This window comes from Shewanella surugensis (assembly GCF_023284005.1).
GTDB classification, from domain to species: domain Bacteria; phylum Pseudomonadota; class Gammaproteobacteria; order Enterobacterales; family Shewanellaceae; genus Shewanella; species Shewanella surugensis.
In genome coordinates, this window is the sequence record NZ_JAKIKS010000008.1 from 1 (window position 1) to 57671 (window position 57671).

49 protein-coding genes and 2 pseudogenes (1 of these 51 running past the window's edge) are annotated in these 57671 nt (G+C 42.0%); 35 read left to right on the forward strand and 16 right to left on the reverse strand.

Annotated elements, in window-relative coordinates; genetic code table 11:
• From L2764_RS03370 to L2764_RS03385, 4 genes are all read left to right on the forward strand, one after another.
• The coding region (locus L2764_RS03370; RefSeq protein WP_248938833.1) for a transposase domain-containing protein at positions 1-217 on the forward strand (217 nt) is incomplete at its 5' end.
• A 331-nt stretch (positions 218-548) separates the two neighbouring features.
• Complete coding sequence (locus tag L2764_RS03375) at positions 549-1016, forward strand: CesT family type III secretion system chaperone (protein WP_248938834.1); 468 nt, start codon at positions 549-551, stop codon at positions 1014-1016.
• A gap of 18 nt (positions 1017-1034) precedes the next feature.
• A complete protein-coding gene (locus L2764_RS03380; protein ID WP_248938835.1) occupies positions 1035-1451 on the forward strand; it encodes a hypothetical protein in 417 nt (138 codons plus the stop codon).
• A 69-nt stretch (positions 1452-1520) separates the two neighbouring features.
• Complete coding sequence (locus tag L2764_RS03385; RefSeq protein ID WP_248938836.1) at positions 1521-2069, forward strand: methyltransferase; 549 nt, start codon at positions 1521-1523, stop codon at positions 2067-2069.
• A gap of 113 nt (positions 2070-2182) precedes the next feature.
• Here the strand turns inward: L2764_RS03385 and L2764_RS03390 are convergent, their stop codons facing one another.
• Positions 2183-2794, reverse strand: coding sequence for a TetR/AcrR family transcriptional regulator (locus L2764_RS03390; protein ID WP_248938837.1), 612 nt, complete (start codon positions 2792-2794; stop codon positions 2183-2185).
• A gap of 274 nt (positions 2795-3068) precedes the next feature.
• On the opposite strand from L2764_RS03390, the gene L2764_RS03395 reads away from it, so the two are divergent.
• From L2764_RS03395 to L2764_RS03405, 3 genes are all read left to right on the forward strand, one after another.
• Positions 3069-4316 (forward strand): efflux RND transporter periplasmic adaptor subunit, encoded by a 1248-nt coding sequence (locus tag L2764_RS03395; protein WP_248938838.1) that lies wholly within the window; start codon positions 3069-3071, stop codon positions 4314-4316.
• A 12-nt stretch (positions 4317-4328) separates the two neighbouring features.
• Positions 4329-7490, forward strand: a complete 3162-nt coding sequence (locus L2764_RS03400; RefSeq protein WP_248938839.1) for an efflux RND transporter permease subunit — start codon at positions 4329-4331, stop codon at positions 7488-7490.
• A gap of 296 nt (positions 7491-7786) precedes the next feature.
• Entirely contained in the window at positions 7787-8104 is a 318-nt protein-coding gene (locus tag L2764_RS03405) for a hypothetical protein (protein WP_248938840.1), read from the forward strand.
• Positions 8105-8247: 143 nt separating this feature from the next.
• Here the strand turns inward: L2764_RS03405 and L2764_RS03410 are convergent, their stop codons facing one another.
• Entirely contained in the window at positions 8248-9288 is a 1041-nt protein-coding gene (locus L2764_RS03410) for an HNH endonuclease signature motif containing protein (protein ID WP_248938841.1), read from the reverse strand.
• A 302-nt stretch (positions 9289-9590) separates the two neighbouring features.
• Positions 9591-10514 (reverse strand): hypothetical protein, encoded by a 924-nt coding sequence (locus tag L2764_RS03415; RefSeq protein ID WP_248938842.1) that lies wholly within the window; start codon positions 10512-10514, stop codon positions 9591-9593.
• Positions 10515-11182: 668 nt separating this feature from the next.
• Here L2764_RS03415 and L2764_RS03420 point away from each other — a divergent pair.
• From L2764_RS03420 to L2764_RS03445, 6 genes are all read left to right on the forward strand, one after another.
• Entirely contained in the window at positions 11183-11488 is a 306-nt protein-coding gene (locus L2764_RS03420) for a transcriptional regulator (RefSeq protein WP_248938843.1), read from the forward strand.
• Positions 11485-12750, forward strand: a complete 1266-nt coding sequence (locus L2764_RS03425; protein WP_248938844.1) for a type II toxin-antitoxin system HipA family toxin — start codon at positions 11485-11487, stop codon at positions 12748-12750. Before L2764_RS03420 ends, L2764_RS03425 begins: the two co-directional genes overlap by 4 nt.
• Before the next feature lie 202 nt (positions 12751-12952).
• On the forward strand, positions 12953-13252 hold the full coding sequence (locus L2764_RS03430) for a helix-turn-helix domain-containing protein (RefSeq protein WP_248938845.1): 300 nt from the start codon (positions 12953-12955) through the stop codon (positions 13250-13252).
• Positions 13249-14541 (forward strand): type II toxin-antitoxin system HipA family toxin, encoded by a 1293-nt coding sequence (locus L2764_RS03435; protein ID WP_248938846.1) that lies wholly within the window; start codon positions 13249-13251, stop codon positions 14539-14541. The genes L2764_RS03430 and L2764_RS03435 overlap by 4 nt, the downstream gene beginning before the upstream one ends.
• A gap of 184 nt (positions 14542-14725) precedes the next feature.
• The gene (locus tag L2764_RS03440) at positions 14726-14998 is read left to right on the forward strand and encodes a type II toxin-antitoxin system Phd/YefM family antitoxin (RefSeq protein WP_248938847.1); all 273 of its coding nucleotides are present in this window, start codon (positions 14726-14728) and stop codon (positions 14996-14998) included.
• On the forward strand, positions 14979-15248 hold the full coding sequence (locus L2764_RS03445) for a Txe/YoeB family addiction module toxin (protein ID WP_248938848.1): 270 nt from the start codon (positions 14979-14981) through the stop codon (positions 15246-15248). Before L2764_RS03440 ends, L2764_RS03445 begins: the two co-directional genes overlap by 20 nt.
• A gap of 91 nt (positions 15249-15339) precedes the next feature.
• On the opposite strand, the gene L2764_RS28150 is transcribed toward L2764_RS03445, so the two are convergent.
• Both L2764_RS28150 and L2764_RS03450 read right to left on the reverse strand, forming a co-directional pair.
• Positions 15340-15438 carry a type II toxin-antitoxin system RelB/DinJ family antitoxin gene (locus tag L2764_RS28150; RefSeq protein ID WP_376708373.1) on the reverse strand — a complete coding sequence of 33 codons (99 nt, stop codon included), beginning with the start codon at positions 15436-15438 and terminating at the stop codon, positions 15340-15342.
• 665 nt (positions 15439-16103) lie between these two features.
• Positions 16104-19301 (reverse strand): annotated as a pseudogene (locus L2764_RS03450) (DUF3427 domain-containing protein).
• A 217-nt stretch (positions 19302-19518) separates the two neighbouring features.
• Here L2764_RS03450 and L2764_RS03455 point away from each other — a divergent pair.
• The 5 genes from L2764_RS03455 (at position 19519) to L2764_RS03475 (ending at position 24137) form a co-directional block, all read left to right on the forward strand.
• Positions 19519-19707, forward strand: coding sequence for a DarT ssDNA thymidine ADP-ribosyltransferase family protein (locus L2764_RS03455; RefSeq protein WP_248938891.1), 189 nt, complete (start codon positions 19519-19521; stop codon positions 19705-19707).
• A complete protein-coding gene (locus L2764_RS03460) occupies positions 19704-21155 on the forward strand; it encodes an anti-phage END nuclease (RefSeq protein WP_248938849.1) in 1452 nt (483 codons plus the stop codon). Before L2764_RS03455 ends, L2764_RS03460 begins: the two co-directional genes overlap by 4 nt.
• Before the next feature lie 311 nt (positions 21156-21466).
• Entirely contained in the window at positions 21467-22087 is a 621-nt protein-coding gene (locus tag L2764_RS03465) for a hypothetical protein (protein ID WP_248938850.1), read from the forward strand.
• Between the two features lie 455 nt (positions 22088-22542).
• Positions 22543-22824 (forward strand): helix-turn-helix domain-containing protein, encoded by a 282-nt coding sequence (locus L2764_RS03470; protein ID WP_248938851.1) that lies wholly within the window; start codon positions 22543-22545, stop codon positions 22822-22824.
• The gene (locus L2764_RS03475) at positions 22824-24137 is read left to right on the forward strand and encodes a type II toxin-antitoxin system HipA family toxin (RefSeq protein WP_248938852.1); all 1314 of its coding nucleotides are present in this window, start codon (positions 22824-22826) and stop codon (positions 24135-24137) included. Before L2764_RS03470 ends, L2764_RS03475 begins: the two co-directional genes overlap by 1 nt.
• On the opposite strand, the gene L2764_RS03480 is transcribed toward L2764_RS03475, so the two are convergent.
• Together L2764_RS03480 and L2764_RS03485 are read right to left on the reverse strand one after the other, a co-directional pair.
• A complete protein-coding gene (locus L2764_RS03480) occupies positions 24134-24781 on the reverse strand; it encodes an ERCC4 domain-containing protein (RefSeq protein ID WP_248938853.1) in 648 nt (215 codons plus the stop codon). The genes L2764_RS03475 and L2764_RS03480 overlap by 4 nt on opposite strands.
• A 391-nt stretch (positions 24782-25172) precedes the next feature.
• Positions 25173-26036, reverse strand: coding sequence for a YicC/YloC family endoribonuclease (locus L2764_RS03485; protein ID WP_248938854.1), 864 nt, complete (start codon positions 26034-26036; stop codon positions 25173-25175).
• A 541-nt stretch (positions 26037-26577) separates the two neighbouring features.
• Between L2764_RS03485 and rph the strand changes: the two genes are divergently transcribed.
• A complete protein-coding gene (gene rph / locus L2764_RS03490) occupies positions 26578-27291 on the forward strand; it encodes a ribonuclease PH (protein ID WP_248938855.1) in 714 nt (237 codons plus the stop codon).
• Positions 27292-27391: 100 nt separating this feature from the next.
• Positions 27392-28039 carry an orotate phosphoribosyltransferase gene (gene pyrE / locus L2764_RS03495; protein WP_248938856.1) on the forward strand — a complete coding sequence of 216 codons (648 nt, stop codon included), beginning with the start codon at positions 27392-27394 and terminating at the stop codon, positions 28037-28039.
• Positions 28040-28140: 101 nt separating this feature from the next.
• Here pyrE and folE read toward each other — a convergent pair whose 3' ends face one another.
• The 6 genes from folE to coaBC form a co-directional block, all read right to left on the reverse strand.
• Positions 28141-28800, reverse strand: a complete 660-nt coding sequence (gene folE / locus L2764_RS03500; protein ID WP_248938857.1) for a GTP cyclohydrolase I FolE — start codon at positions 28798-28800, stop codon at positions 28141-28143.
• A gap of 278 nt (positions 28801-29078) precedes the next feature.
• A complete protein-coding gene (locus L2764_RS03505) occupies positions 29079-31010 on the reverse strand; it encodes an alpha/beta hydrolase family protein (protein WP_312018335.1) in 1932 nt (643 codons plus the stop codon).
• A gap of 161 nt (positions 31011-31171) precedes the next feature.
• Complete coding sequence (locus L2764_RS03510; RefSeq protein ID WP_248938858.1) at positions 31172-33166, reverse strand: alpha/beta hydrolase family protein; 1995 nt, start codon at positions 33164-33166, stop codon at positions 31172-31174.
• 196 nt (positions 33167-33362) lie between these two features.
• Positions 33363-35348, reverse strand: a complete 1986-nt coding sequence (locus L2764_RS03515; protein ID WP_248938859.1) for an alpha/beta hydrolase family protein — start codon at positions 35346-35348, stop codon at positions 33363-33365.
• A 105-nt stretch (positions 35349-35453) separates the two neighbouring features.
• Positions 35454-36047, reverse strand: a complete 594-nt coding sequence (gene slmA, locus L2764_RS03520) for a nucleoid occlusion factor SlmA (protein WP_248938860.1) — start codon at positions 36045-36047, stop codon at positions 35454-35456.
• Between the two features lie 159 nt (positions 36048-36206).
• Positions 36207-37406, reverse strand: coding sequence for a bifunctional phosphopantothenoylcysteine decarboxylase/phosphopantothenate--cysteine ligase CoaBC (gene coaBC / locus L2764_RS03525; protein ID WP_248938861.1), 1200 nt, complete (start codon positions 37404-37406; stop codon positions 36207-36209).
• Between the two features lie 146 nt (positions 37407-37552).
• On the opposite strand from coaBC, the gene radC reads away from it, so the two are divergent.
• From radC to argA, 4 genes are all read left to right on the forward strand, one after another.
• A complete protein-coding gene (radC, locus tag L2764_RS03530; RefSeq protein WP_248938862.1) occupies positions 37553-38230 on the forward strand; it encodes a RadC family protein in 678 nt (225 codons plus the stop codon).
• Between the two features lie 123 nt (positions 38231-38353).
• Entirely contained in the window at positions 38354-38590 is a 237-nt protein-coding gene (gene rpmB / locus L2764_RS03535) for a 50S ribosomal protein L28 (protein ID WP_248938863.1), read from the forward strand.
• Positions 38591-38596: 6 nt separating this feature from the next.
• Positions 38597-38770, forward strand: a complete 174-nt coding sequence (gene rpmG, locus L2764_RS03540) for a 50S ribosomal protein L33 (protein ID WP_011494790.1) — start codon at positions 38597-38599, stop codon at positions 38768-38770.
• A 424-nt stretch (positions 38771-39194) separates the two neighbouring features.
• The gene (gene argA, locus L2764_RS03545) at positions 39195-40514 is read left to right on the forward strand and encodes an amino-acid N-acetyltransferase (RefSeq protein WP_248938864.1); all 1320 of its coding nucleotides are present in this window, start codon (positions 39195-39197) and stop codon (positions 40512-40514) included.
• Positions 40515-40610: 96 nt separating this feature from the next.
• On the opposite strand, the gene rarD is transcribed toward argA, so the two are convergent.
• The gene (rarD, locus tag L2764_RS03550; protein ID WP_248938865.1) at positions 40611-41498 is read right to left on the reverse strand and encodes an EamA family transporter RarD; all 888 of its coding nucleotides are present in this window, start codon (positions 41496-41498) and stop codon (positions 40611-40613) included.
• Between the two features lie 167 nt (positions 41499-41665).
• Complete coding sequence (locus tag L2764_RS03555; RefSeq protein ID WP_248938866.1) at positions 41666-42130, reverse strand: thioesterase family protein; 465 nt, start codon at positions 42128-42130, stop codon at positions 41666-41668.
• A 203-nt stretch (positions 42131-42333) separates the two neighbouring features.
• Here L2764_RS03555 and recQ point away from each other — a divergent pair, with 203 nt between their 5' ends.
• Positions 42334-44163, forward strand: a complete 1830-nt coding sequence (gene recQ, locus L2764_RS03560) for a DNA helicase RecQ (protein WP_248938867.1) — start codon at positions 42334-42336, stop codon at positions 44161-44163.
• A gap of 1 nt (position 44164) precedes the next feature.
• Here the strand turns inward: recQ and L2764_RS03565 are convergent, their stop codons facing one another.
• A complete protein-coding gene (locus tag L2764_RS03565) occupies positions 44165-46015 on the reverse strand; it encodes a histidine kinase (RefSeq protein ID WP_248938868.1) in 1851 nt (616 codons plus the stop codon).
• Between the two features lie 541 nt (positions 46016-46556).
• On the opposite strand from L2764_RS03565, the gene leuA reads away from it, so the two are divergent.
• The 10 genes and pseudogenes from leuA to murE form a co-directional block, all read left to right on the forward strand.
• Positions 46557-48125 (forward strand): 2-isopropylmalate synthase, encoded by a 1569-nt coding sequence (leuA, locus tag L2764_RS03570; protein ID WP_248938869.1) that lies wholly within the window; start codon positions 46557-46559, stop codon positions 48123-48125.
• A 73-nt stretch (positions 48126-48198) separates the two neighbouring features.
• On the forward strand, positions 48199-49293 hold the full coding sequence (leuB, locus tag L2764_RS03575) for a 3-isopropylmalate dehydrogenase (RefSeq protein ID WP_248938870.1): 1095 nt from the start codon (positions 48199-48201) through the stop codon (positions 49291-49293).
• Entirely contained in the window at positions 49293-50693 is a 1401-nt protein-coding gene (gene leuC / locus L2764_RS03580; protein ID WP_248938871.1) for a 3-isopropylmalate dehydratase large subunit, read from the forward strand. The genes leuB and leuC overlap by 1 nt, the downstream gene beginning before the upstream one ends.
• Before the next feature lie 11 nt (positions 50694-50704).
• Complete coding sequence (gene leuD, locus L2764_RS03585) at positions 50705-51319, forward strand: 3-isopropylmalate dehydratase small subunit (RefSeq protein ID WP_248938872.1); 615 nt, start codon at positions 50705-50707, stop codon at positions 51317-51319.
• Between the two features lie 527 nt (positions 51320-51846).
• A pseudogene (locus L2764_RS03590) lies at positions 51847-53131 on the forward strand (outer membrane protein transport protein).
• A gap of 627 nt (positions 53132-53758) precedes the next feature.
• A complete protein-coding gene (mraZ, locus tag L2764_RS03595; RefSeq protein ID WP_248938873.1) occupies positions 53759-54217 on the forward strand; it encodes a division/cell wall cluster transcriptional repressor MraZ in 459 nt (152 codons plus the stop codon).
• A gap of 28 nt (positions 54218-54245) precedes the next feature.
• Entirely contained in the window at positions 54246-55187 is a 942-nt protein-coding gene (rsmH, locus tag L2764_RS03600; RefSeq protein ID WP_248938874.1) for a 16S rRNA (cytosine(1402)-N(4))-methyltransferase RsmH, read from the forward strand.
• A gap of 41 nt (positions 55188-55228) precedes the next feature.
• Positions 55229-55543, forward strand: coding sequence for a cell division protein FtsL (gene ftsL / locus L2764_RS03605; protein ID WP_248938875.1), 315 nt, complete (start codon positions 55229-55231; stop codon positions 55541-55543).
• A complete protein-coding gene (locus tag L2764_RS03610; RefSeq protein ID WP_248938876.1) occupies positions 55540-57276 on the forward strand; it encodes a peptidoglycan D,D-transpeptidase FtsI family protein in 1737 nt (578 codons plus the stop codon). The genes ftsL and L2764_RS03610 overlap by 4 nt, the downstream gene beginning before the upstream one ends.
• Positions 57277-57671: the start of a UDP-N-acetylmuramoyl-L-alanyl-D-glutamate--2,6-diaminopimelate ligase gene (gene murE / locus L2764_RS03615; protein ID WP_248938877.1), read on the forward strand. The gene runs 1087 nt beyond the window's last position; the window shows 395 of its 1482 coding nt (coding positions 1-395); the start codon lies at positions 57277-57279; its stop codon lies beyond the right edge, outside the window.

Genomic DNA, 57671 nt, shown 5'->3' on the forward strand with positions numbered 1-57671 from the left:
AGTCAAACCGTTTGTGATTGGTCGTAAAAACTGGTTATTTAACCACAACCACCGTGGTGCAGAGGCGAGTGCTATGTTGTACAGCATCATAGAAACGGCGAGAGCGAATGGCTTAACGCCGTTCGATTACATCGAACATTGCTTGGAACAGCTATCTCCCCCCAACTGTGATCTCAATAGTCTCTTACCTTGGCATGTTAATCTAAGCAAGGCGTAGTTCGCCGGACGCTCACATCTTAGTTGTTTCAGTTGGCAGTATTTATAGCAAGAAACCCCGCCCGAGCACTATCAAAAAAGGCCATTGTTATCAATTTGGGGGGGGGATAAGTTAATTTAGCGATTAGTATATGAATTTTTTACTGTTCCTCAATAAATTAAATTTATAGGCGTTACGGGCTACTTGGTTACACTAAAGTCGAGTGTGTTTTTTAGAAGTTTGTCATTAATCTGATAGCCAAATGCTGGCTGTTTTTGCAACAATCCCCACCGCAGAAACACAATGTTGAATCACTAGCAGATTTTAAATAAGGTTAATTGACAGGTGAAACATGATCGATTTGAGAGACAAGTGGCTAAAAGAGCTTAAGTTAAGTGGTACTGATCAGTTTTTCACGTTTGATGAAAAAGGGCTTTGTCAGTTGGCACTTAATGATGACATGCTAATCACACTTTTTAAACCTGAGATAGGTTATCAAGTCGTCATTTTTGGCCAATATGTGGTGAGTGACTTATCTCAATCTATGATGCAAAATATGTTGATAGCGAATAGAAATAATGCGATTAAGGCTGCGCCTATTGTCTCTCTTTCTGAAAATGCTAACGCTTTAGAAGTCCATCTTGTTTTAGGTCAGCAAGAGCTGAGACTTAAGCCAAGTATGAGTCTTGAAAAAGTCATTGATGTACTTAAATATTGGCGAGAGCAAATTATTAATGAGGTGGGCACGCCACAGCGTCTTCAGCCAAATAAAAAAAATCAGAAACAACAATCTACACCGAATCATATCCACTTCATTTAAGAGCGAGAGAATAGTATTATGTCTAGTATGAGTTTTACGCCTGATTTAGGTCTTAATCCATCCGTTTCAGTTGCAGATTTCTATACTGAATTACAGATGCAAGTTAATGAGACTGTTATTAAGGGAATTTTAGAAAGTTTTGGTAAAGATAGTGTTTATCTTGAACAATTAAAGAAAGCTGAAAGCACAGAGAACACCCAAAAAAGTCAGCAATATTCATCTGCAGTACGGGGTTTACAGTCAGAAACATATAACTTCTTTACCGCGACAGATGTTACAGCAGAAAGTCCATTTAAGCCTAATTCGACTCAGTCTCAAGGACGAAAAGAATCAATGCCACGTGATGAGTTGCGTGCGAGATTGCAAGAGAGTCAAGATGTTAGCCTAGATCAACGTAATGAAGTGTCTAGCGTTCAACGGAACAATGAGCTGTAACTGATTTTTAAGATGCGCCACTTTTTCTAATGTACCTGATATAATCCTCCTTTTTTGGAAGGATTGAGTGTGATTGAAGTGGCATGCTTGAGCTTAACCTTATTGATAGGCATTAGCATCATAGTGTCTACCTTACGTACCGGTATTTCGCCGATGCCGAGCTCGGCTAAAGTGCGCCGTGAAATGGTTGCACACATTAATGCCGATATCAATGTATCCCATATTGCCGATTTAGGTTCAGGCTGGGGGCATTTAGCGATAACCCTTGCTAAGGCTTACCCTGAGGTTAAGGTGACGGGATTCGAAGTGTCTTTTTTTCCTTGGCTGGTTTCTGTATTGTGGGTCAAGCTGACTCATTTAGAGAACGTAACGTTTAGGCGGACGAATTTTCTCGTCACTGATTTAGCACCCTATCAAATTTATTGTTGTTACTTGTTTCCTGCGGGCATGCAAAAACTCTCACACAAGCTCCAACAGCAAAAGTTAAACCAGCAAAATATTGCGTCAAGTCCACGCCAACTGGTTAGCAATACCTTTGCCTTGCCTGATCATCAGCCAACGAATATGACGGTGGTTGCCGATCTGTATCGCACTAAAATATATCGCTACGATGTGTAATATGAGTTGATTATTTTATTGCAAATTATTGCGAAAGTTGAGCGGGCTCAAGCCTGAAAATGACAGCTTGAGCTGATCATGAAAAGCGTTTGAGCCAACTTAAAAGTAGCAGCTTAAGATTTAGCAAAAGCGCTGAGTACCACTTGGGCCACTCGGTGTAGCTCTTTATTGCTGACGCCATTGGTCGCTTGTACCGCCATACCTTGTAATACGGTGACGAGATATTTTGCCAATACTTCAGGATCGGTATCCTCTTTTAAATCACCTTCTTCGCGAGCGCGTATAAAACGTTGGCAAAGTTTTTCCTCATTTTCACGGCGTCGATTAATCAAGGCTTCTTTGACACTCGTACCAGACTCGCTGCACGCTAAGGCGCTTTGCACGATAATACATCCCTGAGGATGTTCAGTGTTAGTCAGGTTTTCCGCTGCGCCTTCGAGCATAAATAAGGCGACGTTATAAGCCGTTTTTTGTTCCAGTGCCGGTAAAAAATAACCACAAGGACGCTGCTCATAAAGATCGATGGCTTTTAAAAAGAGTTGCTCTTTATTGCCAAAGGCTGAATACAAGCTGGGTTTATTAATCCCCATTGCTTGAGTTAAATCCGTTAAAGAGGTGCCTTCGTACCCTTTACGCCAAAAAACATCCAATGCTTTTTCTAACGCTTGCTCTAAATCAAAGGTGCGAGGACGACCTACTGATGAGCCATTACACATTGGTGACATGTTGTATTCCTCTTTTTTGGGTACATAAAGCGCATTGACTGTTGTTCATCTCCTTTAATATACGGTCATTGCATAGTAATTGGCCCGATTGTCCATTATCTTTTGGCTATTTTGCCTACTCTATCACATTAAAAAAATATTTTCATACCAAGCGGTACAAAAAAAGATTGACAGAGATGAAAAAATCTTTATATTTACCGATCGGTACATAAACATATTATTCACCCATGAATAATCTCAGTTCAGGGTGAGAAGATAAATTAGGGGCATTGTCATGAGTAAACAATACACTATGAGACTTTTAATTTTGAGCAGCCTTACCGCCTTAGTGTTAACAGCTTGTGGTGGTTCTGAAGAGTCAACAGCAGCAGCCACGGCTAGACCTGCACCCACCGTCGATGTGGCCAATGTCGTGTCGCAGCGTATTACCGAATGGGATCAATTTACGGGGCGATTGCAAGCGCCGCAAACGGTTCAGCTGATGCCGAGAGTGTCAGGCTATCTCCAACAGGTCAATTTCAAAGAAGGCGCTTTGGTTAATGAAGGCGATTTATTATTCCAAATCGATGCCGCCCCATTTCAAACCGAAGTATTGCGCTTAAAAGCACAATTGCAAAGCAGTCAAGCGGCGCAAACATTAGCCAATAGCGAATATACTAGAGCCGAAAAACTACATAAAAAACAAGCGATTTCAGAAGAAATGTTAGAGACGCGTTTTGCGAATAAGCATCAGGCAGCAGCGAGTGTGGCTTCACAACAAGCAGCATTAACCCGCGCCGAACTTGAGCTTGCCTATACCCAAATTAAAGCGCCTATTACGGGACGTGTGTCTTATGCGCAAGTGACAGCGGGTAACTATGTTACAGCAGGAAAAACTGAGCTGACTCGATTAGTGTCCACTGAGAAAATGTATGCTTATTTTGATGTCGATGAGCAAAGTTATTTGGGTTATACCCAGTTAATGAATAAGGCGCGTTTAAACGGCGAACAAAATCAGGGCAGCCAAGTGTATATGGCGCTAACGAATGATAAAGATTATCACTATTTGGGACATATCGATTTTGTTGATAATGCGATAAACCCACGTACTGGGACCATTCGACTTCGCGCGACTTTTAGTAATGACAGTCAACGTTTATTACCTGGATTGTTTGCCCGTATCAAGTTGATGAGTGGTGATGCTTATCAAGGTATTTTAATTGATGAAAAAGCCATTGGCACAGATTTGAATAATAAATTTGTACTCGTCGTCAATGATGAGCAGACATTAGAATATCGTTCCGTGTTATTAGGTGAAAAAATCAATGGCCTTCGTATTGTCACCAGTGGCTTAAAAGCGAGTGATGAAATCGTGGTGAATGGCTTGCAGCGTGTTCGTCCGAGTATGCAAGTGACGCCTAATAAAGTGGCAATGGCAACAGCGGCGCAGCTGACGCAATTACAGCGTGAGCAACAAACATTTGATGATAACGCCGAAGCGCCATTAACGGTCAATACGGCTTCACAGCAAAATCGCGGATAAAGGAGCGGTTAGATGTTTTCGCAATTTTTTATTAAAAGGCCGATATTTGCGGCCGTGATCTCGATGATTTTTGTGATCACAGGGATGATTGCTGTATGGCAATTGCCGATCACTGAATACCCAGAAGTGGTACCGCCAACGGTCGTCGTGACCGCTAATTACCCCGGCGCTAATCCTAAAGTGATTGCCGATACAGTGGCATCGCCTCTAGAGCAAGAAATTAATGGCGTAGAAGATATGTTGTATATGTCTTCTCAGGCGACCTCAGATGGTCGCATGACATTAACCATTACTTTTGCCATTGGTACCGACGTTGACAGAGCACAAACGCAAGTACAAAGCCGAGTGGATAGAGCGAAACCTCGCTTACCACAAGAAGTGCAACGTCTGGGGATCATTACTGAAAAGTCATCACCCGATCTGACCATGGTGGTGCATTTAACGTCACCGGATGATCGTTATGACATGCTGTATTTGTCAAACTACGCCGCGTTAAATGTGAAAGATGAGCTGGCCCGTATTGAAGGTGTGGGTGCGGTGCGTTTGTTTGGCGCCGGTGAATACAGTTTACGTATTTGGTTAGATCCCAATAAAGTATCGGCACTGGGCATGTCACCCCTGCAAATTATTGATGCTGTACGTGAGCAAAATCAGCAAGCCGCAGCAGGAAGCCTCGGCTCTCAGCCCAGTGGCGATGCAGATTTCCAATTACTGATTAATGTCAAAGGGCGTTTAACCACCGTTGAAGAATTTGAAGATATTATTATTCAAGTGGGCCAACAAGGTGAAGTCACCCGTTTAAAAGATGTTGCCAGAGTCGAACTGGGCGCCTCTAGTTATTCATTACGTTCATTATTGGATAATAAAGATGCCGTGGCTATCCCCATCTTTCAGGCCTCGGGCTCTAATGCGATTCAAATATCAGATGATGTTCGCACTAGAATGGCAGAATTATCTAAAAACTTCCCCGAAGGTTTAAGCTATTCGATTGTTTACGATCCGACGGTGTTTGTACGTGATTCGATTAAGGCTGTGGTGAAAACCTTATTAGAAGCGGTATTGCTGGTGGTATTGGTGGTGGTGCTGTTTTTACAAACATGGCGCGCATCGATTATTCCATTGGTTGCGGTACCTGTGTCGTTAATTGGTACCTTTACCTTCATGTATTTATTGGGCTTTTCGCTCAATGCACTCTCATTGTTTGGACTGGTGTTGGCCATAGGTATTGTGGTCGATGATGCCATTGTGGTGGTGGAAAACGTCGAGCGTAATATAGCTGAGGGTTTATCGCCTATCGCCGCGACACAAAAAGCCATGAAAGAAGTGACGGGCCCCATTGTGGCAACCACGTTAGTGTTGGCCGCAGTTTTCATCCCCACCGCCTTTATGTCTGGTTTAACCGGGCAGTTTTATAAACAATTTGCCTTAACCATTACCATTTCGACCTTTATTTCTGCCATTAACTCATTGACCCTCAGTCCTGCATTGGCAGCCTTGTTATTAAAAGGCCGTAATGACAAGAAGGATGTGCTCACTCGGGGCATGGATAAAGTGTTTGGCGCTTGGTTATTTAGGCCTTTTAATCGCTTGTTTAATCGCGCGTCTAATGGCTATGTTTGGTTAGTCAAAAAAGTCATCCGCTTAGGGGCTATTTTCGGTGTGCTGTATATTGGTTTAGTGGGATTAACCGGATTACAGTTTAATTCTACGCCCACAGGCTATGTACCAGGGCAAGATAAACAGTATTTGATTGCGTTTGCCCAGCTGCCTGACGCTGCTTCATTGGATAGAACCGAAGCCGTGATTAAAGAAATGTCACGCATTGCCATGGCCCATCCTGGTGTCGATCACTCGGTGGCCTTTCCTGGACTGAGCATTAATGGTTTCACCAATAGCCCCAATAGCGGCATTGTGTTTACGCCATTAACAGATTTTTCTGACCGCACCGATCCCAGCATGTCGGCGAATGCGATTGCGGCCGATTTAAATCGACAATTTGCCGGTATTCAAGATGCCTTCATTGCCATATTCCCGCCTCCACCTGTACAAGGTTTAGGCACCATAGGCGGCTTTAGATTACAAATTGAAGACAGAGCAAATCTGGGTTATGAAGAGTTGTATAAAGTCACCATGCAGGTCATGCAAAAAGCGTGGGCGACGCCAGAATTAACCGGTGTTTTTTCCAGTTACCAAGTGAATGTGCCGCAGTTAGACTTGGATCTCGATCGCACCAAAGCGAAACAACAAGGGGTATCGTTAGATGAAGTGTTCCAAACCTTGCAGGCTTACATGGGCTCAACCTATGTTAATGACTTCAATCAGTTTGGTCGCACTTATCAGGTCAATATTCAGGCTGATGAGGCCTTCCGTCAAAGCCCTGAGCAAATCAGTCAATTGAAAGTGCGCAACAATCAAGGCGACATGGTGCCACTGGGTTCATTTATCAATGTGACCAATATTGCTGGTCCCGATCGTGTCATGCACTATAACGGTTTTACCACCGCTGAGCTCAACGGCGGCCCAGCCCCTGGATACAGTTCGGGTGAGGCCCAGGCGGCCATTGAAAAAATCTTAGCGGAAACGTTACCTAACGGGATGAGTTATGAATGGACCGAGCTGACCTATCAGCAGATCTTAGCGGGCAATACTGGGATGCTGGTTTTTCCATTAGTGATCTTATTGATATTTATGGTGTTGGCGGCTCAATATGAAAGTCTGACTTTACCGTTAGCCATTATTTTAATCATTCCAATGACCTTACTATCGGCGATAAGTGGCGTATTGCTCTATGGCGGTGATAATAATATTTTCACCCAAATAGGCTTGATTGTGCTGGTGGGACTGGCGACTAAAAATGCCATCTTGATTGTTGAGTTTGCAAAAGAAAAGCAAGATGAAGGTTTGCCTGCCATGGAGGCGATTTTAGAAGCAGCGCGGTTACGATTACGGCCTATTTTAATGACCTCTATTGCTTTTATCATGGGGGTGGTACCGATGGTGTTCTCAACGGGTGCGGGTGCTGAAATGCGTCAAGCGATTGGGGTAGCCGTGTTTGCTGGCATGATCGGTGTGACCGTGTTTGGTCTGTTACTGACACCATTATTTTACTTCTTCTTAGCAAGACGAGGCGAACGAGCTGCTGAAAAAATCACTCAGTCAGCGGTGAGTTGTTAAGATAATAACTTTTTATTCGAGTTGATAATGGAATATAGTCAACTAAGTCATTAAAAAATGCGTCTTTTATAGGCGCATTTTTTATGGGTGCTTTGTGTGTGAATGATAACCATAAATACATCTTTTATTTAAGGCGGTCTCTTTTGTGGTTGAATGAGTTAACAGGGGATAACATAATAGTGTGATGACAGAATTTTATTCTGTTTTCCACTTTGTGGACACCGGTTTATTCTACTATTCTCTGCTAAGAGAAATGATAAGCATCAGCTGGTTTATAGATAGCAAAGGAGCACACTATGTATGTACCCGATATTGATAAAGTAAAAGATAAAATGACTGAATTAGAGGCTACAGGGGTGATTGCTCAATGGGAATTACCTTATGAAAATTTATTAACCAGGTTATCTGCTGCTATCTTTTTTGCTGAGGTCTCCGATGACAGTCAATTAGAAGCGCTATCCAGTGATTTTTCTGAGTATGAGCATTTTTTAGTCCAGACCAATGTGAAAAAAGAAGATGCTCATACTTTGTCACGAATGAGCTATCGAATGACCTTTAGCCAAGAAGAAATTGAACGTTATCAAGAAAACTGCTCTTCTCAAAATGATAAGTGAGTGATAGTGATACTAGGCAGCACTTGTGGTTATTTGGTATTGCGTGATGGCTTATTAAGGCTCAATGACAACATTTCATCAGTCTTGCCTGCTATAACGAAACCACAAATGGCTGCGACATCATCAGTAACGATCAATCGATCCTAATCATGATAAAAGGTATTGGTTTCAATAAACCGTTGATTATGATCGTGTATATAACGTTTAAACCGTTCGAGTGAATCAAAATCCAAGTGAGCAGTGTTGAGCACGGTTTCTTTTTCGATCCCTAAGCCTTTTAATTGCATCGCATCGACAGTGCTGGAGACTTCTAGCACATAGCGGCCATTTTTGGGCGTGAAGCTGGCCAAGTGATTACTGAATAATTGGCTGACATGTGCGCAGAGCATAAGGCCATTCGCCCCATCGAGTTTTTCATCGTCAGTGCAATGTTCCCATGATTTAATGTGCGTCGCTGTGAGCATACAGCTAATGTCGACTAAGGTGACCGCGCAGTGTTCAGATTGCCATAACTCAATGACGTTGCGTCTAAAAATACCCTGACCTATTCGATTATTAACGGCACCAATTTTTGCATTGTCCGTTAAAGGTGCCTCAAGAATATGGGTTAAATCGAAAGAAAGATCATCTTCGAGTAAATGTTCTTGCTTAAAGTCCGGATCCACTAAATCCATTAATACATAGCGATGATTAGCATAATGATGGCTAATATCTTTAGGTTCTTTTAACCAAACAAGATCTTTCGGTTTAAATTTTATATTAAAATTGGAGAGTGGCGGCAGGTCTTTTAAAGGCGTGGTTTCACGCCCTAAGGCGCTGACTTGGGCTTGCATTTCTTCAAGCCAACCTTCCTTTTGATAAACATCAAGTGCCGTTTGTGCTGCTTCTACACTTAAGCAAATGGCTTTTTTGATGTATCCGAAGCATATTTTTCTATTGTCTTTGAGAGTATAAAGCCAGATGTTCCATTTATTGCCTTGAAAGCGATTATTATGGGTATTGATGGCGGGTAAGAAAGCATATTTGAAACCGTCAACTTTTTTGGCGTGATCCCCTAGCCATTCTTCATGACTGTAGCCTTGGCTGTGTTCAAGGCTATCTTTATCAAGGCTTTTGCCTTCTGAGCCTGAAGGCGATGCCCAGTTATGGCTATTCCAGCAAATGCGTGTAATTTTATTATCCATATGAGCCTATCCTTCCGCTGTTTATTGATACCAATTTATCTTGGTATTAACCTCAATCGACTTGAATCTATCCTTTATACTGCTGCTTTTATAATCTGAACGCAAAGCCTAATTGATTATTGATTATCTCGCGAGTTAATTTTTATTTTTTTTTGGGGGGGGTCATTGCTTAGGGGCGGTTGATTTTTAGTGGTTAAAACACGTTTAGCGGGATCGGGATGAGATGAACGTCATCAGAGTGCATTCATTGCTATCGGATGACGTTTCATTGTTGACTTAGTGAGGTTGAGTGTGATTGACAATCAATCAGTCGATACTGTAGTGCACTGATAGGTATAAAGGCTGATGTCGTGGTAGTCACGTTTGCTGACCGATTGGCATTTTTCAGTAGCTGAAGAAAATTGCTCGATATATTGGTCAAAAATAATTTTATTCTCATCCGATGAAAAAATGAAACTCTGACCACTGAGCTGCTCTTTGTCGACGGGAATACTGTTATTATCGGCATCGGTTGCCGCGATGACATTGAAGGTTTCTTTGGCGGGATCAATCGCGACCTGTGCAATCCCCAACGATTGTTGATTGTCATCTTCAAATTGAATATTAATATGCAAGCCTAAGCCATCATAAATCCCATAAGGCAGTTTAAAGCTGATCAGTGCCTTAGAGAGTAAACTGAAGAAATAAGTGCCCCCATAACCGCCAAAATAGGCTTGATAAGCATTGTTTCTTAAGAAAGACGCCTGCATAAAGTCATACACATTGGCCGTTTGTGTGAAACTGCCGTAGTACAAGTATTGATAATCAAAATTGAAAGACGTTTTTGTTGAGTCCAAAAGTGACTTCGTCAGCGTTGCCGTTTTAGGGCTAAGCTTGACGCTTTCGGGGAGAAATTGCGCCAGTGCCTTTCGCGCTTCAATCATCGCCTCAATATTGTCGGACTCTTCAGCTGTCAGCTCAATAACAGTCAGCTGACTCACTGTTTTACCGAAGGCGTTTTCTTGTAGGCTAACGTGAAATTTTATGCCCATTTCATTGTGATGATCCACCACTGCAATAAATTCATCTTGGCTTTTATTGAAATAATTGCGGCTGACGCTTTCCATTTGTGCCAGCGAACACCCATTACAGGTCAGTAGTGTCGGGGTGGGATCCGCCAATGCGCTCGAGGCGCTAAATAAGCCTAAGCTGAACAGAGAAAGTATGAGTGCGGTTATTTTTTTCATGGCTGCCTTTACGGATTGAATAAGAGATCAGTGGATGCTTAAGGAATGTAAATAATAATCATTATCACTAACGTATATCAATTAGCATTAGGTCGACTGTACTAAAGTCGACTGCCGTTTTTTGATGGGCGACGAGCTGTGAACGTAAAGTCAGAAAGCGGAGGGCAATGGCTGAAGAGGGTATTAGCGTCATGAGTTTTTTAGCCACGAGAAAACTGATTCAATAGCCATTTAATCAACATTGCCAAAGCGCATTAAAAGCCAGAGCGTATAGAGAGCCAAAGCGTATAAACTGCCCGAGCGCATAGAGAGTCAGAGCGTATTTAAAGCCAAGATAATAAGGGCCTATTGAGTTAGTGGCTAGAGCCATCAGCTTGATTAAGCGCTATCAGCTTAATCGAGAGCCAATAAAGCTTCTAATGCATTTAAGCGTTTCTTTTTGAGCTTTCAAGGTTTCGAGCTTTCGATAAAAGAGGGGAGAGAGGGAATATGGGGGGACGCGGTCTTAAATGTAGGACTATATTCCCATTATTTTAAATAAAATGGGATTATAGTCCGTTTTATATTTGATTGTTTTTTGAATGATGAGATTGAATTTTTGTACTTAAAGGACTATATTCCTACTAATAGCTTTAAAATGGGATTATAGTCCGTTTATCGGTGGGTTTATGGCAAAGAGAGACTTACATAAGGTGTTGTTTCCTAAACAGCGCAAGGTACTGAGTACGTTTGGTGAAGATTTGCTGTTGGCAATGAAACGCCGTGGTTTTACTAAAAAAATGATCTGTGAACGTACAGGCTTTGATAATAAAACGGTCAATAAGGTATTTGTGGGTGATCCAGGTGTCGCTATTGGCACTTATCTGAAAATAATGGCGATACTGGGAATGGAAGATAACTTTTCCGAGTTAGCCGCTCTCGATGAAGTCGGTATCAAGCTGCAAAATATTAAACTCTTGGATGGTGCCAAATGAGCCGCAGTGTCGTTGAGGTTTATGCTTCTTGGGATCCCATTGAGAAACCATTATTGCTTGGGCAATTAACTTATAGTGATTCTAGCCGTGGTGGAGTATTCAGCTTTGCGTATGACAAAGCATTTCTAAAATCAGTATACCGCTTACAGATAGACCCTCTACTCACCCTTCATAGTGGTGAATTGTACAACGATGCTGCCGATAAAAACTTTCGCGCCTTTTTGGACTCGTCACCCGATCGCTGGGGGCGAATTCTCATGCAGCGCCGAGCCGCTATTGAGCACCGTAAAGGTTTACGAAGCAGTAGCCGTTTGAGTGAGTTGGATTATTTATTAGGCGTGCATGACTCATACCGAATGGGTGGGATCCGATTCAAGACAGCGAATTCGCCAGAGTTTCTTGATAACAACACAGAGTTTTCCGCCCCCCCCATGGCGTCATTAAGAGAGCTGGAACACGCCGCCATTCAAATTGAAAAAGACGAAAACATTGAGAGTGATGAGTATTATCGCTGGCTCAACATGCTCATTTCCCCAGGTTCTTCATTGGGTGGAGCAAGGCCTAAAGCGTGTGTCACCGATGAACATGACCAGCTTTGGATCGCTAAGTTTCCCAATCAAAACGATACCTTTGATGTTGGAGCATGGGAAATGCTGTGTTACGAGTTGGCATTGGCTGCAGGGGTTGAGATGTCTCCAAGTGAAATCCGCAAATTTTCATCGCAGCATCACACCTTCATAACGAAACGTTTTGATCGCATTGGCAGTAAACGACTCCATTTATCATCGGCGATGACGCAATTACAATATTTTAATAATAAAGAGAATGATGGTGAGCATTCTGAAGGCGCCAGTTATCTTGAAATCGCGGAGTTCCTGACTAACCGAGGAGCGCAAACCAAGGTGGATTTAGCTCAGCTATGGCGTCGGATCGTGTTTAATATTGCGGTATCCAATACCGACGATCACCTCCGTAATCATGGTTTCCTATTAACGAGTCAAGGATGGAAGTTATCGCCAGCCTATGATTTGAACCCCATTGTAGGTAAACAAGGATTACACCTAAACATTACCGATACCGCCAATGGCCTCGATTATAATTTGGCATTTGAGGTTATCGATTTCTTTCGTTTAACGCATGCTGAGGCGACTCAAATTTATGATGAAGTATTGAGCGCAGTGAAAAATTGGCAGAAAGCCGCGGACCGCTTAGGGATCAGCAGAGGCCAGCAGTTAATGAAACAAGCAGCCTTTAATGTGTAGTCACAGTAAGTAAACGCATAAACTGCCAGAGTGTATAGAGAGACAATAAAGGCCTGTTGTGTTAGTAGTTAGCAATTAGTGGCTAAGGGCTGACGTTGAGGATATAGAGCTAGAATATTGAGTAAATAGCCATTATGATGTCCTTTTTATGCTAATTTAGTTTATAATGGTTACTATAGTATCTGTTTTTAATGGTTGTCTTATGCATGGTGTTATCAACGAGTTTTCGCTTTTATCCGCGAGTGATATACAGCAATCTTTTGCTATATACCTTAAACAACAGCGTAAAATAAAAAAATTATCACGCAGCGCATTAGCTGAGCGCAGTATGGTACCTATGGCAACGATTAAAAAGTTTGAGACCACAGGGCAAATCTCATTACGACAATTACTTTTACTCTGGCAAAGCCTTGACGATTTAAATCGTTTACAAGCCTTGCTCAATCCCGTTGATATTAAATCAAATCTCCCTAAAACAATCGATGAGGTGTTAGGGTCATGAGTTTTTTAGCTACAAGAAAACTCGAAGTGTGGCGTACGCTTGTGAGTGGTCAGCAGGTGCTGGTAGGGCTGTTGGCGCAGAATAATCAAGGTGTTTTCTTTCAGTATAGTAATGAATATATTAAACGTTTCGCTAATTTATCTCCTTTTGGCTTGAAGTTGGACAGTGAATTACAGTTAGCACCCAAACAGCCACATTACGGTTTACATGGCGCTTTTATTGATTCTTTGCCTGATGGATGGGGATTACTGTTAATGGATCGAGTGTTTCGCCAGCAAGGTATTTTACCCAATAGTGTAACAACGATGGATAGGCTTGCTTTTGTCGGTGAGTCAGCATTGGGGGCGCTTTGTTATCGACCCATGTCTAGCCTTACGCCTGAATCTAATGAGCAATCGTTTGAACTTGCGAGTCTGGGATTGCAAGCACAAGCTGTTTTTGATGGACAAACTGATGAGGTCTTAGGGGCTTTGGTGGCGGCAGGGAGTTCGGGAGGGGCACGTCCAAAGGCACAAGTTTATTTATCTAAAGGTCAATTTGACCAGTGTCGAACGCAACCTAAGCCAAATGATGAAGCGTGGTTAGTCAAATTTACTTCTCGAAATTTAGCCCTTGGACATGAAGAAGGTTTATGTGAAGCGGTTTATTTGAAACTGGCTCAACAAGCGGGATTAGAGGTACCAGAGTGGCAATTATTACCCGCACCAGAAAAGTCAGGAGCACGTTTTTGGTTAGCGCTTAAACGTTTTGATTGGGTAAACCACGCAGATGGTCATCATGGTCGGTACCATATGCACAGCGCTTGTGGGTTATTAGATGCCGATTTTAGAAGCCCAAGCTTAGATTATCAGGATTTGATTAAGGCCAGCAGTATCTTGTGTAAAAGCCCCATGGTAGGCCAAGTTCAATTTCGGCGCGCTTTATTTAATTTATTTGCCTTGAATCAAGATGATCACAGTAAAAACTGGGCTTTTTTACAAGGTGATCAAGGGGATTGGTCACTGGCGCCTTTCTATGACGTGACTTTTAGTGCGACGCCCTATGGTGAACATGCCACCGCTTTTGGTGGTTACGGTAAAAAACCGCCGTTAAAAACCATTCAACAACTGGCAACAATAGCTAATTATGCTAATTGGTCTGAGGCTAAAATTCACCTGCAACAGATAGTGGATAGCCTCTCGAATTTTTCAACGGAAGCGCAAGCCGTTGGCGTGAGTCAATCGACCATTAAATTGATCCAGCAACAATTAAATAGTAGCTACCAAGATAATAAGGGCTTATTGAGTTAGCGGCTAGAGCCATCAGTAGGCAAGTAGGTAGTCGCTAAGGGCAGACGTTGAGGATGCTTGTATGTGAATTGCATGGGCAGTGCGAGTAAGGAGTGGGATGTGTGCGCTTTTTCAGATCAGAGTTGACTTATGGTATTAGCTATCTCACAATAGTACGGAAGTGCCGTACATAAAAGAGGTGGTTATGAATAGCGTAAGCGTCAATAAGTTTAGAGATAACTTAAAAGCATATGTTGAGCAAACAGTTAATGAACATGAGCCCTTAAAAGTGACCCGACGTACTGGTGATGACTTTATTGTGGTAAGTGCGGATGACTGGGCAAGAGATCAAGAAACATTACATGTACTCCAAAATAGTAGCCTAATGCAGCAAATTTCTGAATCAATGAAAACTCATACAGATGAAAAAGGTTATACCCCAACAGAAGAGCAAATGAATGAGAACACTCGTTTTTGAAGGTAAAACTTGGCTCGTTTATGAGCAAATGAGAGAAACAGATAAAAAACTTCATAAGGCGCTATGTAAAACTTTAAAAGAAATGTTAGGTGCAGATCCCGCAAAAGGCTTAGGCAAACCAGAAGCACTCAAACATAACCTTTCAGGATTATGGTCGAAACGCCTATCCCAAAAAGATAGGCTTATTTACACGTTTGATGATACATACGTTTATATATTTGCCATAGGTGGCCACTACGATCAGCATTAATCATTTTTACAGAAGTGAGGCAAAAAATTGCTGCCTAACCGTATCACCAAGCTTATTCCACTCTGTTAATGCTCTCCTATCAAACTCCAGCTCATAAGTCATCAAGTGAAACTCCGAGCTTTTCTAACGCCGCGTATGACTGTGCTTTTAAATCATTATCGATCCGAATATTAATCGTTCCCATACCCATGTAATTACATTTGTAGTTACTTTCTAAAAAATAAATATCTTCAGGGCATATTGGTGTGTTTTTTGGTGGGAGGTAGGGGGGAGGCAATAAAGCCCCAAAATGGGACTATATTCCTATTATTTGAATGAAAATGGGATTGTAGTCCGTTTAATATAAGTCCGTTTTTAGCGGGTTTTATTGTACAAAAGCTTCGTCGAGTTGTTTATGTACCCAAGCCACTCAAAGATGCATGTTTTCAGAGCCTAATAAAGTATGTAAGTTTAAGCGCATTCTTTTAAAAAAAGAGTGAGTTTTACAACAAAAGTTGGTGTTTCATGGGCTCCCAAGGGCTGGCCTAAAACACTTTTATACTGCGTTATAGAGTATCAACTTAGAACAACTAGGTTTTCAAATCAAAGTCTTGCCTAAAAGCGTTTTAATTTCAGCTGAATTCTGCATCTTCAAATAGCTTGGGTATGTCCAGAAGAAAGTCCGATTCCATTTTGATATTTGCTTAATTTTTGCAAAAGGCTGCTGAGTCTGTTGGATGTAGGTGGTACGCGAATCGCATCTTGCTCATTGAGGTTGAGAGTGCCCATTGAGCGCGCGGCCTGAAGTCACCTTCAGGGCGTTTTGGTGTAGGTGGTTTTTACTGAGAGGTAGAGGGGGAGGAAGGAGGAGTGGAGTTACCCCATGGCGAGTTTTGCTGTATCTGTCCATAGATAGGCTGGCATGGGGTGTTTGAGTTTCCATGTGATATTCATTGGTTGACTGCCTTCATATTTAACGAAATCAACAGGGCCAAAGTTGACAAAACCCATAGTTTTACTGTTTTCATCTTTGGCTTTTTCTCTCACAAATAATAAGATGGTCTTATTGCTTTCTTTTTGTTTTATATAACTTAATCCTTTTCCAGCATTAGGCTTGGCGCTATTCTGTGTTTGCCAGTGAAATAATGTAGGGCTGATGGCATAATCATGGTACATAGTGGTTGCTGAAAATTGCTTTTCGCACTTATCAAGGGTGACAAATAACAATTCGACATTTGCTTCTTTGATGTTAAGGACACCTTCACGACTAGATGACTTTTTGCTGAAAGTTGTGTCACCAAAAGCAATTAAAATATGTTCTTTAGGGTAGCGAACATGCATTTTAAGGGGGGAAGTATCAACTATTTCATTGCTGGTTTTAGGTATATTAAATTCGCTGATATCGAGTCGATTAATGAGTATTGAGAGAGCAGAGCTTAATTCATTTTGGAGTTTAGGGTGTTTTAGAGTGTTTAAACTTTCTGAAATATCATTAAATTCAAGCTGATTACCTGTTTTATCCCAAAAATCATAATGACACATGAGTGAAAATTGTTGCAGATGTTCGGATGCTTTAGTGCCAATAAATGATTTTAAAGCAAAATCATTCTTACATAATGTCTGAATAAAGCGTAAGTAGGAGATAGAGGTACAATTCAGTATTCGGTTGTTAATTGCACGATAATAGGCTGCGTAAATGTCTTTTTGTTTGTCATTTTCTACATCATTACCTGCGCTTTGTTTAACTAAGGCTGACCAGCCACCCATCTTGCCATTCTTAATTTTATAAATGTCCTCTAGTTGAATATTGGGGTGAATATGTAAAAAGTTTTCTAGGGTTAGAGGTAAATTAGTGACATACGGGAAGTTATTAATGAGGTTAATCAACTTATTTTTGTTGAGTATTGCGCGCCTAATATTTTTCAAAATCATAGTTTGAGTTTGTTTTTGTAACTCTATTCTGCAGCCTAAGGGTAAATGCGGAAAATCTTGTTTGATTTCTTTTTCTATTCCTTGATTTGTTTTACCTACCAAGGCTCTAAATTTATCTGTGAAATTGTATTCTGGACGTGAATTACCCACAAAATCTAGAATGGTGCAGCATTCTTTTCCGTCTATTAGTCTGAGTCCTCGCCCAAGTTGCTGTAAGAAAATAGTTAAACTTTCTGTTGGTCGTAAAAAAAGTAAGGTGTCAAGTTCGGGAATATCTACACCTTCATTGAAAATATCAACAACACATAAAATATTTATTTGTTTAGATTTTAGGCGTTGTTGTTGGATGCCTCGTTCACGGGCGTTATCACTTGTTAATACATCACTGGAAATATTGTAGCGATTGAATTTTCTTGACATAAATCTGGCGTGATCTTTATTAACACAAAAAGCGAGTGCTCTCATTTGAGGGATATCTGTAATGATATCTTGTAAGCTATTAATGATATTTTTAACTCTTTGATCATCGTGAGTGTAGATATTGGTTAACTCTTTAGAGTCGTATCGTCCTTTGTTCCAACTGATTTGGGTTAAATCAGTTCCGTCATCAATTCCAAAGTACTGAAATGGTACAAGGTGGCGTTGATTTATTGCTTCGGGTAATCTTATTTCTGCGGCAATGGTATCGTCAAAATCACTGAGGATATTGGCACCATCGTGTCGCTCTGGGGTGGCTGTGAGTCCGAGTAATATTTGCGGGGAAAAGTGCCTTAGTATGGAACGATAGCTATCTGCAGTAATATGGTGAACTTCATCAATAACAATATAGCTAAAGTAGTCTTTATTGAGTTTTAAATTATCGATTTGGTTATTTAAGCTTTGGATTGAGGCGAATAAGTGTTTGTGATTTAGTGGTTTGTTTTCGCCAACCCATAATTCACCAAAGGTACTATCTTTGAGTACTCCTCGATATGCGTTGCGAGCTTGTTTAAGGATTTCTTCTCTGTGGGCAATAAATAAAAATGTTGTTTCAGGGTTGGATAGATAAAAACGTTTAAAATCAAAAGCAGAAATAATCGTTTTACCCGTCCCTGTTGCGGCTACAACTAAATTTTTATATCGAGAGTGTAGATCACGTTCAGTTTGTAATTTATCTAAAATGGTTTGCTGATGAGAATGAGGGGTTATATCAAAATAAAAATGCTGCATCGGGCCATTGACCAGTCCTTTTGCCTCTTGTAATGCATTGCTGAGTTTTTCTTTACTTTCCGCTTTTCCATCAAAAAGTTCAAAATCCGGAGATTCCCAATAAGTTTCAAAAGTGCTGAGTGACTTTTCAATAATATGTGGAATTTATTGTGAAGTGATTTTTAAATTCCATTCTAATCCATTGGTTAGCGCCGAGTGGGAAAGATTTGATGAGCCAATATAACCGGTATGAAAGCCAGTGTTTCGCATAAACAAATAGGACTTAGCATGTAATCGTTCTTTGTTAGTGTTGTAACTAAGTTTGATTTCTGTGTTGGGAAGGTTCGCTAAAAACTCAACCGCTTTAGCATCCGTTGCCCCCATGTAAGATGTGGTAATGACTTTGAGTTGTTTACCACTGCGAGTAAAGGCCTCTAATTCATTTTTGAATATCCGAATGCCAGTCCATTTTATAAAAGAGACGAGCCAATAAATGGTGTCTGAGGATTGTATTTCACGCTTAATTTCAGTCTCGAGTGATATACCGACATTACTACCACAAAATAACTCACTTTGAGTTAATCCGGTGAGAGGCATGATTGATTCAACGTATTGCGGTAAGTTTGCAGCAATGGGGTCATTTTTATCAAATAGCGCAGTCAGTATTTTTCCTTGGCTATCAATTAAATTCTCATTGATTAAGTCTGGATCTTGAATATGATCACTTAACCATTGAATGATGCTATTGGCTAAATTTATTTGAGTAGTAATTCGTTTTTTACCATTAGGGACAGAATCGATGGCTATTTCGATGATACGGGTTAAAAATCGTGATAGCCATGAACTCGCTTCACCCGCTTCTAATTGCCTTTCACCCACATAAAAAGAATCATGATCCAAATTTTGTTTAACAAGTTGTGTGATTAGTTTTTCATAAAGGCCATTTTGGGGCATGAAAAATCCTTTTATCCCATTGATTATTAGCGATAGATTATCCGAAAAAAATGAATAGCGATAGTAGGTGGGTGTTAAGGTGTAAAAATCAATAGGTTGCTAGCTTGGCAGGTATCATTACCCATTGGTTTTCTAGTATCTCATTGATAATAATTTAACTTGATGTAAGGGAAAGACAAAATGAGTGTTCATAGCGGCTTATAAAAGAGAAAAACTAATGGCCATTAAAGTCTCACACATTACTCATATCGATAACTTGAGCAGCATTCTAGAACAGTCATGCCTCTGGTTAGATGCCAAACGTATTCAGTCGGGATTGGTAAATCAAAATATAGGTTACAGTCACATCAAGCAGCGCCGTCTTATTCGATCTGTAAACCTGATCGCTGACGGAACGAAAAATTGATAGGTGTTGATGAGTTTGCTTCGAGAAATGTGTTATTCCAATATGATGATCCTATAGGGTATATTGAGAAACTATTTAACAAGGTATTGATTAAGGTGCAATTGATTGCTAATGGATTAAACAAGCAGTTTTTATCAAGCTGCTTGCCCCCCAAAGGAACTGAAGTTGATGGTGTGCTTGCTGCAATTGCTTATGGTAGTGATCAGGGCCACACACCTCTGCTAATTTCTAACTGCTTTGAAAATAAGTACCGTTTAGATATTTGGATGCGCTACGATCAGACTGTACCTGTTACGCCAAGTCTACTTAAAACATTATTACGTCATGAACGGGATAACTTATTTTGTAAGCTTATCCCTGACATGCTTCATGCTAAAGTAATTTGGTGGCAAGGTTGGGGGGCATACATAGGCTCAGCTAACCTAACGAACAGGGCTTGGTATTCAAATATAGAAGCTGGTGTGTTTTTAACAGATGTTGAAATTCAAGAAAATGGATTTGAACAACAGTTAGAAGCTTTTTTTACTGGGCTTGAGGGGCTTGATGTCGCAATGCCACTAAGTAAGAAGATAATCGACGAACAAGTTGAATTGGCAAAGTTAAAAGCCAAACATCAAGCTGAGCTCGACGGTAAACCTCGGCTCATACCTGAGTGGCAAGGTATAAGTTTTAAGGATGATGCTAAAGCTGTAGATAAACATAAGCAGCGCTTTAGCCAAGAATGGCATAGTACTTTGACTTACATTCATGGTATTTCTGAGGTGATTGATGATTACCGACCTAATTGGGTAAGTGAAGATATACCGCCGTTGTGGCAAGTCGATCAGTTTTTACATGCGTATTACTATAATCAAGTTCGTCAACCCGATGGTACCCATCCATTTGATGACTTTAATAAGCGAAACAGTACTAATCCTAGTGCAGCACTTAAAGCGCAATTAGTTTGGTGGAAAAACCAGAAAACACCCCCTTCAAATGAAGACTTTACGTTTGATGAGTCGGCACCAACGATTAGGCACTTAATGTCGAAGGAGAATATTAGCCAATTAAGTGTTAATGACTTTTCTTCTGTATGTTCTGCCACTCATGCAACAAGAGATCATGTGATTAAAATCCCTACATCTACGTTAGGCAGGGCGGATGTAACTACATTAACTAGAGAAGAACGGATTCCGTTGTACGCAAAGCTAATGTTTTCACTTCGTAACGTAAGAGGCCAAAGCATCGCAGAGTTGCTAGAGTTTGTACTTTATGGTGGAAAACCAGAAGCTGTTTGGGAGCGTATCTATATGGCTGGTAAATTGCCAGAATACAAAATTCCTCATTACGGTATTAACTCTATTGCTGAAGTTGCAGGTTGGGCTATGCCTGAACACACCCCACCGCGTAATGGGAGAACCAATAAAGCATTAAGAGCTTTAGGTTACCCAGTTAAGGTGTATATATAATTACTGCCAGTGCTTTGGGGTTTCTAACTCAAAACTCTTAGCTGCATACTGAAGCATAGTGATTATTTCACGGTGCTTTTCTTCAACATACCGCGTTTAGTGATGGAATAGCTTTTTCTACAACCTGCGTGATTAACTGCTTGATTATTTTTTAATCAGCCAATATTTATTATTTTTCCGCTCAAGCTAATAACGAGTTCCAGCTCAGCCCACACAGCGTTCGTTGATGAATGAATAATCAGCAACTAGGCTTTGATGAGTAGATATCAGACTGGTATCAAGTGCAGCAGTAATATTAAAGGGAATTAAACATGGTAAAAATACTGCTAGGGTTGTTTATATTAAGTATCAGTGGCTGTTCGTATACAAATGCATTGAATACCAGTGCCGCTGATACTAATACAAAAGACACTAATAAAGAGGGTGTTAATGCAGGAAGTGCTAGTGGCTTATCAAAGTATAATGGTCTCTGTAACGGCTCGCTGCCGTTAGATTTGCAGTCATTGCAGTTTATCAGTCATGTGGGTGAGCAAAATGAAGTAATAGGTAAGCCAGGAGCTGGAAAGCTGTGCCAAGCCAATGTGTATCGAGTTAAAAAAGAGATCACAGTCTGGCGTACTTGGAATAGTGAATATCAGCCATCAGCGAAAGGGAAGTGGTGGACGTTTAATATGCCGATGGGAGCAGTGTCCGAGTACCGTCAACATTATGAAATATGCCCAAGTTATTCACCCATAGATAAACTCATAAAATGTACCTTGATTCAGGATGAGCAGATTATTGTCGGAACCGGCCAAAGTGCCACATGCAGCCAGTATCTGACCTATAAAACCTCATCGGCTTTACAAGTCTATATTGATGATGCGGCAGTCTCAGTTAAGGATTGCAGCTTATATAACGGCCAACTGAGTTGGACTTCTGAGCCAAGGTGATGTCATCTTACGATGCATGTTTTACCGCTCAAGCCAATAAACGAGCCGCAGCTGTTCCAGCTTTGCCCACTCTGAGCTATTGATAAATAAGCTGCCCCCTAGACTTCTATGCTTTATAAAGTTATTCACCGATATCGGTGAATATACGTCTCAAAGTCAACGGATCCTCAATTATTCACCAGTAACGGTGATTTATTGCTTGGGGAAAATGAATGGCCCCTTTAGCGCCTGCCTAGGTCTCTTATTACTGTCTTTATCACTCAGTGTTAGGCTTACCTGTTATAGCGTGTAATCCCTGCTTTAACGGTTACAGCGTGTAAATCTCAGTTTAACGGCTGTAGCGTGTGAAATTGAATTTAACGGTTGTAGCGTGTGATTGTTGAGGCTGAAATCTAGATTTTACCTTCTATAGCGTGTAAAGTGGAGTGAGGTAGCAGTGATAAGGTCGAGTAATCATGAAAGTGACTAACGCAAATCAGCTGAGTGCGTATTTAAAAGATGCACGTTTAAATATGCACCTTTCGCAAAGCAAAGTGGCGAGCAAGGTGGGTATTCGCCAAGACACGGTTTCCAGTTTTGAGCAACACCCTGATTCCACAAAATTAGACACCTTGTTTAAAATTTTATCTTCTTTGAACCTTGAGTTAGACGTTAAGGTGAGAAATGTCGCATTGGCAGAACAGCTTGGTGATGACAAAAGCCTCGCATCTGACCAAGAGTGGAAGGAGGAGTGGTGATGGCTATTCTTGATGTTTATATGAATGGCTATTTTATTGGTGAGTTGACCAAATCAACCACGGGTTCTCATCGATTTAAGTATGCCCAGCAATGGTTAGATATTGCTGGGAGTCGCCCTATATCACTTTCTATGCCTTTGAGAACGCAAATTTATAAAGGTGATGAGGTTTATAATTTTTTTGATAACTTATTGCCTGATAACATTGAAGTCAGAAACAGGATCGTAGCTCGGCATAATGCGCAATCCACTCAGGCGTTCGATCTATTGGCTAAAATCGGGCATGACAGTGTGGGGGCTTTACAGTTAGTGCCACACGCTCAAGCTGCTTTCGATGTCAAAAAGATAGAATCTAAGCCGCTGTCAGATGTGGACTTAGAAAAAGTATTAAAAGGTTATCAATCCGATATTCCGTTAGGCATGTTAGCCGATGAAGATGATTTTCGAATTTCTATTGCTGGCGCACAAGAAAAGACCGCTCTACTGAATCTCGATGGTCAATGGCGATTACCCATCAAAGCCACGCCGACCACACATATCATTAAGCTGGCAATCGGTGAGGTCAAGAGTCATTCACACACCATTGATATGTCGGATAGCGTTGAAAATGAATATCTGTGCATGATGATAGTGAGAGAGTTTGGTTTAAACGTGCCTCAATGTACCATCCTCAATGTGGGTGATATTAAGGCGCTGGCGGTTGAGCGCTTCGATCGTCAATTTTCTGCTGATGGAAGATGGATTATTCGATTGCCACAGGAAGATTTTTGTCAGGCATTGAATGTGCCACTCGCCAAAAAATATGAAAGCCATGGTGGGCCAGATATTGAACAAATCATGTCTTATTTGTTGGGGTCGATGAATGCAGAGTTAGATAGAATTAACGTTATGAAGTCGCAGGTGTTGTTTTGGTTATTAGCGGCGACAGATGGCCATGCTAAAAACTTCTCTCTTTTTATCGAGGCTGGTGGCGGATACCGATTAACCCCTTTTTACGATATTTTATCTATGTATCCAGTCATGGGAGGCAAGGGATTAAATATTAGAGATATTAAGCTAGCAATGGGCCTGAAGGCTGCTAAAGGTAAGAAGTATCAAATCGCACAGATTTTCCCGAGGCACTTTATGCAAACAGCAAAGGCTGTTGGTTTTGATACGGATACGATGGCTGATATTTTGAGTGAAATTGCTGATAAAGTTGATACTGTGATAATGAAGGTCAGGTCTCAGTTACCCAAAGGTTTTCCTCAGCATATAAGCGAACCCATTTTGGATGGCATGAAGCAACGAGTGAGCAGAATACAACAAGCTTAATAATATGACGCGGTGAGTATTTTACGTATTTTTTTGGCTTTCTTTTTACCAATGCCTTCAACCTGTATTAATTCATTTTCAGACGCTGTCATCACTGCTTCAACGGTTAAAAAGTGGCATAACAGCCGCTTGGCCAGTTTAGGCCCGACCTGTGGCAAGCTTTGTAATATAAATAGTTGGCGGTTTTTTTGGCGCTTAGGCTTACGTCCCGTGAGTTTCAAGTCACTTGTATGATGATTTAATTGCTTAGCGCAGTAATAGAGCAGTTTGGCGGTTTCGGTTTGCGATTGACTGCGTATCACGGGAATATGAAAGTGAATGCTAATAGCGCACAGTGCACCGATGAGCGCTTCTCTATGGATCTTGTATTCGATTATGTCTTGGCTTTTCCCTTCAATTAATAGGGCAACGTTGAAGTCACTCTCTGCTAAACGAGCGATTTGTGAAAACAGCCTACCATCACATAAAGACAGCACTAAGTCGGGCAGTGTCTTGCGTTCAATCAGCCACTCATTGATTTGGTAATCACCTAAAGTCAGTCGTTTCTTAATGAGGCTGAGATCGTCATGCTTGGAAAGCTGAACGATAATACTCTCGGCGTGTTCTCTGTCGTCATAAAAAAGTGATATAACTGGCGTTTGCAATGGGGGAGTCGCTCATGCGTTTTGGATGAGTTTATTGAGTATAGCGGGATTTAAGCTCAAGCTTAGAACCGACATTTTTTAGTGGGCTTAATGAGGGAAGATAAATATTACTCGTCGCACGATCTGCTCGAGATGCTTATAGGATCACGTTTTATCGCGCGTTTTTTACAGTTTTGGGGTATTGTCACGGTTGATCCGAGAAGGTATATTGATGGAAAGCGAGTGCCTAGAGAGGCAAAGATACAGCCGCTATTATCACAAACCTTTGAATTTTTTAATGTATAAACAATTATTAATCGTCGCGCTTAAAAAATAGCTAATAGTCATCGAAAGCCACTGATGTGTTGTCAGTGGCTTTCAATGACTTTAACCCTCTACTAGGTAACGGCGGCTATTCTACATTTTGTATTTGCTCACGCATTTGCTCGATTAGCACTTTTAGCTCTACGGCAGCGGCAGTGATCTCGGTGCTGATAGACTTAGAGGCGAGGGTGTTGGACTCGCGGTTAAATTCTTGCATCATAAAGTCGAGGCGACGACCTTGTGGGCCACCTTTTTCGAGAATGCGACGGGTTTCAACAATATGCGCATCGAGCCTGTCCATCTCTTCGGCCACATCCATTTTTTGCGCTAAAATGACCATTTCTTGTTCCATACGCGCAGGATCCAGCTCGCCGCTGATCTCATCTAAGCGATGGGTCAGCTTTTCACGCTGCCATTCGATGACTTTTGGCATATGTTCACGCACGATGGCCACTTGCTCAACAATGGCATCGAGGCGAGTGGTGAGCATGGTTGTAATGGCGTCACCTTCACGGCCACGGGCTTCAATAAATTGGCTGATAGCGTCATCGAAAACACTGAGTAATTCTTTACCTACCGCGTCCATGTCTTGCTCTGAACTTGACATCACGCCAGGCCATTTCAGTACATCGACTAAGTTGAGTTTACCGTGTTTTGCTTCTTTTTTTAGCCAGTTAGCGGCGGTAACTAACTGTTTGGCGAGGGCTTCATTAAGCTGTAATTCACTGCTGTCAGTATCATTAAGATCATAACGAAGATTGACCTCGATTTTACCGCGATTGAGGCGTTTACGTAGACGCTCTCTTAATAGGGGTTCTAAGCTGCGAAAATGCTCAGGTAGGCGTAAGTATGTTTCTAAATAGCGCTGATTGACTGAACGTATTTCCCATGAGGCGCTGCCCCAATCTGCTTTATGCTCAATGCGTGCGTAGGCTGTCATACTTTGGATCATGCGTATTTCCCAGTATTAATAAGTGCGTCTAAATGATAAGGAATTATAACCAGCTGAGTGGTTGCGTCAAAAGCTTTTCGGTTTTTCGAGACTCAACACCACTATTGACTAGGGGCTGTTGCTCTTTCGTGGTTAAATTATGTCCGAATTAAGCGTGTTTTAATCACGGCGTAGTGAGTGCTGCCTAGTCTTTTAAGCCCTTTTACTTTAATAAAGAGGGCTACAACAAAGAGTAAACACGTTTAAACGGATCTTACGGACAGTGTTTGTGGCGCCTTTTTACAGCGTTATCGCTTAGTTATGTACGACCCCACGGACGGGGAAGGTAGAGCGATGTTTGAACCAAAGCCGAGAATAACTACACAGCATAAGCTCTGTCTTGTATAAAGACCCCACAAACGGCTGCAGAAATCATCACCAAAGATTAACAGCCCCTGAGGGATAACAGCTGTTTTTTTCTGTTTTTTACTATGGCTTACTGGCGCGCATCTCCTTATACTAGGCTCCCATTGTTTATAGCTTTAAATACAGGAATCCCCCTATGCGCCCAAGCGATAGAACGCCCGCTCAATCTCGTCCAGTCACCATTACTCGTCAATTTACTGCTCATGCTGAAGGGTCGGTGTTGGTGGAATTTGGTGAGACAAAAGTATTGTGCACCGCGAGTTTTGAAGAAGGGGTACCGCGTTTCCTTAAGGGGCAAGGGCAAGGTTGGGTAACGGCTGAATATGGTATGTTACCCCGTTCAACCCACAGTCGTATGAATCGTGAAGCGGCGCGCGGTAAGCAATCGGGCCGTACTCAAGAAATTCAGCGTTTAATCGGGCGCTCATTACGTGCTGCGGTTGATATGAAGTTATTGGGCGAAAATACCATCGTTATCGATTGTGATGTGATCCAAGCCGATGGTGGTACGCGTACTGCGGCAATCACGGGCGCGTGTGTGGCGTTAGTGGATGCACTGAATTGGGCGCGTGGTAAAGGCATTTTAAAAACCAATCCGCTTAAGTTCTTGATTGCCGCGGTGAGTGTGGGGATCTATAAAGGTGAGCCCATTTGCGATTTAGAGTACATCGAAGATAGTGCCGCTGAAACCGACATGAACGTAGTCATGACTGAAACGGGCAAGATGATTGAAATACAAGGCACTGCCGAAGGTGAGCCCTTTAGCCATGAAGAGCTATTAAGCTTATTGGAGCTGGCTAAACATGGTATTCGAGAAATTATCGATGTCCAAAAAGCGGCATTGAGTTAAGCGAATTGACGATTGAATAAATTGAAAGGATCCTAAAGGGTCCTTTTTTATGGGTGTGTGAAGCCGTTTATGCGGGTATCACCGATATGAGGAGAGAAAAGTGAAAGCTTACCAACGTGAGTTTATTGAGTTTGCCTTAGAGCGTCAGGTGTTAAAGTTTGGCGAATTTACGTTAAAGTCTGGTCGCGTGAGTCCTTATTTTTTCAATGCGGGTTTATTCAATACGGGGCGAGATTTAGCCCGTTTAGGGCGTTTTTATGCCTCCGCCTTGGTGGACTCGGGCATTGAATATGATTTGCTGTTTGGCCCCGCTTACAAAGGTATTCCGATTGCAACGACTACCGCAGTGGCGCTGTGCGATCATCATGACATCGATAAACCTTATTGCTTTAACCGTAAAGAAAAGAAAGATCACGGTGAAGGCGGCAGTTTAGTGGGCAGTGAGCTGAAAGGTCGGGTGATGCTGGTGGATGATGTGATCACAGCAGGCACGGCTATTCGAGAATCAATGGAAATAATCCAAGCCCATAATGCTCAGCTCGCAGGGGTGTTGATTGCATTGGATCGTCAAGAGAAGGGCACCGGAGAACTGTCAGCCATCCAAGAAGTCGAGCGTGATTTTGGCTGCGATATCGTCTCTATTATTAAGTTGGGTGACTTAATTCATTATTTGTCTAGCCAAAGTGGTATGGAAGTACAGCTGGCGTCAGTGAGCCGCTATCGCGATCAATATGGCATTGAAGCATAAACGGTTAATTGAAATGCGTAGAGGCTTAAAAAGCCGTGTTCTGAATACGGCTTTTTTGTTTTCTATGACCGACGAGTGTCGTTTTTTACTGGTGAAACTATTTATTGATGAAGGAATTCGGCGCGGGTGGCAGGATTTGATTTAAAAATCCCACCTAATGCCGTGGTCGTTGTCGAGCTGGTGGAGTCCATAATACCCCGTGACTTGACGCAATAATGTACCGCATCCATTTTGACCGCCACATCTTGGGTATCCAATAGGGTTTGCAGTGCGACGAGTACCTGCTGAGTTAATCGTTCTTGCACTTGGGGTCGTTGCGCAAAAAAGCGCACAATGCGATTGATTTTTGATAAGCCGATGATATTGGTTCGGGGTAAATAGGCCACGGTGGCAAGGCCGTCTATGGTGACTAAGTGATGTTCACAGGTACTGGTCATGCTGATGTCTTTCACTTTCACCATTTCATCGAAGCCCATTTTGTTCTCGATGACGGTGATTTTAGGAAAGTTGGCATAGTCTAAACCAGAAAAAATCTCATCGACGTACATTTTGGCAATACGTCTTGGCGTATCGCATAAGCTATCGTCAGATAAATCTAATGACATTAACGTGAGAATGCCGTGCATATGGGCTTCAATTTGTTGTTTGCGCTCTTCCTTTGAAAGCTCGCAAGGTAACATGGGGGTTTCTAACCCTCGTTCAATGAGCGCTGCTTGTACTTGCTGCGCAGATCCACTCAATGCTTGGTTTGTTAATGTCATTGTTTCCTCCACTACATTTAGGTAGCGGTACTTTAGTCACGGTTACTGTCTTACTGCGGACAATATGTCGGCATCATCTGGTTAAACGTAAACGGGTAAAATAGTATTCTGCTTGGCAGATATACCCACTTTAACGCTTTAATATAGCGCTCTGGTACGAATAGCTAGCAGCAGGATACCCTGATTTTAACTAGATTTATACTCAAATTTATTCATCGCTGAGATGAAAAAGGTGATCTATACCCGTGATGCATCTTGAAGCATCACGGGTATACCGCTTAAAGCTTTAGGTTTGTTTTCAAAAAACTGAGCATTTTTCGATAGGCCTGTGCTTGGTGCTCATCTTTGTAAAAGCCATGACCTTCATCATCGAGGAGCAGTGACTCATAAGGATAGTGCTGTTTTTTCAATGCAGCTTCTAAGGCCTCAAATTGTTCAATCGGCGCGCGAGTATCTTCTTCACCATGGATTAATAATAATTTGGCTTTTAGTTTACTCACATGATGTGTGGGTGACATGGCCTTAAGTTGATTCATATCATTTCCTAGAGCCGCTTTAAGATAGGCTTGGCCTGCATATTTATCCGATATACTGCCTTCATCAAACATCATGGCAAGATCGTAAATACCATGCATGCCGATGGCGCACTGAAATAAATCCGGTTCGATGATTGAGCTTTGTAATGCACTATAACCACCAAAGCTGCCCCCGACGATGCAAATACGGTTTTTGTCCACTATGCCCTGAGTAATTAAATCTTTGGTGCCATCGATGATGTCATATTGAATGTCCGTGCCCCATTTTTGATAACCCAGCTCTTCAAAGGCTTGGCCATAACCGCCAGAACCTCTAAAGTTGACCTGTAATACAGCCATACCTTGGCTGGCTAAAAGCTGGTTTTGAGGAACAAATCGCCAATAATCACGTAGACCATGTGGGCCCCCGTGAGGGTTGACGACTAGAGGTAAATTTTTTGCATCTATACCATAGGGTAAGGTCAAATATCCATGGATGGTTTTTCCATCGCGAGCAGTAAAGCTAATGGGTTTGACATCCGCCATTTTGTTGGGATCGAGCCATTTATTACGGGAAAATAGGAGGGAAAGCTTGGTTTTCTTTGTGTCGAATAGGTAATAATCACCAGGGTTTCTGTTATTAAAGGCGAGAATTAGCAATTTGTCGGCATCACGTGTTTGGCTAATTAAGTGAATTTGGTGGCCAACTAAGGAGGTTAATAACAGCTTTAGATGTTTAGCATAGGTATCGTTTTTATCGATAAATTCATATTCAGGATAGCCCTTTTCATATTCAACAGCATAAAGCTTTTTATTATTGCTATTAATCCAGACATTATTTGGGTCAACAGTACTATCTTGGCTAATTTTTTGCTTTTGGCCTGTTTTAATATTAAGTAAATAAATACCATGAGTTTGTCCGTTCTTTTGGCCGTAAACATAGACTTCATCTTTATTCTGGCTAAAAGCGATGGGTTTCATGTTCTGTAAATTAAATTTGAATTTATCGGTGTTAATCCATTCACCCTCTTGGCGATAAAAAAGTGAGGAATTGATATGATCTTTACTGCCACTGACAAAACGTAGTTGCCCATTATTATCGGTTAAGTAGACAGGATAGGGGATGGGAGACTTTGCTCTTTTACGAAGACTACCATTGTAAATATCAACCCGATACACTACAGAGGAGTAGCTTCTTTTACCTGAGCCACTGCTCCAAGGGATGACTTCTATTAATGCGTAACGTTTTTCATTCAATAGTGGATCTAAAAGATAGGCTGTCCCTCTAATAGAAGAACTGTCTTTATATCCAAATATATACTCATCATTCGAACCGTCAGCATTAACTGCGTAGAGTTCGCCATAATATAAAGGTTCGATACTCCAACCTTTAAGATATTGCTTTTGCACTATTAAACGTTCATTGTTTGCCCATGAATAATCACCGACCTGGGCTTTACCTGGAAAGTTAACCACATGTAATAATTTTTTTGTTGTGGAGTCCAAGATGATAAGCAGTCTTTTACCTTCAAAAAGTTGAATCGCACTAATATACTGCCCAGCGGGTGAAATCTGGACTTGAGTAAATTCACTTGAACGGCTAAATAAGCTTGCTGGATCAGTAGCGCTCATGACTTGAGTGGTTATGCTGAATAACAGTAAGCCGAAAAAAGCGGTTAATTTAAAGTGAAACATTAGGAGCCTTGATGAAGAATTGGGTTACTTTACAATCGATAATACGTTATTTCACTATTCACACCAAGTGTTGATTTATTGTTATAGATTTGTTTTTCATGCAAAACATCAATAGGTTAAAATTGATGTTTTGCTTATTGCTAGTGATTAATATTTAAGGGTTACAGTTTCAGGTTTTCTTTCAAAAAACTGAGCATTTTTCGATAGGCCTGTGCTTGGTGCTCATCTTTGTAAAAGCCATGACCTTCATCATCGAGGAGCAGCGAATCAAACGGATATTTCCGCTTGTTTAGGGCAGACTCTAGTGCTTCAAACTGCTCAATTGGGGCACGTTCATCTTTGCCACCATGAATAAGCAGCAACTTGGCCTTGAGTTTATCCACGTGCTGGGCGGGTGACATGGCTTGTAGTTGAGCCGGATCATCACCTAGCACGGTGCTCAGGTAGGCTTGGCCACTCTTGCTATCGGAGATATCACCTTCTTCGAACATCTCGGCGAGATCGTATACGCCGAACATACCGATGGCGCACTGAAATAAATCAGGTTCGATGATTGAGCTTTGCAACGCGGAATAACCGCCAAAGCTACTGCCCGCTATACAGATACGGTTTTTATCGACGATACCTTGCGCAATGAGATCTTTAGTACCATCGATGATGTCATATTGAATGTCGGTGCCCCATTTTTGGTAGCCTAGCGCTTCAAACGCTTGGCCATACCCCCCAGAGCCCCTAAAGTTGACTTGCAATACCGCCATGCCTTGGCTAGCGAAAAGTTGATTTTGAACATCAAACTCCCAGCCGTCTCTTACTCCATAAGGGCCGCCGTGAGGGTTAACCACCAGCGGTAAGTCTTTAGCTTGTTGTCCTTTAGGTAGAGTGAGATAACCATGAATGATTTGACCGTCTCTGGCGCTAAATTGGACGGGTTTCACTGTTGCCATCTTCTTGGGTTCTATCCATGATTTTTCGCTGAACAAATAGCGCAATTTCACGGCTTGGGTATCAAATAGATAATATTGACCGGGGCTGGTGTCGTTAAAGGTTTTGACAATGACTTTATCCGCTGTTTTGGTACTGCTTACAAGGCGCACTTGCAAGCCTGTAAAACTGTTCAGTAACTGTTTAGTGTAAAGAGCAAAGGGATCGTTTTTATTGATAAAGGCATAACTCGGATAACCATTTTCAAACTCAATCGCATAGAGTTCCTTTGTTAAGGGATTTATCCATGCATGGCTGTAGTCGACATCCGGATTTTGAATGATTTTTTTATGCGCCCCCGTGGTGGTATTGACGCGATAAATACCGAGTGGTTGGCCTTGGTTTTCCCCTGAGACATAAAGTTGGTTTTGCTCTTTTCCAAAAGCAATCAGGTTCATGTTATCGAGCTTAAAGCCCAGTTTATTCACGTTCACCCAAGCATCATTTTTTCGGTAAAACAAAGAGGAAGACAGATGATCTTGGCTGCCACTGACAAAGCGTAATTGACCTTGGTGATCGGTCATAAACTGCGAGTTTTCAATGGGTGCGCGAGTGACTTTTGTCCGTGTTCCTTTGTCGATATTGACTTTATAAACGGTCTTAGCGAGTTCGGTGTTGAGTGTGCGACTGTTTTTGTTATCCCAAGGGATAGCCGATACCAGTAAGTGCTTATCATCATTAATTAATGGGTCGAGAATATAGCCTGTAGCGCGTATTGCCTGATTTTGTTTGGCATGTGAGCTGAGCAACATACTTTTACGTTTATAGCCAAAAATATATTTGGGTTTACTGCCATCGGCGTTAATCGCATACAATTCGCCATAGTAAATGGGGTGACTTTGCCAACCGACAATGTATTCTTTTTCCATGACGAGGCGTTGATCATTGGCCCAGATATAATCACCGACTTGGGCATTGCTGGAAAAACGAACTAAGTGAAGTAATTCAAGTGTGGTCGCGTTGAGCAGCAGCAGTGCAGTTTTGCCTTCTTTATGGGTGATGGCGCTAATATAGTCGCCGTTTGGGGAGATTTTTACCTGACTAAATTGGCTCGAACGGCTAAACAGTGTGGCAAGTTCATTAGGCGTTTGGCTGGCCGTTTGCGCCAAAGACAAGGTGCTGAACAGCAACAATAAAGATGAAAAAAGTAAACGGCATAAGCGTGAAGCGGACATGGATTTTCCTGCGTTTGAGTGTTGAGCATGTAAAAAGAGAGGCACTATTGATTTATGTTGAGCGAGTTGAGTAACGTTTATGCTCAAATTAAAAAAGGGGGGATATTGGCCCACATAAGCTAAAAAAGCAAATATGTGAGCCGATGACTCAGTAGTGCCTGATGGAAAGTTAAGGATAAACCATCACTTATTAGCGTTACAGTTTTAAGTTGGTTTTCAAGAAACTGAGCATTTTACGATAAGCCTGCGCTCGGTGTTCATCTTTATAAAAACCGTGACCTTCATTATCGAGCACCATTTTATCGAAAGGGTAGTGTTGCTTGCTTAAGGCTGACGCTAATGCCTCAAATTGTTCAATAGGGGCACGTTTATCACCCCCACCATGAATAAGTAACAGTTTCGCTTTGAGTTTATCCACATGGTGTGTAGGCGACATGGCTTTTAGCTGAGCGACGTCTTTACCCAATACGGCGCCGAGGTAGGCTTGTCCAGTCTTTCTTTGAGAAACATGACCTTCATTAAACATGAGTTCCAGATCGTATACGCCAGACATGCCGATAGCGCACTGAAATAAATCCGGATCGATGATGGAACTTTGCAATGCGGAATAACCGCCAAAGCTGCCGCCGACAATACAAATACGGCTTTTATCGGCTATACCTTGCGCAATGAGATCTTTAGTCCCATCGATGATGTCATATTGAATGTCGGTGCCCCACTTTTGATGGCCCAATTCCTCAAACGCTTGACCATAACCGCCTGAACCGCGAAAGTTAACTTGTAATACCGCCATGCCTTGTTGAGCGAAGAGCTGATTTTGAGCATTAAACTCCCACCCGTCTCTTACACCATAAGGGCCGCCATGAGGGTTAACCACCAGCGGAAGGTTTTTGGCATCTGCCCCGTAAGGCAAGGTCAAGTAACCATGAATGGTCTTTCCGTCGCGGGCGGTAAAGCTAATGGGTTTAACGTCTGCCATTTGCTCAGGATCGAGCCAGCTCTTTTGTGAAAATAAATATTCTAGTTTGACTTTTTGTGCATCAAATAAGTAATAATCACCTGGGTTTCGGTCATTGAAAGCATTAATGATTAACTTGTCGCTATTCATTGTTTCGCTGACGAGGCGAATTTGATGGCCGGGTAAAGAGGCTAATAATTGCTTAGTGTATTGGGCATAAATATCCTTGTTATCGACAAATTCATACTCAGGATACCCGTTTTCATATTCTACGGCGTACAGCTTTTTATTGATATTGTTGATCCACACATTACTGGGATCGACCGTGTTATCTTGGCTAATTTTTTGTTTATCACCGGTTTTAACATTAAGCAGATAAACGCCACGGGTTTGGCCTGATTCTCTGCCGATGACATAGACTTGGTTGTTATTCTCACCGAAGGCAATAGGCTGCATATCATTTAAGTTATAGCTAAATTGATGAGTATTTATCCATTGGCCATCCTGTCGGTAAAACAGCTGTGAATGAATATGATCATTGGTGCCACTGACAAAACGCAGTTCACCTTCATTGTCAGTCAAAAAATGAGAGTTGCCGATTGGAGCGCGTCCGAGTTTTCGGCGTAATCCTTTATAAATATCGACACGGTAAACGATTTGATTAGCTTCTGTATTTAATTCTCTTCCTGTGGAGCCTGACCAAGGGATCGCTGAAACTAACATGTACCGATTATTACTAGGCAAAGCATCGAGGATGGACGCTGTTGCTTGAATAGGCGTGTTTTTCTTTATCAGCGTGCCGAGCTGCTTTTCACTGGTTTTATATCCAAAAAGGTATTTTGCTTTTTTACCGTCGGCATTAACCGCATAAAGTTCACCGTGATACTCAGGGACATCACTCCAGCCTTTGAGATATTCTTTTTGTAATACTAAACGTTCATGATTCGCCCAGACGTAATCTCCCACTTGCGCATTATCGGGAAAATGCACCGCATGCAGTAGTTTTTTTGTTTTGCTATCGAGAATGATCAGCAGTTTTTTACCTTCGAAGATCTTAATGGCACTGATGTAATCGCCTTTGGGTGAAATTTTGACTTGGCTATATTCATTAGAAAGACTAAAAAGGGTGCTGGGATCAAGTGGTTTGCTATCGATTTTGGTTTCAGCAAGTGCTGTCGCGCATAAGAGTAACGTCATAAAACTGAACGTTTTAAATAAATTCATGCTACTTCCTTGTATTTGTCACTAACGAGTTTGTGTGTAAATTACGTGTTTTAAGTGATGTTTTCAAGTGGATATGATTGAACATGCCCACTTGAAAATAAAAGATTAACTTTGCAGCAGTTGCTGCTGGATAAAATGCCACTGTTCGGCAAAGTTATGGGTGGGTTTGAGTTTGAATTCACTGCGTACAAACTGCGCAATGCGTCCTTCGGCGATGGCTAATAGTAAGTTGGCTAATACCGACTCATCTAAGGTGAAACCGGTGGCTTCACGTAAGGATTTTTCCCGTAAAATTTGTTTTAAATGGGTTTCTATTTTGGCAAAAAGTTGGCTTATCCTATTGCGAAGACGCTCATTTTCGCCCAGTAATGCATCACCGTTTAACACTCTGGAAATGCCAGGGTTACGTTCGGCAAACACCAATAACAATTGCAGCAATTGATGACAACGCTTCATGGTATCTTTCTCTTCTTCCATGATGAGGTTGATACGCGACAGTAATGACTCTTCAATAAATTCGATTAATCCTTCGAACATACGGGCTTTACTGGGAAAGTGCCGATAAAGTGCCGCTTCTGATACACCGACTTCGGCGGCGAGTTTTGCCGTGGTGATACGTTGACCAGGGTTGGTTTCTAACATGGTCGCTAACGATTGTAAAATGTGTTCACGACGATTTATTTTGGGGCTAACAGCCATTGAAATATCCTTCACTCGGTTACTGCTGAGCACGCATAAAGTGGATATATTGGATGCTATATCGCTAACTTATTAAGAGCAGCCCGCTTGGACTGCATTTAATCACGGCTCTTCCTAAAATACTTTAAATATCATTAGTGCGATTGAATACGATAACGCCTATTCATTGAGTCTTTTATCTGCGATGAGGGACAAAAGTTGTTTGGCTAGGGTGTATTTATCGGTGGTGGGTAGCATCTGTTGGCCATCATCCCAAATAACACAGAGTGCATTATTGTCAGCATTAAAGCCTAATTCCGGTTGAGAGACATCGTTTGCGGCGATCATATCGAGTTTTTTACGCATGAGTTTATCTTTAGCATAATGGACGACATCTTGTGTTTCAGCGGCAAAGCCGACGGTAAAAGGTTTAGGGGTTAAGTTGGCAACGCTGGCGAGAATATCAGGGTTTTTGACTAAATCCAGTGTCATGGTATCCGATGATGATTTTTTGAGTTTGCGGGTGGCGATATTGGCAATACGATAATCTGCCACAGCAGCGCATCCGATAAAGATATCTTGATGATTAACATGTTGCATGACTGCCGCGTGCATTTCAGCTGCAGAGTCAACATCAATGCGAGTTACACCCAATGGCGTACTGAGATTAACGGGGCCTGAGACTAAAGTGACCTTGGCGCCCATCTCGCTTGCCGCTTGAGCAAGGGCAAAGCCCATTTTTCCTGAACTATGATTAGAAATATAACGCACAGGATCGATGGCTTCGCGAGTGGGGCCAGCCGTCAGCAATAAATTCACATTTTCGAACGGTTGCGGTGCGAAAAAGTCACTGGCACGATTGGCGATATCATTGGCTTCTAACATACGACCTGGGCCTATCTCACCACAGGCTTGGCTGCCACTGTCTGGCCCCCAAATAGGCACACCTTTACGTTGTAAATGGCTTAAGTTTTCTTGGGTGGTGAGATTGAGGTACATTTGCTGGTTCATTGCTGGGCACACAATGACAGGTGCATGAGTGGCTAAGCAAGTGGTGGTGATGAGCTCATCGGCCATACCCGCATTAAGGCGAGCGAGTAAATTGGCAGTGGCTGGCGCGATAATCACTAGATCGGCCCAACGGGCTAATTCTATGTGGCCCATAGCGGCTTCAGCAGCGGGATCGAGTAAATCGATAGCCAAAGGGTTGCCTGATAAGGCTTGTAATGTGAGAGGCGTAATAAATGCTTGAGCACTCTGGCTCATAATGACTCTCACATTAGCGCCGCGTTCTTTTAATCGGCGCACCAATTCTGCGGATTTATAAGCGGCAATTCCTCCGCCAATCCCTAAAAGGATATTCTTATTTGTCAGACTCATGATCCACTGCCAAGCATTCGCTATGTTTATTAACCCGATAAGATAACATAAAAAGCTTATAGGGAGGATCATCGATTTCATTTTGAACTATTTTTACCCCAGCGACCATACTGAGAGTAAATAAGTCATTTATGAAGGGTGTGCTGATGGCGATTACGGATTGTCCTGTCGGGGAAGGACCAAGAGATAAGCTGTTATCCATGGGGGTTGCCTGCTTATCTGACGCTGAATTATTGGCAGTGTTACTCAGAGTGGGGCTAAAAGGGCAAAGTGCAGTGGCATTAGCGCGAGACTTGATGATTCATTTTGGTGGTTTACGTGCGGTAGTGAGTGCGTCAGAGAAACAAATATGTGAATTAAAGGGAATAGGGCCGGTAAAATACGCACAATTACAGGCTGCAGTTGAATTAAGTAGGCGAATTTCGAAAGAAAATCTCCAAAGAGGCAAAATTTTATCAGATCCTGATTTAACTCGAGACTATTTAATGAGACAATTAGCGGATCGTGCCTATGAAGTCTTTGGCGTTTTATTGCTAGATAGTCAGCACCGAGTGATTCAGTTTGTTGAATTATTCCGTGGCACCATAGATTCTGCCTCTGTCTACCCACGAGAAGTGGTTAGCCTAGTGCTTGAAAAGAAAGCCGCTGCTGTGATTGTGTGCCACAACCATCCTTCTGGGATTGCTGAGCCAAGCCAAGCAGATCGGCGAATAACTGAGCGATTAAAACATGCCCTGTTAACTATCGATGTTTCTTTATTAGATCATATGGTTATAGGGGGTAATCAGTGTGTTTCTTTCGCAGAGCGGGGATGGATAGATTGATCTATTCCTTGATCTTTGATTTTAGATCCTGTATAAAATGCGCCCTCTTTGTGTGCCTCGGGCGACGGCCTTACGGGGTACATTAATGCTTGAGCGTTAAAACTGTTTTTGGAGAAGATTGACATGTCAAGAGTATGCCAAGTAACTGGCAAGCGACCTATGGTTGGTAACAACCGTTCGCACGCGAAAAACGCGACTCGTCGTCGTTTTTTACCTAACCTACAGAACCACCGTTTCTGGTTAGAAGATGAAAAGCGCTTCGTACAGCTACGTATATCGACTAAAGGTATTCGTATCATTGATAAAAAAGGTATTGAAGTTGTTGTTGCAGAACTTCGTGCCCGCGGCGAAAAGGTGTAATAAGCAATGGCTAAATCTAAAGGTAATCGTGAGAAGATCAAGCTAGTTTCTAGCGCTAAAACAGGTCATTTCTACACGACTGAGAAAAACAAACGTAACATGCCTGAAAAAATGGAAATCAAGAAATTTGATCCAGTTATCCGTCAGCACGTTATGTATAAAGAAGCTAAAATCAAGTAATTACTTGATTTTAGTTTTAAAAAACCCCTTTATAGGGGTTTTTTTTTGGCTGTTATTTCTACTTTGTTTGTCAGATGTTAATTGTGGCGTCTCATTTGCTGTCAAACCGTTAAAGTTGTGTGCTTACTCTAATCTATCGATACAGCATCATTAGGTAGGTTGAGGGATTTGATGGGCGATAAACAACATGAAGTGAAAATAAATGCTTTTTAATTGCATTAAAATGCAATAGTATTCTTTCTATATGCTGTTATTCATAAAGTTTGTCTTATACTTATCACTGTGTTTTGGGTGAAAGCAATGCGGTTGAGTGAGTAAAAGCACCCTGCGCTGTTTACTTAATTTTACTCATCAGCAGACATTATTTGGGCTCAAAATAAGTCATAAAAGAAGGCAACGACATATTTAAAGGTGAGAGATTAGCGTGCGTACCACTGAACTAGTTAATGGGTTTCGTCAATCTGCTTCTTATGTGAACGCGCATAGAGGCAAGACTTTTGTGGTGATGCTGGGAGGAGAAGCCCTAGCACAGACTCAGTTCCATTCGATTATTAATGATATTGCATTATTGCACAGTCTAGGCATTAAAATGGTGCTAGTGCATGGTGCGCGCCCACAAATTGATGAGGCTTTATCGATTCATGGGATTCAGCCTGAGTACCATCGAGGTGTACGGATCACCGACGAGGCGTCTTTAAAGGTCATTAAGCAAGTGGTTGGAGGCTTACAGCTAGACATTACCGCGAGATTATCGATGAGTTTGAGCAATACACCATTACAAGGTGCTCAGATTAATGTGGTCAGTGGCAATTTTGTAATTGCACAGCCATTAGGTATCGATGATGGCGTGGATTTTTGCTTGAGCGGTAAAGTGAGGCGTATCGATACCCAAGGGTTACAGCGTCAGCTTGAGCATCATGGTATTGTTTTACTCGGCCCTATTGCGGCTTCTGTGACCGGTGAAAGTTTTAATTTGACGGCCGAGGAAGTGGCAACCCAAATTGCGGTGAAACTAAAAGCCGACAAAATGATAGGTTTTAGTGCCGAAAAAGGCATTCTTAATGAGCAAGGTGAGGTGTTAGCTGAACTCATGCCTACCGATGTGCATAAACTGCTAATGGATATCTCTGCAGCCGATGTTATGGGGGTGGGGATACAAATGTTTTTGAAAGCCAGCGTTGATGCTTGTCGTAATGGGGTCGCCCGGTGCCATTTTATTAGTTATCTCGATAATGGGGCATTGTTACAAGAGATGTTTTCTCGTGATGGGGTCGGCACACAAATAGTGACCGAAAGTGCTGAAAGGTTACGCCGAGCCTCCATTCGTGATATCGGGGGGGTTTTAGATCTCATTCGTCCATTAGAAGAGCAAGGTATTTTAGTGAGGCGTTCGCGTGAGCAGCTGGAAATGGAAATTGAACAGTTCATGTTGATTGAGCGAGATAGTTTAGTGATAGGTTGCGCGGCATTTTATCCCTTTGAAGAAGATAATGCCGGTGAGTTTGCCTGTTTAGTGGTGCATCCTGAGTATCGAGATGCAGACAGAGGCAGTTTGCTGCTTAATAACATCATAGGCCAGGCAAGAGTGAGGGGCTATTCTCGCTTATTTGCGCTTACGACTCGCAGTATTCATTGGTTCTTAGAACATGGGTTTAATATTGTTGAAGTCAATGAATTACCCGGGAAAAAGAAGCAGTTATATAACTACCAACGTAAGTCTAAAATATTACTACTCGAGCTGTAGACTGATGATCTTGGTTTATAGCCAAATAACGTGAAGATACCGACTCTAGCAGCTTGGGTATAAGACAGGCCGCGATTGCGGCCTGTTTTTTGATGGTTATTGTGCCTTTTTACGTTTATAAAAAATATCGACGGTAAACAGTATTAAACCTGCCCAGATGAAGCCAAAGGTAGAGGCTTCTTCTAAATTAAAGGGCTCATTGAATAGGCTTATGGCCATGATGAACATGATACTTGGGCCGATATATTGGAAAAAGCCCAATAAAGATAAAGGGATCCTCACAGCCGATGCCGCAAAACAAAGCAGCGGGATAGTGGTGACAATACCTGCGCTCATGAGTAATAATTGACGAGAGATATCACTATCGATGAAGTGAGTGAGCGAGCCATCAATATTTTGTAATAAATATAACAGTGCGATAGGGACTAAAATAGCGGTTTCGACTAACAAGCCTGTTTGTGCATCCACATTGACTTTTTTACGTAATAAACCATAAAAGGCAAAAGATAACGCCAAAACTAAAGAAATGGTCGGTATCGAGCCAAAGGAAATGAGTTGCAGCAATACGCCTGTAGCGGCTAACGTTAATGCTAGCCATTGTAATTTACGCAAACGTTCGCCTAAAAATAACATGCCTAATAACACATTAACGAGTGGGTTAATAAAATACCCTAAACTGGCATCTAACATGTGTTCATTATTCACCGCCCAGATAAAAACCAGCCAATTAACGGCAATTAACAATGAGGTTACACACAGGATCCCGAGCTGTTTGGGTTTTTTTAAGACTGCTCGTAGTCGAGAAAACTTACCGAAGCAGCTAACGAGCAAGATGACAAAAATAAATGACCACAACACGCGATGAAGCAGAATTTCGGTGGCTGGCACATCACTGAGTAATTTAAAATACAGGGGTGCAATGCCCCACAGCGTATAGGCCACAATGGCATACATAATGCCCTTGCGATATTCAGTATCATGCATAAAATCCAACCCAAAAAATAACAGAGGCGCAGATTGTATGCCTCTATTCTAGTCGACTCAATCATTTACTGTCGTTAACGCGCTACTTTATGAGCCAAGCGTATAGGTAATGCGCTTAGGTAGCCATTAAACCCGCTGGATCTTAGAGGATTGTTTTCACCGTGCTGTTAGCCAACCATGTAGGTCCCGGTACCAAAAGCAATGTGATCGCCTCTTTCATTGTGTAATTCCATTCGGCAAACAGAAACGCGATTACCTGCACGTATGACTGTGCCAGTGCCAGTAAAGACTTCTCCTCGTCCAGGACGTAAATAATCGATGCGCAAATCGATGGTACTGAGGGTTTTTACTCGACTTTTAAGCTCATCAATGTTCCAATCATCACGGCTGTCGATTAAGCTTGCAAAAGCGGTAAATCCCCCCACAACATCGAGTACAGAAGCCGTTACGCCACCATGGAGAATATTCTGATGAATATTACCCACCAGTTCAGTGCGCATCATCACGGTCATTTCCAGACCCTTTAAATCGTATTGCTTGACTCGCATGTCTAATAAGTTATGAAAAGGGATCTGCTGATCGACGACTTCAGCCAATTGACGTAACGTTTCCATTTTGATGTCTGCGTGCATAGGTGTCCTTAGTAAGCCTTAATGTTGTGTTGGCCTGAATATTTAAAATGACTAAATTAGAGTAAAAAATCTATTTATCTAATCTATCTTTAATCATATTCAGGATGCAAGTGTCTTTTTTCGCGTTAATTTTAATTTGAAGGAGAGACAAGAGAGTGAAGCTCTATTAGAATGAGCAGTTCATTTTTTGACGTTGGCAGATCATGGAACAAGCACTTCTCGACACCCCCCAAGATGAATTTTTATCCTGTCTTCAATCCGTTTTTGGATATCGCGTTTTTAGAGCGGGGCAACGTGATGTTGTTGAGCAGATCTGTAGCGGACAAGATTGCCTAGTGATCATGCCAACGGGGGGCGGGAAAAGTTTATGCTATCAGTTACCGGCTTTACTCTTACCAGGCCTAACATTAGTGGTTTCTCCACTGATTTCTTTGATGAAAGATCAAGTCGACAGTTTAACCCAAATGGGCGTAGCAGCAGCGTATTTAAACTCCTCTTTGCCTTGGGAGGAAAGCACCAAAGTGCTACAACAGATGCACAGTGGTGAGCTTAAATTACTGTATGTTTCACCTGAGCGGTTATTGCAAGGGCAGTTTATAGAGCGTTTGAAATCGTTATCTATTTCGTTATTTGCCATCGATGAAGCCCACTGTATTTCTCAGTGGGGACATGATTTTAGACCAGAATATGCTGCTTTGGGCCAATTACGTCAACATTTTGAGCAGGTGCCCATCATGGCATTGACGGCCACAGCGGATCAGGCGACGCGCCATGACATTTGTCAGCGTTTAACCATTAGTCCTTATTCGCTTTTGACCAGTTTTGATCGCCCCAACATTCGTTATACCGTGGTGGAAAAACTGAGTGCCTCAAATCAAGTGAGACAATTTATTGAGCAGCAAAATGGCAATAGTGGCATCATTTATTGCAGTAGTCGGCGTCGAGTCGATGAGGTGTCTGAAAGGCTAAAGTTGCAAGGCTTTAAGGCGGAGGCTTATCATGCGGGGAAAACCCAAGAAGATCGGGGCGAAGTACAAGATAAGTTTTTAAGAGACCAAATTGATATTGTCGTTGCGACAGTGGCTTTTGGTATGGGGATTAATAAGTCTAATGTGCGTTATGTCGTGCACTATGATATTCCTAAAAGCGTGGAAGCTTACTATCAAGAAACGGGGCGAGCAGGTAGAGATGGACTTGATTCTGAAGCCTTACTCTTATTCGATCCCAATGATATCGGGCGTGTAAGGCACCTTATTGAACAGTCCGAACCTGGACCGCAACAGCAAGTTGAATTTCATAAACTCAATACCATGGCGGCTTTTGCCGAGGCGCAAACTTGCCGTAGACAAGTATTGCTGCATTATTTTGATGAAAGTGCCCTTAAACCTTGTGGTAACTGTGATATTTGCCTCGATCCGCCTAAGCGTTATGATGGCATAGAAGATGCTCAAAAAGTGTTGTCTTGTATCTATCGATTGAATCAAGGTTTTGGGGTGAATTATCTCATTGATATATTGCGAGGATCGAAAGCGGCCAATGTCCTTGATAGAGGTCATAACAAGTTATCGACGTGGGGAGTCGGTAAAGATAAAAGTCAAGAGTATTGGCTGAGTGTTACCCGTCAACTCATTCATTTAGGTTTAGCCAGTCAAGATATAACACGTGGCTCGTCGGTGACCTTAAATGCATCCGCAAGAGTGGTGCTTAAAGGGGAAGTATCGTTGCAACTTGCAGAGCCGAGAATGGTATTACCGAGTATTAAGCGTCGTAGTACTGGCAGTAAAACGCGTATAGATTATGATCGTAAGTTATTCGCTAAATTGAAATTATTACGCCGCTCTTTAGCCGAGGAACTCGATGTGCCCCCCTACTTGGTGTTTAATGATGCCACATTAGCTGAAATGGCGGCGATTTTGCCCACCAGTCCTAGAGAGTTACTGGCGGTGAATGGTGTAGGGGAACGTAAACTTGAGCGTTTTGGCGGTGCATTTTTAGATGAAATAACCCAATACCTCACTCGTGCTGATCTTTAGGCTAAGACTCGTTTGATTTAATTTTACTGAGTAAATTGATACTGGCACGTTTTATCATGGATCCCATATTATCAAATTGCTGCATGGTACTCAGGCCAATATTCACTCTATGATCATCTTGCCATGGGGATAGCGCAATAATCAGCTGTTGGATGACATTGAGTGCGCCTTTTTCGGAAGTATGAGGTAAGAAGATTAATAATTGATCATTATCATAGTGTAAAAGCTTATCTTGCTCTCTTAAGGTGTTTTTTAATTGTGCGATAATCGTGGGAAGATCATGTTTGTTAATATAGCTTGGGTCAAAAATAAGCAAGGACAAGGGAGTATGACCTTGTTTACTACCATTTAATAGCCGTTCCATCTCTGAGAGTGTTGTGGTTTCTTGAGGCGAAACAGAGAGAATTTTATTCGATGGTTTAGCTCTCACTCTAGAAAGATGTTTATAAGTCATCATCACACATAATATCAATAAAATAACCGCTGTGACGATATAAAGACTTTGAGATAAGAGGAACGGGGCTTTAAGGAACGTTTTTGTTGGCTGGGTTTTATTAGCCTGTAATACTTCTTGGCGGCTCGAATCAGATTTTAGCTGTAGTAGCCAAATTCGTTTAATGTAATCGTTTTCATTTTTTTGGGTTTGAAAACGTTTCTGTTGGTATTTGAAGGCGAGTTCATACTGGCCATTTTCGGCATAATACTTACTGATCACACGATAGGATTGCTCGAGATCTTGGTAGAATTGATTTTTAATACCAATTTTTATGGCATCTAACATCAACTTTACCCCTTCACTTTTTATCCCTCTGGTTAACTTTACTTGGGCTAATAAACATTTAGCGCGCATATTCTCGATGGTTTTATGCTGTTTTGTAAAGGTTTTAATACTCAAATTCAATAGCTGAGTGGCGCTATCAAATCGTTTATTATGGAAATCGATGTAAGCAATTTTGCTATAGGCATAAGCCAACTCGAGCTCTGTTCCCAGCTCTGGTAGTAAGAGCCTAGCTTGTTGTAAAGCACTTTTTCGTGTCTGTTCTTGTTTGTTTTCTAAGGCGATTTTAGCCATGTCTAATGCTAAATTAAGCTCTATTTTTCCTTCAACGTGTGGACTTTTAAACGCGCGCTCCATAAAGCTGTCAGCTTTTTCTTTGTGCCCTGTTTGCTGTTGAAGTTTAGCCATGGTGGCATACAAATAGGCTTTAGGTGGCCAACTCCATTGGCTTTTTTGTTCATATAATTCAGGATAGAGATCTAAGGCTAAAGTGAGATCATCTTTTGCCGGGTCATAATTTTCGACTCTGGCATCGAGCTTACTTCTTAACCAGAGACCACTGATGAGCGCTTGAGGTTGTTTATCTTGACGAGCTAAGGTAATGGCCGAATAGAGCAAAGGCAAGGCTTGTTGAATATCGTTAAGGTTGGCGTAGGCTTCAGCCATGCAAAGCATAAAATAAGGCCTTGCTTGTTCATGTTTATTTTTCTTTGCTTTGGCTTCACTGAGTCTGGCAAGATTAAGCGCCGCCTCATTTTCGCCAATTTGCAAATAGGCATTACACTTGAGTAAAGCAATACGCAGTTGGGTGGTTGCCGAAAGGCTGTCTTTACTGAGTTTTTTTTCTAAATGATTAACGGTACTCAGGACTTGATTCGGGTATTGGTATAATAGTGTATTAAAGCGATTAAGAGGTTGATCAGGCTTTTTATACAGGAAGGTGCTAATCGTATTGACGGCTTGATCAGGGTGTTGATATAAAAAAGTGTTGATGGAACGGACTTGTTCCTCACTATTGACCTCAGTTGGCGTTAGCCAAAATATGAGACTTAATAAAATGCAACGAAAGTCCATTTTTAACACGCCCATTCTTCTTAGATATTTTTTCAATTTCTATTTGCTGAGAATTATACCGACTTTTGAGTAAAAAACGCATAAAAAATAAGGTAATTCAAAATGGAGTGGTTTTTAAATAAAGCGTGAAATTAAATTAGATTAAAATGTAAACAATGTTAATGTTTGTGGTTGTTTATTTTAAATGTTTTATTCTTTTGCTTTCATCTGGTGCGACCTGTTGGTAGTGAAAAAAAATGCAGTTGACAGCAGCGCGCTGACAGGTTAAAAACTAGTAGTGACAATAATATTGTCGCTTCAAACCCAATATAGTTATCTAGGATTTTTGAATAAATAATGATGAACAAGCAACGTGCACTACTCAAGCTCCTCCTCATTCTCGCAGTTTCTGCGCGGAGGCGTTAGTGTTGCATCAGTGCTAGATAGCATAGGACAACATTCACAAACCCCGCGCTGAAAGTCGCGGGGTTTTTGCTATTTAAAGTGCTCAATTTAGTGGGCGGTCGATAAATCGAAGTAAGAGTTCGATGGAGAAATGAAGATGTCTAACCGAGTTATGATATTTGACACCACATTACGTGATGGTGAACAAGCTTTAGCGGCAAGTCTAACAGTTAAAGAGAAGTTACAGATCGCGTTAGCACTCGAGCGTTTAGGTGTCGATGTTATGGAAGTCGGTTTTCCTGTTTCTTCACCTGGTGATTTTAAGTCGGTTCAAACGATAGCGCAGACAATCAAAAATAGTCGGGTATGTGCTTTGTCTCGAGCCTTAGAAAAAGACATTGATGCCGCGGCTCAAGCCTTATCGGTTGCTGAGCAATTTAGAATTCACACTTTTATTTCAACATCGACGATCCATGTTGAAAGTAAGTTGAAGCGATCTTTTGATCAAGTATTAGAGATGGCCGTCGGTGCGGTTAAATATGCCCGTCGCTTTACTGATGATGTTGAGTTTTCATGTGAAGATGCTGGACGCACACCGATTGATAATTTATGCCGAATGGTTGAAGAGGCCATTAAAGCGGGTGCACGCACGATTAATATTCCCGATACCGTCGGTTATACCTTACCGAGTGAGTTTGGCAGTATTATCCAAACACTCTTCAATCGTGTTCCCAATATCGATCAAGCTGTTATTTCGGTGCATTGTCATGATGATTTAGGCTTGTCTGTCGCTAACTCGATTACTGCTGTGCAGCATGGTGCGCGTCAAATTGAGTGTACCATTAATGGCATTGGTGAACGTGCGGGTAATTGCTCATTGGAAGAAATTGCCATGATCTTGGAGACGCGCAAAGGTCAGCTTGGGTTTGAAACGGGCATTAATGCTCAGGAAATTCATCGTACTTCAGCATTAGTCAGTAACTTATGCAATATGCCAGTCCAAGCGAATAAAGCGATTGTCGGCTCGAATGCTTTTACTCATTCATCGGGTATTCATCAAGATGGCATGCTTAAGTCGAAAAATACTTATGAAATAATGACGCCAGAAAGTATTGGCTTGAATCGTAATAATCTGAACATGACGTCGCGTTCTGGAAGGCATGTCATTAAACATCGCATGATGGAAATGGGTTATAGCGAACAAGATTATGATATGGATACGTTATATGATGCGTTTCTCGATTTAGCCGATAAAAAAGGCCAAGTGTTTGATTATGATCTAGAGGCGTTAGTGTTCATTGAGGCTCAAACAGAGCAAGATGATCATTTTACCTTGCAGGCATTAGCGGTCCAATCGGATTCTGTTCAGGGTAAGGCAAGTGCCACCGTCACATTAAATGTCGATGGTCATGACGCGACGCAAACCGCCAGCGGAAATGGGCCTGTTGATGCGGCTTATCAAGCGATATCACAAGCCAGTGATTGCAAGATTAATATTACCAGTTATCAGTTAAGTGCTAAGGGTGAAGGGCAAAATGCCTTGGGTCAGGTTGATATTACAGCCAGTTATCATGATCGACGTTTCCATGGTGTGGGTTTAGCCACCGACGTGGTTGAAGCATCAGTACAAGCGTTAATCCATGTGATGAATCTTGCTCGCCGAGCCGATAAAGTTGCTGATCATAAGCAAAGAATTAAACAGAGTCGTGACTTTACCACAGTATAAGTGAAGCAAGCCTTTAGCGTAGTACGAAATACATTGACCATAATATAGAGTTAAGACGGAGCCGAGAAAGCGTATGAGTTATCAAGTAGCAGTGTTGGCAGGAGATGGTATAGGCCCAGAGGTGATGGCTGAGGCACGTAAGGTGCTGAGCGCAGTGGAAGAGCGTTTTTCCCTTGCGATTGAATATACTTCTTTTGATGTTGGGGGGGCTGCGATTGATAATCACGGTTGTCCACTGCCTGAGGCCACATTAAAAGGGTGTGAAGGTGCTGATGCGATTTTATTTGGCTCTGTCGGTGGTCCGAAGTGGGAACATTTACCGCCTAACGATCAACCTGAACGTGGCGCATTATTACCACTACGAGGTCATTTTGAGCTTTTTTGTAATATTCGCCCCGCCAAATTACATCAAGGCTTGGAACATATGTCGCCACTTCGTAGCGATATTTCAGCCAAAGGCTTCGATGTGTTGTGTGTACGAGAACTCACAGGGGGTATTTACTTTGGTAAGCCTAAAGGGCGCCAAGGTGAAGGTGAGAATGAAGAAGCTTTCGATACCATGCGTTATAGCCGTAAAGAAATCGAGCGTATTGCGCATATCGCTTTTGAGGCGGCTCAAGGTCGCCGCAAAAAAGTGACGTCTGTTGATAAAGCCAATGTACTGGCTTGTTCAGTCTTATGGCGTGAAGTGGTTGAAGATGTCGCCAAAGATTATCCCGATGTTGAGCTCGAACATATTTATATCGATAACGCGACAATGCAGCTATTACGCCGTCCAAATGAATTTGATGTCATGCTTTGCTCTAATTTATTTGGCGATATTATCTCTGATGAAGTTGCCATGTTAACTGGCTCAATGGGATTACTGTCATCGGTGAGCATGAACAGTCAAGGTTTTGGGTTATATGAGCCTGCAGGGGGCAGTGCACCGGATATCGCGGGTCAAGGGATTGCCAATCCGGTGGCACAAATTTTATCAGCGGCATTATTGCTGCGTCATAGCTTAAAAGAAGAAGCCGCCGCAGTGGCGATTGAAGTCGCGGTATCAAAAGCCTTACGAGATGGTTATCTGACCGGAGAGTTACTGACAAGCGATCAGCGAAACCAAGCAAAGTCGACCAGTGAAATGGGTGATTATATCGCTCAAGTTGTAAAGGAAGGTGTGTAATGGGTAAGACACTATATGAAAAAGTATGGGATAGCCATCTTGTCAGAGAGGTTGAAGGCCAAACGCCTATCCTTTACGTTGGGCGTCACTTAGTGCATGAGGTGACTTCACCTCAAGCGTTCAGTGGGTTAAGATCTGCGGGGCGTAAATTAAGAGCCCCTGAAAAAACGTTTGCCACGATGGATCATAATACCTCAACTCGCAGTGCGAGTTTAGATGCATTAAGTCCAATGGCACGTATTCAAGTGGATACATTGAAGGATAATTGTGAAGAGTTCGGCGTTAAGTTGTATGACATCACTCATAAAAATCAAGGTATTGTTCATGTGATGGGACCTGAGCTGGGTATTACGGTACCGGGCACGGTCATTGTGTGTGGTGACTCTCATACGGCAACACATGGTGCCTTTGGTGCGCTGGCTTTTGGGATCGGTACATCAGAAGTTGAGCATGTGATGGCCACGCAAACCTTGCGTCAAACAAAAGCCAAAATGATGAGAATTGAAGTGCGAGGCCAAGTTGCTGAAGGCATTACGGCAAAAGACATTGTATTGGCGATAATCGGTAAAATGGGCATGGATGGCGGTACTGGCCATGTCGTTGAATTTTGTGGTGAGGCGATTCAATCACTTTCAATGGAAGGACGGATGACCGTCTGTAATATGGCCATTGAAATGGGTGCTAAAGCGGGCATGATAGCCCCTGATGAAACGACTTTCGCTTATTTGAAAGGTCGTGAATTCGCCCCAAAAGGTAAAGATTGGGAAGAGGCTGTCAGTCATTGGAGAGAGTTGAAAACTGATGATGACGCGGTATTTGATGCCAAAGTTGTACTGGATGCCAGCCAAATTGCGCCGCAGTTAACGTGGGGCACCAATCCTGGGCAAGTGGTGGCCATTGATCAGCCCGTTCCTTCACCTGAAGATGAACCAAATACGACGATCAGAGACAGTATTAAAAAAGCCTTAAATTATATTGATCTTAAGGCGGGCACAAAAATGACAGATGTGAGTATTAATAAGGTCTTTATTGGGTCGTGTACCAATTCTCGTATTGAAGATTTACGGGCTGCGGCAGTTCATGCGAAAGGCCGTAAAGTGGCAGAGGGTGTGATAGCGATAGTGGTACCCGGCTCAGGACTTGTGAAAGAGCAAGCGGAGATTGAAGGTTTAGATAAAATCTTCATGGAAGCAGGCTTTGAATGGCGTTTACCGGGATGCTCTATGTGTCTTGCGATGAATGATGACAAACTTGAAGCGGGCGATCGTTGTGCCTCGACCAGCAATCGGAACTTTGAAGGTCGTCAAGGTCGAGGGAGTCGAACGCATTTACTGAGTCCTGCGATGGCGGCCGCTGCGGCAGTCGTGGGTCATTTTGTTGATATTCGCTATCCATTTTAGGAGGTAGAGAGATGGAAGCTTTTACAGTACATACGGGTTTAGCCGTAATGATCGATAGTGCTAATATCGATACCGATCAAATTATTCCAAAGCAATTCTTATCAAAAGTGACACGAGAAGGCTTCGGAGTGCATTTATTTCATGATTGGCGTTATTTAGACGATGCGGGTGAAGAGCATGATCCTGATTTTGCACTCAATCATCCCCGCTATCATGGTGCTTCAGTGCTTGTGGCGCAAGAAAACTTTGGTTGTGGTTCGAGTCGTGAGCATGCCCCTTGGGCATTGGCTGATTTCGGACTTAAAGTGATTATTGCACCGAGTTTCGCCGATATTTTTTATGGCAACTCGATTAATAATGGCCTGTTGCCCGTTAAATTAACCAGCACTGAAGTGCAGCAGTTAATGGATGAAGTTGAAGCGGTAGAAGGTGGGGAAGTGACGGTAGATTTAGAGGCGTTGACGGTGACGTCACCAACAGGCGCTATTTTTAATTTTGAGATCAATAGGGCATCTCGTCACAACCTATTAAATGGATTAGATTCTATAGGGTTAACCTTATCTGAAATTGAGCACATTGAAGCTCATGAAGATAAATTACCTGCTTGGCTGCATGAAGTCAGTTAACAGTCGATTATAGCCAAGTCAGCTGAACCCTACATTTTCATCTGGCTTGGCTGTTTAACCGCAATAAGCATACGCTTGTAGCGTCATTTCTGTTAAGGATATATTGTTCGTGTTTTATACCTTTTTTGCTTATGTGTTTAAAAATGAACCATTGTAACATTCTGTTTTTTAAAGGGTTGAAGTGTTAATTTAATTGTTTTGGCAGTGATATATGCTAATAATGGTTTTATTTTTAAGTTTACACTTGCGTTACCTATAATTACTTTTATTTCACTGAATTTAAAGTGTAATTTAGTTTTTCCGTTTGAATGATCACCTCTGTTTTCTCAAACTCCCTTTCTGTTCCTCCTCATTAGACGATGAAAAAAACCCAAAGAGTTATTTCTTGTTTTGAAATTGCTGTTTTTGTGGTTGTTTACGCTGTTTTTGTTAATAAACTTGTAAAGTCTTTTTCGGTCAGTACACAGCGCTCTCAAATTAAATAGAGCTTTAGTTCTACACCTTTAATCATAAAGTAGAGAGTTATAATGAAGAAGCGTATGTTAACGTTGGCTGTAAGCTCAGCCATGTTAGGTGCTGTTGCGCAAGTGCAAGCAGCGGGTTTTCAATTGGCAGAATATTCTGCCACCGGATTGTCTCGGGCCTTTGCAGGGGAAGCGGCCATAGCCGATAATGCCTCTGCACAAGGGCGGAATCCGGCTATGATGAGTTATCTTGAGGGAACTCAATTGTCATTAGGCGCCATATATGTGATGCCTGATGTCGATGTTAACGGTGATATGACGGTGTCAGTGCCTGCATTGGGATCGAAGGGGATACGTTCAATGCCGATGCGACTGATGATGCGTTGGTGCCTAATTTTTATTTGACCACTCGGTTAGATGAAAACTGGAGCTTAGGTGTGGCTGCTAATTCAAACTATGGGTTGAAAACACAAATATTAGCCAATCATAATGCCGCTATTTTTGGCAGTGAGACTTACGTTGCAACCGTCGAATTAAACCCTAATATTGCCTATCGACTCAATGAACATGTCAGTGTCGGCGCAGGGGTGCGTGTTGTATATGGGGAAGGTAAAATCAGGGCTTCAACCCCTCTGTGGATTAATGAACTCCCTTTACCTGCGGCGATAGCAAAGCCTCCGGGACTGAACTTAAAGGCATGGAATGATGTCGGTTATGGCTGGAAAGCGGGAGTAAGCTGGCAGCTCAATGCTGACCACCGTTTGGGACTGTCTTATTACAGTGGCGTTGATCTTAAATTAGAGGGATAAGCTTTAGGATTAAGTTAAACCGACCGGTGGGAAAGATGTTCAAATCGATGGTTATTTACCCTTAGCATTACCAGCAACAGCTGAGCTTGCTTCTTATCATCAACTGGACTCAATGGCACGTGTTTGATGAGTTAGTGGCATATTTCCTCAGTGACACTAAGCCTATTGGAGAGCTGAATTCAGATCTTGTTAAAGAAGAGCATTTTAAAGATAATTGGCTTTTTGCCTTGGGCTGTACGTATCAGATGAGTCATGATTGGTCTTTACGGGCCGGAATGGCATTAGATAAAACAGAGGTTGATGATGAATATCGAACCGCAACCATTCCAGAATCTGACCGACTATGGTTTAGTGCGGGTACTGAATATCAAATAACGCTTAAATTAGCAGTGGATTTTGCTGCGACCTACATCAAAGCTATTGGGAATGCCCCAATAACGGAAGAGATGACCTTACTGGATTTGGCCCAGATTAATTATCAAGCAGAAGCGAGTGGTCAGGTTTGGTTAGTGGGGATGCAGCTGAGCTATACATTGTAAATTAATAAAGAGGTTAGGTGATACTCATCCCGATGTAAAGTGGCTGAGTATCACCTTTATTCAATGGAGAGGGGTTTTGTATTTAACTGCCTGTTTTAAAATAAAAATTATTGTTTGGCAAGGTTTTTGTGCCATTATTATTCCCATGTTTTGCAATAAATTTACTTTCACTGGCCTTTAGTATGGTAGTCAAAAGTCTTATGTAATCAGCTAAGTATTTAATATTATAGTAATAAATGCTAATATTAATAATGAAGTTAACTCATGATTCTTTAGGGAGTTAGCGATTATCATGAGGCATTAATTGAAAGTTAAAGCAGATAAAAGTGTTGCATTATACCCCCCTAAAGGTATTAAAAAACCACTTTTTTACACCGTGTGTGTTTGTTTTAAGCTTATTTCTTACTGTTTTTGTTACTTTTTAGGGTTAAATACCCACAAAATCCCTCTTTGCCCCATTTTATTTATATGGACAAAATTCCCTGCTAACCCGCTTGGTTACTGGATTTGTTAAATAGCTGCATCCCTTGACAAGACTTGCATTCTATCCCTAAACTTAGGTCTAGTGGGTAATTGTGGGTATAAGTGGGCTTTATTGGCTTATTTAAATAAACAGGGAAGAATTTAGTGTTTTGTGGAGCAAGTGCTATTAACCTTGATGTGAAAGGTCGGATCGCAATACCAAAGCGATACCGGGAGCCCTTGCATGTGGAGCATGGTAGTGAACTGGTTATTACAGTCGATATTCAATCTCCCTGCTTATTACTTTACCCCAAGCTAGAATGGCGTAAAATTGAAGCTAAATTGCAGGTTCTATCCGACACTCAGCCTCCACAAAGAGCAATCAAGCGCTTACTCTTGGGTTATGCCCATGAATGTGAGCTTGATGCTAATGGTCGATTATTATTACCTCCTCCTTTAAGACAATATGCTGCTTTAGAGAAGCGCGCCATGTTAGTTGGGCAACTAAATAAATTTGAATTGTGGAATGAGTCAACTTGGGAGCAAGAAATCGCTGCCAGTCTTGAAACGATTCGAAATGAAGACTTAGCAGCAAACCAAGGTTTAGCTGATTTCTCACTCTAGTCGTGAGTTTTAACCATAGAAGAGCACTATGAACGAAGAATTTTCACACTTATCCGTTTTATTAACAGAAACGGTTGCAGGATTAAATATACAAGCCGAAGGCGTCTATATTGACGGGACTTTTGGACGCGGTGGTCATTCTCGTGAAGTGTTAAAACAGTTAGGCCCCAATGGACGTTTAATTGCTATTGATAGAGATCCTCAAGCGATTGAGGCGGCAGAGCAGTTTAAAGATGATCCCCGCTTTCAAATTGTTCATGGTGGTTTTGGTCAATTAGCGAGCTATGTTAGCGAACTGGGATTAACAAAAAAAATAGACGGTGTATTACTGGATTTCGGGGTGTCTTCTCCTCAATTAGATGATGCTGAACGTGGTTTTAGTTTTTTACGCGATGGCCCACTTGATATGAGGATGGATAATTCTCAAGGCGAAACCGCAGCACAATGGATTGCGCGCGCTGAAATCGAAGACATGGCTTGGGTGTTCAAAACCTATGGAGAAGAAAAAAATTCTCGCCATATTGCGAGATGTATCGCGGCAGATAGAGAGAAGACGCCTTTTTTGAGGACGAAAGAGTTGGCGGATTTGATTGCACGAATAAGTAAGAGTAAAGAGCGTAATAAACATCCGGCCACTAGAGTGTTTCAAGCCATTCGCATTTATATCAATAGTGAATTGGAACAAATTGACCAAGCATTGGAAGGCGCATTGAGTATTTTGGCCCCTGAAGGGCGGATTTCAGTGATCAGTTTTCATTCTTTAGAAGACAGAATGGTAAAACGTTTTATTCGTCGTCATAGCCAAGGGGTGAGTGTTCCCCATGGATTGCCGATCACAGAAGCTGAAATTAATAAAACGCGTAAACTACGGCCTATAGGCAAAGCCACAAAGCCATCAATTGAAGAAATTGAACGTAATACAAGAGCGCGCAGCTCGGTATTGAGGGTGGCAGAACGTCTGGTAAGTTAAGCCTACATGAGTTGAGCTTAAGTTTATGTAAGGAATGAATATTGGATAAATCACGGTTAGATTTGACGCGTATTATATTAAATGATCTTTGGCTACACAGATGGGTATTATTGTTAGCGACTTTGGTTATGTTGAACGCTGTTGCCGTGGTATACACCAGTTACATGAGCCGAAGCTATACCAATCAATGGGATCAAATGTTGCAAGAGAGAGATAGGTTAGATATTGAATGGCGTAATTTGTTATTAGAAGAGCAGTCGCAATCAGAGCATAGCAAGATCACCAATATTGCGACTAAGGATCTGAATATGAAGCGTCCGCTACCCAATGAAGAGGTTGTTGTGAGGGTGAAATGAATAAACAAGCAAAGCGTATACAAAAACCACAATTGATCCATTGGCGTTTATACGTCGTTGTGGCCTTTGTGAGCTTATTATTTATCACCCTTGTTGTTCGAGCGGCTTATATTCAAATCATAGAACCTGATAAATTACGTTATGAAAGTGACATGCGAACCTTGCGAACAACCAGTCGAGAGGTTCAACGGGGCTTGATCTCGGATCGCAATGGCGAAATGTTAGCGGTTAGTGTGCCTGTTCGGGCTGTTTGGGTCGATCCTAAACGAGTCTATGCTCGTGACGGCTTTAAGGATATGCGTCGTTGGCAAGCATTGGCAGATGTATTACATGAGCCTCTGACTAAAATACTTTCTCGAGTAAAACGTCATCCTAAAAAACGATTTGCTTACCTAAAAAGGCAGGTCACTCCAGCGGTTGCCGATTATATCAAGCTGCTTAATCTTCCGGGGGTATATCTTAAATCAGAGTCACGCCGCTATTACCCTGCTGGGGAAATTACGTCTCAATTGATTGGCATTACCAATATCGATGGTATTGGTATTGAAGGCATAGAAAAAACTTATGATACTTGGCTAACGGGCACGCCTAGTAAACAGAAGGTGCGCAAATCGAGGGATGGGCTGGTTGTGGAACGCCTTGATATGGTCCAAGAAGGTGAGAATTCAAATGATTTAGTATTGAGTATTGATCAGCGTATTCAGCAACTGGCTTATCGAGAGTTAAAAAAAGCCACCGAAATTAATCTAGCGACCTCAGGTTCAATTGTGGTGTTAGACATCCGGACTGGTGAGGTATTAGCGATGGCAAATACGCCATCATACAACCCTAATTCAACCGATAAATTACAAGCGTTTCGCATGCGAAATCGCGCTCTGACGGATACGTTTGAGCCAGGTTCTGTGATTAAACCTTTTGTGGTAGCGGCGGCCTTAGAGGCGGGAACCATACAAGATAATCAATTGATTGATACCTCGCCAGGATGGATGCGTTTGGGTGGACGGCGGGTGAGGGATGGTCGAAATTACGGTGATTTATCCTTGACGGATATTTTAGTGCATTCCAGTAATGTGGGAATTTCAAAAGTGGCGTTATCCATGCCTATCGAGCAATTATTAGGAACCTATGCTGCATTAGGGCTAGGTACCTATAGTGGTATTGATCTTATTGGTGAAAGTACTGGAGTGGTGCGGGATAGTCATCGATGGTCTGATTTTGAGCGGGCAACGTTATCTTTTGGTTATGGACTGACCATTACCGCGCTGCAACTGGCTAGAATGTATGCAACGTTAGGCAGCAAAGGCATTTTATATCCTACATCCATCGTTAAATTAAAGAAAAAGCCTGAAGGCGTGCAAGTCTTGTCTGCTGATGTCGCTAATAAAGTCATGCGTATGTTACAAGGGGTCACTAAAGCGGAGGGGACGGCGGTAAGGGCACACATTGAAGGGTATCCGGTGGCAGGGAAAACGGGGACGAGTCGTAAAGCGGTTGCGGGTGGCTACGGTGATGATTACGTGGCTTCTTTTGCCGGTGTTGCCCCAGTTAATAATCCGAGGTTAGCAATAGCGGTCATGATTAATGAGCCTAAAGGGGATCATTATTATGGCGGTGATATTGCCGGCCCCCCTTTTGCGAAGGTGATGTCGGGCTCGTTACAAATGTTGAATGTTGAACCTGTTACATCAAAAGATAAAGTGAAGATTGCGACTTTAGCTAGGACAAATCAATAGATGTTATTGCAAGATTTATTAGCACCTTGGTTTCATTACTCGGGGTCAGAAAATATTAACAATATGACGTTAGACAGTCGTCATATTAAGACTGGGGATCTGTTTATCGCGATCCCCGGCCATGCCGTCGATGGTCGAAACTATATTCAAGCTGCGTTTAATCTTGGAGCCATCGCGGTGTTGATGCATACCGATAACCCAGAAGAACACGGAAAAGTGAGTCATGAACAGCAACTGATCATTTCATTTTTCCAGCTTAATAATCAATTATCAGCCTTGGCGTCTCATGCTTATCCTTTGTCAGCAGAGCGATTACGTCTCATTGGAATTACAGGCACTAACGGCAAGACATCAGTGAGTCAATTTATTGCACAGTTGACCCATTTAAAGGGCTG

Excerpts from the sequence above, each read along its gene's own strand:
- L2764_RS03375 (WP_248938834.1), top strand. The coding sequence starts at position 549 with ATGATCGATTTGAGAGACAAGTGGCTAAAAGAGCTTAAGTTAAGTGGT.
- L2764_RS03380 (WP_248938835.1), top strand. The coding sequence starts at position 1,035 with ATGTCTAGTATGAGTTTTACGCCTGATTTAGGTCTTAATCCATCCGTT.
- L2764_RS03390 (WP_248938837.1), bottom strand. The coding sequence starts at position 2,794 with ATGTCACCAATGTGTAATGGCTCATCAGTAGGTCGTCCTCGCACCTTT.
- L2764_RS03395 (WP_248938838.1), top strand. The coding sequence starts at position 3,069 with ATGAGTAAACAATACACTATGAGACTTTTAATTTTGAGCAGCCTTACC.
- L2764_RS03400 (WP_248938839.1), top strand. The coding sequence starts at position 4,329 with ATGTTTTCGCAATTTTTTATTAAAAGGCCGATATTTGCGGCCGTGATC.
- L2764_RS03405 (WP_248938840.1), top strand. The coding sequence starts at position 7,787 with ATGTATGTACCCGATATTGATAAAGTAAAAGATAAAATGACTGAATTA.
- L2764_RS03410 (WP_248938841.1), bottom strand. The coding sequence starts at position 9,288 with ATGGATAATAAAATTACACGCATTTGCTGGAATAGCCATAACTGGGCA.
- L2764_RS03415 (WP_248938842.1), bottom strand. The coding sequence starts at position 10,514 with ATGAAAAAAATAACCGCACTCATACTTTCTCTGTTCAGCTTAGGCTTA.
- L2764_RS03420 (WP_248938843.1), top strand. The coding sequence starts at position 11,183 with ATGGCAAAGAGAGACTTACATAAGGTGTTGTTTCCTAAACAGCGCAAG.
- L2764_RS03425 (WP_248938844.1), top strand. The coding sequence starts at position 11,485 with ATGAGCCGCAGTGTCGTTGAGGTTTATGCTTCTTGGGATCCCATTGAG.
- L2764_RS03430 (WP_248938845.1), top strand. The coding sequence starts at position 12,953 with ATGCATGGTGTTATCAACGAGTTTTCGCTTTTATCCGCGAGTGATATA.
- L2764_RS03435 (WP_248938846.1), top strand. The coding sequence starts at position 13,249 with ATGAGTTTTTTAGCTACAAGAAAACTCGAAGTGTGGCGTACGCTTGTG.
- L2764_RS03440 (WP_248938847.1), top strand. The coding sequence starts at position 14,726 with ATGAATAGCGTAAGCGTCAATAAGTTTAGAGATAACTTAAAAGCATAT.
- L2764_RS03445 (WP_248938848.1), top strand. The coding sequence starts at position 14,979 with ATGAGAACACTCGTTTTTGAAGGTAAAACTTGGCTCGTTTATGAGCAA.
- L2764_RS28150 (WP_376708373.1), bottom strand. The coding sequence starts at position 15,438 with ATGGGTATGGGAACGATTAATATTCGGATCGATAATGATTTAAAAGCA.
- L2764_RS03455 (WP_248938891.1), top strand. The coding sequence starts at position 19,519 with ATGGCCATTAAAGTCTCACACATTACTCATATCGATAACTTGAGCAGC.
- L2764_RS03465 (WP_248938850.1), top strand. The coding sequence starts at position 21,467 with ATGGTAAAAATACTGCTAGGGTTGTTTATATTAAGTATCAGTGGCTGT.
- L2764_RS03470 (WP_248938851.1), top strand. The coding sequence starts at position 22,543 with ATGAAAGTGACTAACGCAAATCAGCTGAGTGCGTATTTAAAAGATGCA.
- L2764_RS03475 (WP_248938852.1), top strand. The coding sequence starts at position 22,824 with ATGGCTATTCTTGATGTTTATATGAATGGCTATTTTATTGGTGAGTTG.
- L2764_RS03485 (WP_248938854.1), bottom strand. The coding sequence starts at position 26,036 with ATGATCCAAAGTATGACAGCCTACGCACGCATTGAGCATAAAGCAGAT.
- rph (WP_248938855.1), top strand. The coding sequence starts at position 26,578 with ATGCGCCCAAGCGATAGAACGCCCGCTCAATCTCGTCCAGTCACCATT.
- folE (WP_248938857.1), bottom strand. The coding sequence starts at position 28,800 with ATGACATTAACAAACCAAGCATTGAGTGGATCTGCGCAGCAAGTACAA.
- L2764_RS03505 (WP_312018335.1), bottom strand. The coding sequence starts at position 31,010 with ATGTTTCACTTTAAATTAACCGCTTTTTTCGGCTTACTGTTATTCAGC.
- L2764_RS03510 (WP_248938858.1), bottom strand. The coding sequence starts at position 33,166 with ATGTCCGCTTCACGCTTATGCCGTTTACTTTTTTCATCTTTATTGTTG.
- L2764_RS03515 (WP_248938859.1), bottom strand. The coding sequence starts at position 35,348 with ATGAATTTATTTAAAACGTTCAGTTTTATGACGTTACTCTTATGCGCG.
- slmA (WP_248938860.1), bottom strand. The coding sequence starts at position 36,047 with ATGGCTGTTAGCCCCAAAATAAATCGTCGTGAACACATTTTACAATCG.
- coaBC (WP_248938861.1), bottom strand. The coding sequence starts at position 37,406 with ATGAGTCTGACAAATAAGAATATCCTTTTAGGGATTGGCGGAGGAATT.
- radC (WP_248938862.1), top strand. The coding sequence starts at position 37,553 with ATGGCGATTACGGATTGTCCTGTCGGGGAAGGACCAAGAGATAAGCTG.
- rpmB (WP_248938863.1), top strand. The coding sequence starts at position 38,354 with ATGTCAAGAGTATGCCAAGTAACTGGCAAGCGACCTATGGTTGGTAAC.
- rpmG (WP_011494790.1), top strand. The coding sequence starts at position 38,597 with ATGGCTAAATCTAAAGGTAATCGTGAGAAGATCAAGCTAGTTTCTAGC.
- rarD (WP_248938865.1), bottom strand. The coding sequence starts at position 41,498 with ATGCATGATACTGAATATCGCAAGGGCATTATGTATGCCATTGTGGCC.
- L2764_RS03555 (WP_248938866.1), bottom strand. The coding sequence starts at position 42,130 with ATGCACGCAGACATCAAAATGGAAACGTTACGTCAATTGGCTGAAGTC.
- recQ (WP_248938867.1), top strand. The coding sequence starts at position 42,334 with ATGGAACAAGCACTTCTCGACACCCCCCAAGATGAATTTTTATCCTGT.
- L2764_RS03565 (WP_248938868.1), bottom strand. The coding sequence starts at position 46,015 with ATGGACTTTCGTTGCATTTTATTAAGTCTCATATTTTGGCTAACGCCA.
- leuA (WP_248938869.1), top strand. The coding sequence starts at position 46,557 with ATGTCTAACCGAGTTATGATATTTGACACCACATTACGTGATGGTGAA.
- leuB (WP_248938870.1), top strand. The coding sequence starts at position 48,199 with ATGAGTTATCAAGTAGCAGTGTTGGCAGGAGATGGTATAGGCCCAGAG.
- leuC (WP_248938871.1), top strand. The coding sequence starts at position 49,293 with ATGGGTAAGACACTATATGAAAAAGTATGGGATAGCCATCTTGTCAGA.
- leuD (WP_248938872.1), top strand. The coding sequence starts at position 50,705 with ATGGAAGCTTTTACAGTACATACGGGTTTAGCCGTAATGATCGATAGT.
- rsmH (WP_248938874.1), top strand. The coding sequence starts at position 54,246 with ATGAACGAAGAATTTTCACACTTATCCGTTTTATTAACAGAAACGGTT.
- L2764_RS03610 (WP_248938876.1), top strand. The coding sequence starts at position 55,540 with ATGAATAAACAAGCAAAGCGTATACAAAAACCACAATTGATCCATTGG.